Consider the following 56348-nt stretch of genomic DNA (forward strand, 5'->3'; position numbering starts at 1 on the left):
GCCATGACCTCCGCTTCCCCCACCCGCCCCAATCCGTCGCAAGCTTCGCTGTTCGGCGAGGCCGCCTCCCAACCGTCTACTGACATGACGACCACGCCGCAGAAATCCGGCGCCAGCGCGCCGCCGCCAACGCTCGAGGCGCAATTCGACGCGCTGCCGCCGGCATGGCGCGCACATCTCAAACCGTTCATCGAAAGCGACGCCTATACGCCGCTCTGCCGCTTCGTCGATGGTGAGCGCGCCGCCGGCAAAACCGTCTATCCCGCCGACGTATTCCGCGCGCTGCGCCTGACCAGTCCCGATGAAGTGAAAGTGGTGATCCTCGGCCAGGATCCGTACCACGGCGAAGACCGCGGCACGCCGCAGGCGCACGGGCTCGCATTTTCGGTGGCGCCGAACGTGCGCACGCCGCCGTCGCTGCGCAACATCTTCAAGGAGATTGCCGCAAGCCTTGGCCACGAGACGCCGCGTCACGGCTGTCTCGACACCTGGGCGAAGCAGGGCGTGCTGCTGCTGAACACGGTGTTGACGGTAGAGCGCGACTCAGCCGCCAGCCACGCAAAACGCGGCTGGGAAAAATGCACCGACACGCTGATCCACGAACTGGCGATGCGCCATGACGGCCTCGTGTTCATGCTGTGGGGCGCGCACGCGCAAGCCAAGCGCGCGCTGCTCGGCGGCAAGTCGCATTGCGTGCTGGAAGCACCGCATCCGTCGCCGCTGTCGGCGCATCGCGGTTTTCTCGGCTGCGGGCATTTCGCCAAAGCCAACGAATATCTCGCACAGCACGGCCGCGAGCCTATCGACTGGCGCCTGCCCCACGAAGCGCAAATGCTCGCCTGAAAACGCCGGCATCGCGGCATGATGCATCGGCGAAACATCTACGCATCAAAGAAAAAACGCCACGGACTCAAATCGGTGGCGTTTTTCATTCCATCGAGCGATTCGCCGCATATCGAAGCGGCGCGGCCAGCCTTACGCGGCGGCGATCGCTTCGCGGGCGGAAGCCAGCGCGGCGCTGGCAGCGTCCGGGCCCATGTTCAGACCTTCGGCGTAGATGAAGCTCACGTCGGTCATGCCGAGGAAGCCGAGGAAGCTTTTCAGGTACGGCGTCTGGCTGTCGTTCGGCGTGCCCAGATACTTGCCGCCGCGTGCCGACACCACGTAGACCTTCTTGCCTTTCACGAGACCTTCCGGACCGTTCGCCGTGTATGCGAACGTGATGCCGGCGCGTGCGATGAAGTCGAAGTACGTCTTCAGTTGCGACGAGATGCCGAAGTTGTACATCGGCGCGCCGATCACCACGATGTCGGCGGCTTGCAGTTCGGCGATCAGCGCTTCGCTGCGCGCTGCGATCGCAGCTTGTTCGGCCGTGCGTTGGTCAGCCGGCGTAAAGAACGCGCCGAGGACGGCGTCGTCCAGATGCGGCAGCGGTTCAGCTTGCAGATTGCGGACGACGACTTGCGCGCCCGGATTCGATTGTTGCAGCTTTGCGGTCAGCTCGTTGACGAGTAGCGTCGAGTTCGCGCCTTGCGAGCGGGCTGCCGAGTTGATTTGCAGGATCGTGGTCATGGTTGACTCCAGTTGGGGCGCGCAGTGTTGCGCGAGTGGAGCCATTGTGTTTTTTTGCCGCACCCTGAACAAGCCATCCGGCGGCGACGGATTGTTGCAGTGGTAGAACAATCCGCCACACTCCGCCGCCCAAGAGCGACGGCCCGGATGACGATCAGCGTGCCAGCCAGTGCTCGCGTGCCTTGCGAGCGGCGGCCCGCCTGTCGCTGACGGCGAGCTTGTAGCGCGCCACCTCAGGCCCGTCCAGCTTGACTTGCGTGGTGCGCAACTCGTCGCGGCGGAAGGCGTGAACCTCGACTTTCGCGCCCGGCTGGTAGCGCGCGAGCAGCCCGTCAAGATTCGAGCCGGTCACGCGCAGGCCGTCGAGCGCGATCAGCACGTCGCCGGCCGAAAGCCCGGCTTTCTGCGCGGCGCCGCCCTCATGAACCGCTGCGAGCGTGCAATCCGCGCCGCCGCGCACGCGTGCGCCGAGCGACGGCTTGCCGTTCTTGTCGAGCTCGGGCGCAATGGCGACGCCGAACGGCGCGAGCAGCGTGTCGAGCGGCAGATCGCGCGTGCCGTGCACGGCTTCGGCGAACAAACCGGTCAGTTTCGCGCCGGTCGCTTCCGCGAAAAGCGCCTCGATCTCGCTTTCTTCGACACCGACCGGCTTGCCGCGATAGAACTCACGGCCGAAGCGCTGCCACAGCAAGCGCATCACGTCGTCGAGCGATTTGCGGTTGTTGGTCTGCGCGCGGATCGTCAGATCGAACGCGAGCGCGACGAGCGAGCCCTTGGTGTAATAGCTGACGATCGCGTTCGGCGCGTTCTCGTCCTGCCGGTAGTATTTGACCCACGCGTCGAACGAGCTTTCCGCGACGCTCTGCTTGAGACGCCCGCTGCCGCGCTGCACGCCGCCGATCACCTTGCCGAGCAGGCCGAAATAGTCGTCCTGCGAAATCAGGCCGCTGCGCACGAGGATTAGATCGTCGTAGTAAGACGTGAAGCCTTCGAACAGCCACAGCAGCGACGTGTAGTTTTCGACGCTCAGGTCGTACGGCGCGAACACGGCCGGCTTGATGCGCTTCACGTTCCAGGTGTGGAAGTATTCGTGGCTGCACAGGCCGAGATAGGTCCGGTAGCCTTCGGTGCGCGCCTCGCGCCCTTCCACCGGCAGATCGCCGCGATTGCAGATCAGTGCGGTCGAAGCGCGGTGTTCGAGGCCGCCGTACCCATCGGTGACGGCCTGGGTCATGAACACGTAGCGATCCACCGGCGCTTTCTTCGACTTGGGCTCGAACAACGCGATCTGCGCCTCGCAAATGCGCTTCAGATCGGCCGACAGACGCGCCATGTCCAGCCCGACCACGCGCCCGGCGATCACGATGTCGTGCGGCACGCCGTGCGCCTTGAACGTCGCCAGTGCGAATTCACCCAGCGCGACGGGATGATCGATCAACTCGTCGTAGTTCTGCGCGCGGTACTCGCCGAAACCATAACGCTTCGTGCCGCGCGCTTCCGGCAGCGCGGTGGCCACACGCCAGTTGCGATACGCCGCGCCGTCCGGTTTCTGGATCTCGACCACGCACTGTGCTTCCTCGTGACCGAGCGGCGAGAGGAAGACGCTCGTGCCGTTGAAAAAGCCCGTCGTGTCGTCGAGATGCGCGGCGCGCACCGACAGATCCCACGCGTAGACCTCGTAGCGCAGCGTCAGCGCGCCTTTGACCGGCGCGACCTGCCACGTGTGCTTGTCGGTCTTTTCGACGCGCACCTTGCGGCCCGCGTCGTTGAAAGCGCGCAGCGTCACGATGTTGCGGGCGAACTCGCGCACCATGTAGCTGCCCGGAATCCACACCGGCAACATGAAACGCTGGCCGGCCGGATCGGGATCGGCGACGGTCACGGTGACTTCGAACAGGTGGGCGGCGGGCTGCTTGGGAACGATGGTGTAGCGGATCGGCTTCATCGGCGGCGATTAGAAGTGTTCTGGCGGGGATGGTCGGGCTTGATGCGAAAGGAGGCGCACGTCGCGCCTCCTTTGCCGGATGGGTTGTGCGTGCTCAGCGCACCGCGGACATTTCCTTGTCCAGCCGGTCGGCCGGCACGGCGCCGGGCAGACGGCGGCCGTCCGCGAGAAACACCGTGGGCGTGCCGTCGACGTTCATGGCGTGGCCGAGCGCGAGGTTCTTGTCGATCGCGGCGGTGTCGCAGGTGCCGGCGGCGGTGGGCGCCTGATGGTTCTGCATCCATGATTCCCATGCCTTCGCGCGGTCCGTTGAGCACCAGATCGACTTCGACTTCGCGGTCGAATCCGGCGACAGCACCGGGTACAGGAAGGTATAGATCGTCACGTTGTCGATCGACTTGAGCGACGTTTCGAGCTGCTTGCAGTACGGGCAGTTCGGGTCGGAGAATACGGCGATCTTGCGCGCGCCGTTGCCCTTCACGACTTTCACGGCGTTTCCGAACGGCAGGCTAGCGAAATCGATACGGTTGGTTTCCGCCAGACGCGCCTCGGTCAGATTCTTGCGGGTCTTCGCGTCGACCATGTCGCCGAGCAGCAGATAGTCGCCGTTCGCGTCGCTATACACGATCTGCGTGCCGAGGTTCACTTCGTACAGGCCGGCAATCGGCGACTTCGTCACGCTCTTGATCGTCACGTCCGCGAGACGCGTTTGCAGCGTGGCCTTGAGCTTGTCGGTAGTCTGGTCGGCCTGTGCCGAGCAGCCGATCGTGACGGCTGCGATGGCAAGCGCGGCGGCCGCGATGCGGAAAGTCTTTTTCATGCTGAATTCCTGGGTTCAAGCGCGCGTTTGGCGCGTTTCGTGACGGTCCCGATCTGACCGGAACCGCGTCCATCCGTTCATGATACCTGTCTGGCCGGCTGCGGCACGCCGGACCGCGCGCTTCAACCGAGCGCGGCCGACACCAGCCAGCGCTTGATGAACGGCTGCGCCCCGACGAAAGCCATACCGGTATTGCGCAGTGCCTTGGCGAAAGGACCGGGAACGGAAAACAGTTTTTGCAAACCGTCGGTGGCGATCATCAGCGCCCGGATGTCTTCGCGGCGCGCGCGTTCGTAGCGGCGCAGCAGCACCATGTCGCCGAGATCGCGGAACGACTCCTTGCCGGCGACGGTATCGGCGAGCGCCGCGACGTCGCGCAAGCCAAGGTTCATGCCCTGCCCGGCCAGCGGATGGATCAGATGCGCGGCGTCGCCGACCAGCGCGACGCGCGGCGCCACCAGCCGGTCCACCGTTTGCAGCGCGAGCGGGAAACCTTGCGCGGGCGTCACGCAGTCGAGCGCACCGAACTGGCCGCCCGTCACGCGCTCCACCTCCGCGGCAAGCTGCGCCGGATCGAGCGCGACCAGTTGTTCGGCGTGCTCGGTGCGCGCCGACCACACCAGCGAAACATGGCCGTCCGGCATGGGCAGCAGTGCGATGATCTCGCCGTCCTTGAACCATTGACAGGCAGTCTCGCCGTGCGGCTTCTCAGCCTTGAAATTGGCGACCACGCCGGTCTGCCTGTAGTCGCGCCGGTCCATTTTCGAGCCGATCTGCGCCCGCACCCACGAGTGCGCGCCGTCCGCGCCGACCACCAGATCGGCTTCGAGCACATTGCCGTTAGCCAGCCCAACGCTGGCGCTGTCAGCGGTGAAGTCGAGCGCCTGAGCGCGCGTGTCGATCCAGGTGAGATTCGGCTGGAAGCGCAGCGCCGCATCCAGCGCGCGCTCGATCACCGACGACTCGACGATCCACGCCAGTTGCGGCACGGAAGCCTGAAACGCGGAGAAATGCAGCTCGGCGTGCGCGTCGCCGTAGACGCGCATGTCGTAGACGGGGCCGAGCCGCGTCAGATCGAGCGCCTGCCAGACCCGCAAACGCTCCAGCAGAGCCTGTGAGCTCGACGACAGCGCGTAGACCCGCGAGTCGAAGCTGGCGCCGGGAGGCAGCGCCGCGCAAGGTTGCGCGAGCAGTGCCACGCGCAGCCCGCCTTGCGTGAGCGCGAGCGCCGCGGTCTTGCCGACGAGCCCGCCGCCGATCACGGCCGCGTCAAAGGTCTGGTGGTGTGCGTTCATCCGCGCATTATAGCCGCGGGGGTTGCGAGGGACGGATCGACGCGCGCGGCATTTGCGCCCGGACAAGCGCGCCGCTATTCACAGATGACCGGCCGCCGCCAGCGCCGCGTTCGCCTCGCGCAGCCGCGTCGATTCGCGGCTGGAAGGCAGGCGCCTCCGGGCGCCACCCTGGACGGCAAGCGCCGCTCGCCCTCCGCCGCCGCAGTCAGCCCATCCGAACGGGTTACAATTACGCTTTCCGTGAAAACTCGCACCCGGTCGTCGAGCCAACGCCCCGATCCGGTGTCTTGTCCCGCTCCGCTGCATTTGTCCGCCACGCCACACGCGAAGGCTTCCCGAATCCTGCACACAGCGTCGAGCGCGTCACGCAACTTACTGAATCACTGAAGGATTTCCATGAGCCTCAAATGCGGCATCGTCGGCCTGCCTAACGTCGGCAAGTCCACTCTGTTCAATGCGCTGACCAAGGCGGGCATTGCCGCCGAAAACTATCCGTTCTGCACGATCGAGCCGAACGTCGGCATCGTCGAAGTGCCGGACGCGCGGCTGAAGGCGCTCGCTGAAATCGTCAAGCCGGAGCGCATCCTGCCGGCCGTGGTGGAATTCGTCGACATCGCCGGTCTCGTGGCCGGCGCGAGCAAGGGCGAAGGTCTGGGCAACCAGTTTCTCGCCAACATCCGCGAAACGGATGCGATCACGCACGTGGTGCGCTGCTTCGAAGACGAGAACGTGATTCACGTCGCGAACAAGGTCGATCCGCTGTCGGATATCGAAGTGATCAACACCGAACTGGCGCTGGCCGACCTCGCCACCGTCGAAAAGGCGTTGGCGCGCTATTCGAAGGCGGCCAAGTCGGGCAACGACAAGGAAGCCATCAAGAACGCCGCCGTGCTGGAAAAAGTGCGCGCGCAGCTCGACCAGGCCAAGCCGGTCCGCGCGCTCGACCTCTCGGACGAAGAAAAAGCCACGCTCAAGCCGTTCTGCCTGATCACCGCCAAGCCGACCATGTACGTGGCCAACGTGAAGGAAAACGGTTTCGAGAACAATCCGCACCTCGACGCGGTCACGAAGTTCGCGGCCACGGAAAACGCGCCGGTCGTCGCCGTGTGCGCTGCGATCGAAGCGGAAATCGCCGACCTCGACGAAGCCGACATGGAAGTGTTCCTCGCCGACATGGGCATGGAAGAACCGGGCCTGAACCGCGTGATCCGCGCCGCCTTCAAGCTGCTCGGCCTGCAAACCTACTTCACGGCCGGTGTGAAGGAAGTGCGCGCGTGGACAATCCATATCGGCGATACGGCGCCGCAGGCTGCGGGCGCGATTCACACGGACTTCGAGCGCGGCTTCATTCGCGCGCAGACCATCGCGTTCAACGACTTCATCACCTACAAGGGTGAGCAAGGCGCGAAGGAAGCCGGCAAGATGCGCGCGGAAGGCAAGGAATACGTCGTGCACGATGGCGACGTGATGAACTTCCTGTTCAATGTGTGAGTATTGAGTTCGAGCCTCGGCTTCGGCGCGAGGCGGTCACGGGTGGAAACCTGAGCGCCGCCGCCCGCCGCCGCTGACCTCGGAAGAGCCCGCCTTGCGCGGGCTCTTTGCTTTACTGCCGGCCGGTCGTGCCGGCACGCGCACACTGCAGCGGCAACGCGATACCGTCCCTGACGGCCGCCATCTTCGACGGCGAATCCGCGAGCACCGCGTCGATGCCGAGGCACGCCGCCGTCCGGTAATCGTCCGCATCGTTCACGGCAATCGCGACGATTCGCACGCCGGGCTTCTGCCGGAAGCATGCGACGGTGGCGGCCGTCCACAGCGTAGCATGGACATCCGAGCGCCCTTCTCCCAACGTGAACTTCTCGACCACCGTCACCGCGCGATGCAACTCGAACGCGCTCATGGCGTGTTCGGCCGGCGCGTCCACACAACCCTGATGCAGCAGCACACGCACGAGCCGCCCACGCGTCGCATCGCGTGATTCGAATAGCCTGGCTTGCGGATAAGCCGCAAAAGTCTTTTGATAAGCCGCTTCTGTCGAATAGATCGACACCCGCTGCCACGCGTTTTCTTCATCGAGCAAGCGCGCGACCGCCTGAGTTTGCGGTTCGGCGGGCAGCGCCTTCATGTCGAGGATGACCGGCATGCCTGCCGGCATGCTGCGCAGGGCCTCGCGCAATGTCGGAATGCCCAAAGGGCGATCGCGGTAGGGATACGTGTCTGCGCGCTGGAACTTCCACCCGGCATTCACGCGCGCAAGTTGTGCCGCCGTATAAGCAGACACCGGCCCTTTCGCGTCGGTCAACGCCGACAGATCAGCCGGCCGATAGAGAACCGGCACACCGTCCCTGCTCAACTGCACGGTGAGCCACATCGCATCGGCGCGATTCGAGATCGACAGCCGAATCGCTTCGAGCGTATTCTCCGGCGCATCGCCCGTGCCGCCGCGATGCGCGATGATCGCCGGTAACGAGCTCACCTGGGCGACGACATTCTTCGTCGGGACGGACGTGAGCGAACAACCCGTCAATGCGGCGCTTGCGATGCAACTACCTGCGACAAATCGTACTGAACTCAGCATCTGGAATCCTGATTAATACGCACCGGGGCGTAACGTACACGAGACGGGCACGACCCAAACCAACGCCTATCATGCCCGCGCGCAAACGGCCGCGTCCAGCGAACGAGGCTCGGCCCTGCTCGCATGCAAACTTGCACGTTCCAACGCTGGCTGTTTCCGTTTTGTGACACCGATGTTAAATTGCGGCATTCGGCACCCGTCAAAAAACGGCGTACGCCGCCCGGCAGCCGACGCCGGACTGTCATCGAACACAAATAGAATCGCGCGATTCGCATCAGCGCCCGTTCCGATCAGCAACCATGTTGCATGGGAGACAAATCGATGAGTTTGAAGCCGCTAATCCGTTCGCTTGCCGTTGCCGCCGTGTTGAGCGCCGGCCTCAGTCAGGCGGCCCACGCCGCAACAGAAATCCAGTTCTGGCACGGCATGGAAGCCGCGCTGGGCGAACGGCTGAACGACATTGCCAACGCATTCAACACGTCGCAAAGCGACTACAAGATCGTGCCGATCTTCAAGGGCACCTACGACCAGACTCTCGCTGCCGGCATCGCCGCGTATCGCAGCGGCAATGCGCCGGCCATCCTGCAGGTCTATGAAGTCGGCACCGCCACGATGATGCAGGCGAAGAAGGCCGTGATCCCCGTATCGGAAGTATTCAAGCAAGCCGGCGTGCCGCTCGATGAAAAGGCCTTTGTGCCGACCATCGCGAGCTATTACAGCGACGCGAAAACCGGCGAGCTGATCTCTATGCCGTTCAACAGCTCGACACCGGTGCTGTACTACAACAAGGACGCGTTCAGGAAAGCCGGGCTCGACCCGAACCAGCCGCCGAAAACCTGGGCCGAACTGCAGACCGACGCACAGAAGCTGAAGGCGTCGGGCATGGCGTGCGGCTATTCGTCCGGCTGGCAGAGCTGGATTCAACTCGAGAACTACAGCGCGTGGCATGGCGCGCCGTTCGCGTCGAAGAACAACGGCTTCGACGGCCCGGACGCGCAACTGGAATTCAACAAGCCGCTGCAGGTCGCGCACATCCAGTTCCTGCAGAACATGCAGAAGGACGGCACGTTCACCTACGTTGGCCGCAAGGACGAACCGGTGTCGAAGTTCTATAGCGGCGACTGCGGGATCATCACCAACTCGTCGGGGTCGCTCGCCACGATCAAGAAGTACGCGAAGTTCAACTTCGGCACCGGCATGATGCCGTACGACGCCAGCGTGAAGGGCGCGCCGCAGAACGCGATCATTGGCGGAGCGAGCCTGTGGGTGCTGTCGGGCAAGGATCCGGCGGTGTACAAGGGCGTGGCGAAATTCCTCTCGTATCTGTCGTCGGCGCCGGTTGCCGCGAAGTGGCATCAGGACACCGGCTATCTGCCGGTCACCACCGCCGCTTATCAACTGACGCAGCAGCAAGGCTTCTACGAGAAGAACCCGGGCAGCGATACCGCCATCAAGCAGATGCTCAACAAGCCGCCGCTGCCGTACACGAAGGGCTTGCGTCTGGGCAACATGCCGCAGATCCGCACCGTCATCGACGAAGAGCTCGAACAGGTCTGGGCACAGAAGAAAACGCCGCAACAGGCGCTCGACGCCTCCGTGTCGCGCGGCGATGAACTGCTGCGCCGCTTCGAGAAAGCCGGTAATTAAGCGGGCAGGGCTTCGGTGCGCTCGCGCCGAAGCCAGTGCTTGCAGCAGAACCTTGGAAATCATCGATGGAAAAGCGCTCCAGCTTCGGCTCCAGCCTGCTGCCCTACCTGCTCGTCGCGCCGCAACTCGCGATCACGCTGCTGTTTTTCCTGTGGCCTGCCGGTGAGGCTCTCTGGCAATCCACGCAAAGTCAGGACGCGTTCGGCACGTTGAGCGAGTTCGTCGGGCTTGCCAACTTCAAGCAGCTCTTTGCTGATCCGCTTTACCTGTCGTCGTTTTATACGACGCTGATCTTCTGCGCGCTCGTCACGGTGTCGGGGCTCGTGATTTCGCTACTGCTCGCGGTCTGCGCCGATCGTGTGACACGCGGCGCCAGGACATATCAGACGCTCCTGATCTGGCCGTACGCGGTCGCGCCCGCAATCGCCGCCGTGTTGTGGTCGTTCCTGTTCAACCCGAGCATCGGCCTCGTCACTTATGCGCTGGCCAAATACGGCATTGTGTGGAATCACGCGCTGAACGCGGGCCAGGCAATGTTCCTCGTGGTGCTCGCGTCCGTCTGGAAACAGGTCAGCTATAACTTTCTGTTCTTCTACGCCGGCTTGCAGGCCATTCCGCGCTCGCTGATCGAAGCGGCGGCGATCGACGGCGCCGGTCCGGTGCGACGCTTTTTCGGCATCGCACTGCCGCTTCTGTCGCCGACCAGTTTCTTCCTGCTGGTGATCAACATCACCTACGCGTTCTTCGACACCTTCCCTGTGATCGACGCGGCAACCGGCGGCGGTCCGGCGCAAGCCACCCGCACGCTGATCTACAAGATCTTCGCCGAAGGTTTCCAGGGGCTCGACATCGGCAGTTCGGGCGCGCAGTCGGTGATCCTGATGGTGATCGTCGTCGCGTTGACGGTCGTGCAATTCCGCTTCATCGAACGCAAGGTTCAATACTCATGATCGAGAACCGCCGCGGTTTCGACCTCTTCTGCCACGCGGTGCTGATTCTGGGCGTCGTGCTGGTGGTGTTTCCGGTGTACGTCGCGTTTTGCGCGGCGACCATGAGCGAGCACGAGGTGTTCAGCGTGCCGCTTTCGCTGGTGCCGAGCACGCATTTGTTCGAGAACATCGCGACCGTCTGGTCGCAAGGCAGCGGCAACGCGGCGGCGCCGTTCGGCCGCATGCTGTTCAACAGCCTCGTGATGGCGCTGGTGATCTCGATCGGCAAGATCGCGGTCTCGATGATTTCCGCGTACGCGATCGTGTTCTTCCGTTTCCCGTTTCGCAACCTCGCGTTCTGGCTGATCTTCATCACGTTGATGCTGCCGGTCGAAGTGCGCATCTTTCCAACCGTACAGGTCGTGTCGTCGATGCATCTGAGCAACACGTATAGCGGTTTGACGTTGCCGCTGATCGCCTCGGCCACCGCGACTTTCCTGTTCCGCCAGTTTTTCATGACACTGCCGGACGAACTCATGGAAGCCGCACGGATCGATGGCGCAGGCGCCATGCGGTTTTTCTGGGACGTCGTGTTGCCGCTGTCGAAGACGAACATGGCGGCGCTCTTCGTCATCACGTTCATTTACGGCTGGAATCAGTACCTGTGGCCGATTCTGATCACGAGCCAGCAGTCGCTGACCACGGCTGTTGTGGGCATCAAAAGCATGATTGCGTCCGGCGACACCGCGACCGAATGGCACCTGGTGATGACCGCGACACTGCTCGCGATGCTGCCGCCGCTCGCCGTGGTGCTGACGATGCAGCGCTGGTTCGTGCGCGGACTCGTGGACGCGGAGAAGTGAGCGGCGCTTCAGCGAGCATTTTTCATGCATTGGAATAGACACCACCGCGGACAACACCGCGCGATCCGCGGCAAGCAACGAAAGGCTAAAACGGCATGGCTGCACTGACTCTGCAAGGTGTTAAAAAAACCTACGACGGCAAACAGTTCGTGTTGCACGGCATCGACGTGGACGTTGCCGACGGCGAGTTCGTCGTGATGGTCGGTCCGTCCGGTTGCGGCAAATCGACCTTGCTGCGGATGGTGGCGGGACTCGAACGCATCTCCGAGGGCACTATTTCGATCGCTGGCAAAGTGGTCAATCAACTGGAGCCGAAGGATCGCAACATCGCGATGGTGTTCCAGAACTATGCGCTCTATCCGCACATGAGCGTGGCCGAGAACATGGGCTACGCGCTGAAGATCGCGGGCGTGGACCGCGCGCAGATCGAAAAACGCGTGCAGGCCGCCGCGCAGATTCTCGAACTCGAAGCGCTGCTGCAACGCAAGCCGCGCGAGTTGTCCGGCGGGCAACGGCAACGCGTCGCAATGGGTCGCGCGATCGTGCGCGAGCCGGCCGTGTTTCTGTTCGACGAACCGCTGTCGAATCTCGACGCCCGACTGCGCGTGCAGATGCGGCTCGAAATCCAGCGTCTGCATGCGCGACTTGCCACCACGAGTCTGTACGTGACGCACGATCAGATCGAAGCAATGACTTTGGCCCAGCGCGTGATCGTGATGAACAAGGGCCACGCCGAGCAGATCGGCGCGCCGACCGAAGTCTATGAGCGGCCCGCCACGGTGTTCGTCGCGAGCTTCATCGGCTCGCCGGGAATGAATCTGCTGGAAGGCCGCGTGTCGGACGACGGTGCGCTTTTCGAAGTAGCCGGTAACGGTCCGAAACTGCCTTTGACAGGCGTGGTATCGATCGGCCGCGAAGTCGCCAAAGGACGCGAGTGGACGCTCGGCATCCGCCCGGAACACATGAGCCCGGGCCAGCCAGACGCGCCTCACGCGACGCTCACCGTCGATTCCTGCGAACTGCTCGGCGCGGACAATCTGGCGCACGGCCGCTGGGGCAAGCATGACGTGACAGTGCGCCTGCCGCACGCGCATCGGCCCGCAGCGGGCGAAGCGCTGCAAGTAGCGCTGCCCGCGCAGCATCTGCATTTCTTCGATCCGGCAAGCGGAAGACGCGCCAATTGACGCCCGATAAAACCCACGGGCGGTCCAAATAACGGGCACTCGAAAAACCATGACAAGCTTGACTCGCGAGACCCTGCGCGCCTGCGCGGCAATGACGGCGGCGCTGGTGTTCAGCGTGTCGTCCGCGTTCGCCTATGTGGCGCCCGGCACGACGCCCGACGAAGCGAACCTCAGCAATCACAACACCTATACCAATCGCGACGGCAACACCGTGCACGCGCCGGCCCGTTCCCTATCCGGCAAGGCGCCGGAAGGTGCGACTGCGCGCTGCCGCGATGGCACGTACAGCTTCAGCCGGCACCGCAGCGGCACGTGCTCGCGGCACGGCGGCGTGGCGGATTGGCTCTGAGCATCCGAACCGCCCCTGGCCGAACGGACACCCGCAGACACCCACTGCCGTCCGGCACCCGCGCCGAAGTACAATGCCACCTGAAGAAGCCGCCCGCGCGCGAGGCGTCGCGAAGTTCGACGCCGCGCTCCACGCCGCGCCGGCCGGCACCGGGCGCTCCGCCCGGCCATAACACCGATTACCCATCCACCCACGGCAGCCCGCCCCTTCGCGGCCGGCGTCGTCAACGTCTATTGCAAGCAAATGGCCCAATACGTCTTCACCATGAACCGGGTCGGCAAGATCGTGCCACCCAAGCGTCAAATCCTGAAAGACATCTCGCTGTCGTTTTTTCCCGGCGCGAAGATCGGTCTGCTCGGCCTGAACGGCTCGGGCAAGTCGACGCTGATCCGCATCATGGCCGGTGTGGACAAGGACATCGAAGGCGAAGCCACGCCCATGCCGAACCTGAACATCGGCTATCTGCCGCAGGAACCGCAGCTCGATCCGAACAAAACCGTGCGTGAAACGATCGAGGAAGGTCTCGGCGACGTGTTCAACGCGCAGAAGAAGCTCGACGAAATCTACGCGGCTTATGCCGAACCGGACGCCGACTTCGACGCGCTCGCCGCCGAGCAAGCCAAGTACGAAGCGATCCTCGCCACCTCGGACGGCGGCAACGCCGAGCAGCAGATCGAAATCGCCGCCGACGCACTGCGCCTGCCGGCCTGGGACGCGAAGATCGAACATCTGTCGGGCGGCGAAAAGCGCCGCGTCGCGCTGTGCAAGCTCCTGCTCGAAAAGCCGGACATGCTGCTGCTCGACGAGCCGACCAACCACCTGGACGCGGAATCGGTCGACTGGCTCGAACAGTTCCTCACGCGCTTCCCGGGCACCGTGGTCGCCGTGACTCACGATCGCTACTTCCTCGATAACGCCGCCGAGTGGATTCTCGAACTCGACCGCGGCCACGGCATTCCGTGGAAGGGCAACTACAGCAGTTGGCTCGACCAGAAGGAAGAGCGCCTGAAGCAGGAAGAATCGTCGGAGTCGGCGCGCCAGAAAGCCATCAAGAAGGAACTGGAGTGGGTGCGCCAGAACCCGAAGGGCCGTCAGGCGAAGTCGAAGGCGCGTATCGCCCGCTTCGAGGAACTGAATAGCCAGGACTACCAGAAGCGCAACGAGACCTCGGAAATCTTCATTCCGGTCGGCGATCGTCTGGGCAATGAAGTGATCGAGTTCAAGAACGTCAGCAAGTCGTATGGCGACCGTTTGCTGCTCGACAACGTCAGTTTCAAGATTCCGGCGGGCGCGATTGTCGGCATCATCGGACCGAACGGCGCGGGTAAGTCCACGCTGTTCCGCATGCTCACCGGCCGCGAGCAGCCGGATTCGGGCGAGATCGTGCAGGGCCCGACCGTCAAGCTCGCGTACGTGGATCAAAGCCGCGATGCGCTGGACAGCTCGAAGACCGTGTTCGAGGAAATCTCCGGCGGCGCGGACGTGCTGACGGTCGGCAAGTACGAAACGCCGTCGCGGGCGTATATCGGCCGCTTCAACTTCAAGGGCGGCGACCAGCAGAAGATCGTCGGCAATCTGTCGGGTGGTGAACGCGGCCGGCTGCATCTGGCCAAGACGCTGATCTCGGGCGGCAACGTGCTGCTGCTGGACGAACCGTCGAACGACCTCGACGTCGAAACGCTGCGCGCGCTCGAAGACGCCTTGCTCGAATTCGCCGGCTCGGTGCTGGTGATCTCGCACGATCGCTGGTTCCTCGACCGGATCGCCACGCACATCCTCGCATTCGAAGGGGATTCGCAAGTCACGTTCTTCGACGGCAATTACCAGGAATACGAAGCGGACAAGCGCGCGCGTCTCGGTGAAGAAGGTGCACGTCCGAAGCGTCTGCGTTACAAGCCGATCGCGCGATAAGTGCCGAACCGGGCGGCTTGCGCGTGACTTGTCGCTTGTGACGACGCGCGAGCCGCGTTGACGGCCGCTTGCCGCGCAAGGCACGACGGCGGGTATTTCGCGCCACAGCGCGGCAGATGCCGCGAATTACCCGGCGTCGCCCGATGAGGGGTACGGCACACGCATTGCGTGCCACGACGTGATACATGTCATCGTGGTGGGGCGCGTGCGCTCCGCCCGAACGATCCCATTCAAGCGCGCGCCTATCCGGCGAGCGCGCAGGCCAATCACTGCCACACCGCCCGGAACGCGGTGACGAGGAGGCAAGCATGGCGATGTCGAAGGGCAAGCGCTGGGCCGTCGCCGTAGGCGGCGTGCTGCTGGTGCTGATCGTCGTCGTGGTCGGCGGCCTGCAGTTCGCGCAACGCGAGGTCAAGGAGCGCGTGATCGCGGCGCTCGGGCCATTGGGCAGCGCCGAAACCATCGATGTCGGACTAACCTCGGTCCGTCTCACCAACGTCCTTCTCAAAGCGCCGCCTGGCTGGCCGGCCGGCGACCCGCTGCGGGCGGACGAAATCACGCTGACACCGGACATTCGCGATCTGATCGCGCGGCGCATGCATATCCGCAGCGTGGTGGTGCGCGGCTTCGACATCGCCGTGCTGCGCACGAAAGACGGCGCGATTCGCCTGATGCCGAATCTGCGGCAAACCGTGAACCAATCCGACACGGAAGCCAGCGGCGCGGCCGCCCCCGTTCCCCGCGAAAAGCAGGTCGATCACATCAGTTTCGAGCAGGGCAACTTCCACTTCTACGACATGACGGTCGGGCCGCCGCCGTTCAAAGTGACGGTCAGCGATGCCAATGCGACCGTCGACAATCTCCGTCTGCCCGCCCTCACCGAGCCGACCAGCATCAATGTCACCGGTTCGATCAAAGGGCCGGCGCATACGGGCACGGTGTCGTTCGGCGGCTGGATCAAAATCGCCAGCAAGGATTCGCAGACCAGCAGCAAGCTGCGCGGCGTCGACCTCGTGATGCTCGACCCGTACCTGATCAAGAAAGCCGGTGCGAAGGCACAGGTGACCGGCGGCACGGTCGACCTGACAGTCGACTCGACGGTGCGCAACTATCAGCTGCACGCACCCGGAACGCTGACGGTCCACAATCTGCAACTCGCCGACAGCGGCAACCCGCTCGATACCTTCATGTCGATTCCGACCAAAGCCGCGGTCGCCGCGCTCAAAACGCACAACGGCGACATCACGCTGCATTTCGTTCTGGACGGAAATCTGCGCGACCCGAAATTCTCGGTGCAGGAAGGACTGATGAAGCGCATCGGCACCGGCTTTGCCAAGGCGCTCGGCGTGAGCGTGGGGGACGTGGCAAAAGACGCGGGACAAACCGTGAAAGGCCTGGGTAACGCGTTGAAGAATCTGCTTGGCCAGTAGGTCGGTCGGTTGGGTAAGAAACGCGCCTAAATAAACAGGCGAAGCGGCGCCGCTGGAACGGAAGACGCGCCGCCTTACCGTCAGAGCCGCCGCAGCGTCACGCCGGCAATCCCAACTCGCGCAGTTTCGCTTCGGTTTGCGCGGCGCTGGTGTGATGCACGCCGTGCCAGCCCAGCGCGGTCGCGGCCTCGGCGTTCTTCAGGTTGTCGTCGATAAAGACGAGCTCGGCGGGCTCGATGCCTGGCAGTTGCACTTCGATCCGCTCCAGCATGGCCGCGAAGATGGCCGGATCGGGTTTCACCAGCCCCACCCGCCCCGAGACAACGATGTCGCGAAATCGCCGCAGCACCGGGTAATGCTCCCACGCATACGGAAAGGTCTCCGCCGACCAGTTGGTCAACCCGAAGAGCGGCACCTCGGCCGCTTCGAGCTTTTCCATGATCGCCACGCCCTCTTCGAGCACGCCGGCCACCATCTCGTGCCAGCGTTCGTAGAACGCGCGGATCAGCGTTTCGTGATCGGGAAACTTCGCGACGAGTTCCTCGGTGGCTTCGACGAGCGGCTGGCCGCCGTCCTGACGGATCACCCAGTCCATCGAACAGACGTGCGTCAGAAACCAGCGGCGCTCGGTCTCGTCAGGAATCAGCTCCCGATATAGATACTCGGGGCTCCAGTCGATCAGCACGCCGCCGAAATCGAACACCACTGCCTTGATGGCCATGCACGCTCCGTGAGCAAATTCCCGATTGCGATCAGATGGGTTGCGTGCGCAACTCCAGCCATGCTTTGGCGTCGCCCGACACGTGCGGCGCCAGACGCGTGCGCACGGTCTCGTGATACGCGTTCAGCCACGCGCGTTCGTCCTCGCGCAACAGCGACAGATCGAGGCAACGTGTGTCGATCGGGCACAGCGTCAACGTCTCGAATTTGAGGAAGTCGCCGAACTCGGTCTGGCCGGCAGGCACGTTCAGCACGAGGTTCTCGATCCGCACGCCCCATTTTCCCGGACGGTAAATGCCCGGCTCGACCGAGGTGATCATGCCCTCTTCCATCGCGGTCCACGGTTCGGCCGGCGCATAGTGCGAAATCACCTGCGGGCCTTCGTGCACGTTCAGGAAATAACCCACGCCGTGACCGGTGCCGTGGCCGTAATCGGCGCCGGCTTCCCAGATCGGCGCGCGGGCGATTGCGTCGAGCATAGGCGAACGGATACCGCGCGGAAAGTGCGCGCGCGAAAGCGCCATCGTGCCCTTGAGCACGATCGTGAAATCGCGCCGCTGTTCTTCGCTGATGGTGCCGACGGGTACCACACGGGTGATGTCGGTCGTGCCGCTCAGATACTGCGCGCCGGAGTCGATCAGCAACAGGCCGTTGCCCTCGATCACCGAGTGTGATTCCTCGGTGGCGCGGTAATGCGGCATCGCGCCGTTCGCGTTGAAGCCGGCGATCGTCGCAAAGCTCAGCGACACGAAGCCCGGACGGCGCGCGCGGGCCGCCGTCAAACGTTCGTCGATAGTGAGTTCGGTGATCGTTTCGCGGCCCAGCGCGCCCTCGAACCAGGCGAAAAATTCCGCCAGTGCCGCACCGTCCTGTTCCATCGTCTCGCGCACATGCTCGGCTTCCGCCTCGGTCTTGCGCGACTTGAAGAAGGTGGACGGATTGACGGCCTCGATCACCTTGACCGTGGCCGGCACCGATTGCAACGAGCCGAACGTAATGCGGCGCGGGTCGATCAGCAGCGTGCTGCCAGCGGGCAGCGCGGCCAGCGCGTCCGCAGCTTTGGCATACGGCTCGACGCTGATGCTGTCTTTCGCCAACGCCTCGGCCAGTGCCTGCGGCACCTTGCCGTCAGCGACGAAGAGCGACGCGCGATCAACTCCGATCAGCGCGTGCGCCACGAATACCGGGTTGTAGCTGACATCGGCGCCGCGCAGATTCAGCAGCCAGGCGAGGTCGTCGAGCGTGGAGATGAAATGCCATTGCGCGCCCTTGTCCGCCATTGCACGGCGAATCTGTGCGAGCTTGTCCGAACGGGCGACGCTCGCGTGCGGCGCGGCATGCTCGAACACGGCGGCCGCCGGCAGCGACGGACGCTGCGGCCAGATCGCGTCGAACAGATCGACGTTTGTGCGCAGTTGCACGCCGCGCGCGCTCAGCGCCTGGCTCAAGGCCCGCGCCGCCGCCACGCCGAGCACGGCGCCGTCCACGCCGACCGTGCCGCCTGCCGGCACGTTCTGCGCGAGCCATTCGAAATGCGGCGCAGTCTGCTGGCCGCCGGTCATCTTCATCAGCTGAACGCCGGTCCCAGCCAACTGCGCGTTGGCCTGTTCCCAATAGCGGCTGTCCGTCCAGACACCCGCGAAATCGGCGGTGACGATCAGCGTGCCGGCCGAGCCGGTGAAGCCCGACAGCCACTGCCGGCCTTGCCAGCGCCCCGGCAGATACTCGGACAGATGCGGGTCCGCGGACGGCACGAGGTAGGCGGCGACGCCTTCGCGCGCCATTGCGTTGCGCAAAGTGGCGAGCCGTTCGGGAATGGAGGAGGTTTCGGGAAGTCGGGCATTCATCGGAGTCACCTGCAAATATTCATCGACGGGAAAGCACGCCGACCGTCACGGCAACGGCGATCAACGAGACGGCGGTGCATACCGGCCATTCGAGCGTATCACCGTCATGGAAGAGACCAGTCACGTTGCCGGCCATGTGCGCGACGGCCGCGCCCAGCACCCCGGCCAATAGCGCCACCCACCACCGCGCGCAGCTTGCGCGTCGCAGCGGATGCAGCCACCAGCCCGCCAGGCCGATCGCCGCCCCCAACACTACGAGGCCGGGCCACCCCATTAACGGCTGGCCTCGCGCAGTTTCGGATTCGTCTCATGGGCGCAAGGGGCCAAAACAGCTAGCATTTTTGTCTCATTAACTATAGAAGCTCAGCACGGCGCTTTCCGCATAGCGGTTGAGTTTAGGGGTCGGGGTGATGTTAGGCAAGTTGTAAGCCTTACGAAAAAGCCTGGTCCCCGGTCATTGCCACGCTGAAAGCGCGCCATGCGAATCGCCCTTATCGAGCCGGACTTGCGGCACGCGGAACTGGTCGGCCGGCTGGTTTTCGCCGGTGGCCACCTGTGTCAGCACTTCACCGCGAGCGTCCCGTTTCTGGCTCGCGCCAACGACGAATTCTTCGACCTTCTCATCACCGAAAGCTGGGCTGGCGACCACTCCGCGGAAGACGTCATCCCGCGCGCCCGCGCTATCCTGCCGGGCTTGCCGGTGATCGTGCTGATGTCGGCGCCGCGCGAAAGCCAGATTGTCGCCGCGCTGCACGCCGGCGCCGACGACTGCCTGACCAAACCGGTCCGCGGCCCCGAGATGCTGGCCCGGGTGGACGCGCTCCTGCGCCGCGCCGGCTTGCGGCGGCCGCCCAACCGGCGGCGCGACATCATCGGCGAATATGCGTTCGACGCGGCGCAGTTCGCCGTCACATTCCGTAACCGGACGGTCACTCTCACGCCGAAGGAATTCCGCCTCGCGCTACTGTTCTTCAGCAATCTGTCGCGGCCGGTGTCGCGCGCGCATATTCTCGAAAACGTCTGGACGCGCCGCCGCGACGTAAGGTCGCGCACGGTCGACACGCACGCGTCGCGCGTGCGCAGCAAATTGCAGCTTCACCCCGAACACGGTTACTGCCTGACACCGCTTTACGGCTACGGCTATCAGCTCGACGCGATCCCGCTGGAAGCCGTTGCGGCGGTCGAATGACGTCTGCGCAATGTGAAAATCGTGGAAACGCTATAATATTGAGCTAAACCATAGCTCCCCCAAATGCAGCTTCTAACGATCGGAATCAATCACCACACTGCGCCTGTCGCCTTGCGCGAACGCGTGGCGTTTCCGCTCGAACAGATCAAGCCTGCATTGGACACCTTCAAGAGCATCTGGCTCGGCCCGTCGGCCCGCACGGCGCCGGAAGCGGCGATTCTCTCCACCTGCAATCGCACCGAGCTTTACTGCGCGACCGACGACCGGGCCGCGCGCGAAGCCGCGATCCAGTGGCTGTCCCGATACCACAACCTGCCCATCGGCGAACTCGCGCCGCACGTCTACGCGCTGCCGCAGTCGGAAGCCGTGCGCCATGCGTTTCGCGTTGCATCGGGGCTGGATTCGATGGTGTTGGGTGAGACGCAAATCGTCGGACAAATGAAGGATGCGGTGCGTACCGCGTCCGAAGCCGGCGCGCTCGGCACCTATCTGAACCAGTTGTTCCAGCGCACCTTCGCCGTGGCGAAGGAAGTGCGCAGCACGACCGAAATCGGCGCGCAGTCGGTTTCCATGGCCGCCGCCGCCGTGCGCCTCGCCCAGCGGATTTTCGACAAGGTCGCGAACCAGCGCGTGCTGTTCATCGGCGCGGGCGAAATGATCGAGTTGTGCGCCACACACTTCGCTGCACAGCAACCGAAGGAACTGGTGGTCGCGAACCGCACGGCCGAGCGCGGCACGCGCCTCGCCGAGCGCTTCAACGGCCGGGCCATTCCACTGTCGGAACTGCCTTCGCGCATGCATGAGTTCGACATCATCGTGTCGTGCACTGCGTCCACGTTGCCGATCATCGGCCTGGGCGCTGTCGAGCGGGCGGTGAAAGCGCGCCGTCACCGGCCGATTTTCATGGTCGATCTGGCCGTTCCGCGCGATATCGAACCCGAAGTCGGCCAGCTCGAAGACGTGTTTCTGTATACCGTCGACGACCTCGGTGCGATCGTCCGCGAAGGCAATGCTTCGCGGCAAGCCGCAGTTGCGCAGGCCGAAGCGATCATCGAAACGCGCGTGCAGAATTTCATGCAATGGCTCGACGCACGCAGCATCGTGCCGGTGATCCGCCATATGCACACGCAAGCCGACGTGCTGCGTCGCGCCGAGGTGGAGCGCGCGCAGAAAATGCTCGCGCGCGGCGACGATCCGGCCGCCGTGCTCGAGGCGCTGTCGCAGTCGCTCACCAACAAACTCATCCACGGCCCCACGCACGCGCTCAATCGCGCGAGCAGCGAGAACCGTGACACGCTCATCGAACTCATGAGCGGTTTCTACAAACACTCCGGTTCCACGGAGCGTTAGCGGCGCAGCTAGCGCCGCGCTGTCCGGGCCACCGCAAGTGGCCCGCGACGTGCTTCTGACCCAGGGCATCCGCCCACCCCCCTAGTTGTCGTCCTTGCCGGAGCCCGCTCCGATACCCGTCCGATGAAAACGAGCATGCAACGCAAGCTCGACCAGCTCACTACCCGGCTGGCCGAACTGAACGATCTGTTGAGCCGAGAGGACATCACCTCGAATCTCGACCAATACCGCAAGCTCACGCGGGAACACGCCGAGCTCGGGCCGGTGGTCGAGCACTACGCGCTGTGGCGCCAGGCCATGAACGACGCCGCCACCGCGCAGGAACTGCTGGCGGACGCCTCCATGCGCGACTTCGCGGAAGAAGAAATTCGCGCGGCGCGCGAGCGCATGGACAAGCTCGGCGCCGAGTTGCAGAAAATGCTGCTGCCGAAAGATCCGAACGACGATCGCAATATCTTCCTCGAAATCCGTGCCGGCACGGGCGGCGATGAATCCGCGCTGTTCGCGGGCGACCTGCTGCGCATGTACCTGCGCTATGCCGAGCGCAACCGCTGGCAGGTGGAGATGATGTCGGCGAGCGAATCCGATCTGGGCGGCTACAAGGAAGTGATCGTGCGGATTGCCGGCGAAGCCGCCTATTCGAAACTGAAGTTCGAGTCCGGCGGCCATCGCGTGCAACGCGTACCGGCTACTGAAACCCAGGGCCGCATTCACACGTCGGCGTGCACGGTCGCGGTCATGCCGGAAGCGGACGAAATCGGCGAAGTCGAGATCAATCCTGCGGATCTGCGCATCGACACATTTCGCGCGTCCGGCGCGGGTGGGCAGCACATCAACAAGACCGATTCGGCGGTGCGGGTCACGCACTTGCCGACCGGCATCGTCGTCGAATGTCAGGACGACCGCTCGCAACACAAGAACAAGGATCGCGCGCTGAAGGTGCTGGCCGCGCGCATCAAGGACAAGCAGTCGCATGAGCAGCAGGCGAAGGAAGCCGCCACGCGCAAGAGCCTGATCGGCTCGGGCGACCGTTCGGAGCGGATTCGCACGTACAACTTCCCGCAAGGGCGGCTGACCGATCACCGCATCAACCTGACGCTCTATCGTCTCGACGCAATCATGGACGGCGATCTGGACGAACTGATCGCGGCACTCGTCAGCGAGCATCAGGCCGAATTGCTGGCCTCGCTCGGTGATGCGGACTAACGCGCATGACTACTTCGGCCACGCCAGCCGCGCTGATGCGCACCTCGCCACTGCCGCCGCTCGAAGCGCGGATCCTGCTCACGCACGTGCTCGGCTGGCGGCCCACGCAGTTGATCACACGCAGCGACGAGCCGCTCCAAGCCGAAGTGGTCGAGCGTTACCGGGCGCTGGAAGCAAGGCGCGCAGCCGGCGAGCCGGTGGCGCAACTGGTCGGCGCCCGGGAATTTTTCGGGCTGAATTTCGAAGTCACGCCGCACGTGCTGATACCGCGCCCCGAAACTGAATTGCTGGTCGAAACCGCGTTGGCGGCGCTGGAAAACCTCGCACGGCCTCGCGTGCTCGATCTCGGCACCGGAACCGGCGCGATCGCCGTCGCGATCGCATCCATGCGGCCCGACGCGCAGGTCTGGGCGCTCGACCGCTCCGCCGAAGCGCTGGCGGTGGCCACGCGCAACGCCGCCCGCCTGCTCGACGCGAAGCGCCCCGGCGGCGCCGTGGTGTTGACGCAAAGCGACTGGTACGGCTCGCTCGACGCCGCGCTGCGCTTTCACGTGATCGTCAGCAATCCGCCGTATATCGCGAGCGGCGATCCGCATCTGGCGCAAGGCGATCTGCGCTTCGAACCGCGCGGCGCGCTCACCGACGAAGCCGACGGACTCAGCGCCATTCGCGCCATCATCGCCGGCGCGCCCACCCGGCTTGCCGCCGGGGGCGTAGTGTGGATCGAGCACGGCTACGATCAGGCTGAAGCCGTGCGCGAACTGCTGACGGCACAAGGTTTTATGCAAGTCCGCTCGGAGCGCGATCTTGCCGGCATCGAGCGGATCAGCGGCGGACGTTTGGGCGGCTGATCCGCATCGCCTAATATCCACAAAGGTTGAAAGGGCAAAGCAGCGCTCGGCCTGCCGTATCGAAATCCGCTATCATTTCAGCCTATTCCCTACACATCTCGGAACCGCAAGGTCAGTCATGGATACGCAACAACGCATCAAGCAAATCGTCGACGACAACGCCGTCGTCCTCTTCATGAAAGGCACCGCCCAGTTCCCGATGTGCGGCTTTTCGGGCCGCGCCATCCAGATCCTGAAGGCGTGCGGCGTCGGTGAAATCAAGACCGTCAACGTGCTCGAAGACGACGAAGTCCGCCAGGGTATCAAGCAGTTCTCGAACTGGCCGACCATTCCGCAGCTCTATGTGAAAGGCGAATTCATCGGCGGTTCGGACATCATGATGGAAATGTACGAATCGGGCGAACTGCAGCAATTGTTTGCCGCGGCCTGAGCGGCCACGGTCCACACGCTTGCATTCCTAAAGCGCCGCGAGCCATGCAAACACGCACTGCGGCGCCGCGCCGGCTGATCGTCGCGATCACCGGTGCGACGGGTGCCATCTACGGCATCCGGCTGCTCGAAACGCTGCGCCGGCTGGGCGGCGTAGAAAGCCACCTGCTGATTTCGAGCGCGGGCTGGCTCAATATCCAGCACGAACTCCGGTTGAGCAAAGAGGATGTCCATCCGCTCGCGGATGTCGTCCATTCGGTGCGCGACGTCGGCGCGAGCATCGCGTCCGGCTCTTTTGCCACCGACGGCATGGTCGTCGCCCCCTGCTCCATGAAGACGCTCGCCAGCGTCGCACACGGTTTCTCGGACAATCTGATCACGCGCGCCGCCGACGTCACGCTCAAAGAACGCCGCCGACTCGTGCTGCTCGTGCGCGAGACGCCGTTCAATCTGGCGCATCTGCGCAACATGACGGCCGTCACCGAAATGGGCGGCGTGATCTTTCCACCCTTGCCGGCCTTCTACAACCAGCCCGCTTCCATCGACGAAATGGTCGATCACACCGTAGCGCGCGTGCTGGATCTGTTCGCGCTCGGACCGGCTTTGGCGCCGGCGTGGACCGGGCTGCGCGGCACTCAGGAATAGCGAACCTAGCAGGGCTGAGTCTGTGCATCGGCGCAAATTAACAACACCTGCGACACAATCAATTCCGTTTTCACCCGTTTATCAAACAACGGTTCACCCCTATATTGGTAGCAACCCAATCTCTAGCCGCACTTTAGCTGCGGCGTTGCTGCCATGAACCGCTTGCCTTCGCTTTTCCTGTCGCACGGCGCGCCGACGCTGCCGATCGACCCGTCGTTGCCGTCCGCTGAATTCGGCGTACTCGGCGCGCAACTGCCGCGTCCGGAATCGGTGCTCATGTTGTCGGCCCATTGGGGCACGGCGCAACCGGTGGCCAGCACGTCGACCGCGCCGGAGACCATTCACGATTTTTACGGCTTTCCGCGTCAGCTATACGAGATCCAGTACCCGGCTCCGGGCGCGCCCGATGTAGCGCGCCGTGCAGCCGTACTGCTCAACGACAATAGCATCCTTGCGGACGTCCAGCCGCACGGACTCGACCACGGCGCGTGGGTGCCGATGCTGCTCATGTTCCCCCACGCCGATGTGCCGGTCGCCCAATTGTCGATCCAGCCGCATAGGGACGCCGCGCATCACTTCCGCGTCGGCCGTGCGCTGCGGTCGCTGAGGGACGACGGCGTGATGGTGATCGGCTCCGGCCAGATCACGCACAATCTGCGCGCCGCCGACTTCTCCGCTCGCCCAGAGGATGCCGATCCGCGCGTCGCCGAATTCACGGGCTGGTTCGAAGAAAAGCTCGCCGCGCACGATATCGACGCGCTGCTCGACTACCGCCGCCAGGCACCGCACGCGGTGCTGATGCACCCTACCGACGAGCATCTGCTGCCTGTATTCGCCGCCCTGGGCGCGGCGGACGACGATTATTCGCTGGCCATCCAGTCGCTCGGAACCTATCAGCGCTCGCTGGCCATGACGAACTACGTGTTTGGCGCCGCGTGATCCACAGATCACGTTAGGCGCGGAATACGCGCCAGCAAACAAGAAACCCCCGCCTGAATTGCGTCAGGGCGGGGTTTTTACAGCAGATCCGACTACGCTCCAGCCAGCAGACTCAGCGCGGCAGCTTAGTGCGCACCGATGCCTTCGAGCACTTCGTCGTGCTCCTGGCGCTCGTCCAGATATTCCGAGCGATAGCCGCTATTCACGCCCCAGTAGTAGAACACCAGCGAAAACGCGATGACCACCAGCATGTCCCAGCCGTAAGGGATGAGGTCGTGACCGCCGAACTGCTTGCTGCCGATCAGCGACAGAATCGCCATCACCGGCAGATAAGCGACCAGCCACCATGCCGCCTTCAGATCACGCCCCCAGCCGGCAAAACCCGACTTCGCCTGAAAGTAGAAGTACACCGGCAAAGCGACGACCATCAGCAGAATGATCTCGCCGGTCAGCGGCCACTTCGCCCAATACAGGATCAGCGACGCGCAGACGAACGCGAACGGTGCAATGATCTTCATGCCCGGAATATGCAGAGGACGCTCAAGGTCCGTCGCCGCGCGGCGCAGGGACATCAGGCTGATCGGGCCGGTCAGGTAAGAGATCACCGTGGCGACCGAAATCACCGCCGCCAGCGAACTCCAGCCGCGGAAGAAGAACAGGAAAATGAACGACACCAGCAGGTTGAACCACATCGCCTGACGCGGCACGCCGTAGAACGGGTGCACGTTGCCGAACATCTTCGGCATGGTGTTGTTGCGCTCCATCGCGTAGATCATGCGGCTGGTGGTCGCCATGTAGGTCGTGCCCGTGCCGCTCGGGCTGACGAACGCGTCGACATAGAGCAGGATCGCCAGCCAGTTCAGGTTCAGTGCGATCGCCAGTTCCGCGAACGGCGAAGCGAAATTGAAATGGCTCCAGCCCTTCATCACGTCGCTCGGGTTCACCGCGCCGATATACGCGATCTGCAGCAGCACGTAGATCACCAGTGCGAGCAGGATCGAGCCGATCACCGCGAACGGCACGCTTTTGGCCGGATTGCGCGCTTCACCGGCAAGGTTGATCGGGCTCTGGAAACCGTTGAACGCGAACACGATGCCGCTCGTCGCCACGGCAGTCAGCACCGCCGACCAGCCGTACGGCGCGAAGGTACTCACTTCGCCGAAGTTTTCCTTGTGGAAGCCCGTCAGCATCAGGCCGAGGATCGTCGCGCCCGGAATCAGGAACTTGAAGATCGTGATTGCCGAATTGGCGCGCGCGAACAGTTTCACGCCCCAATAGTTCAGCAGGAAGTAAATGATCACGAGTGCCGCGGACAGCAATAACCCATTGGTGGTTAATGATCCGTCCACGAATAACGCATGCGCCCAAGGATAGGGCCATGTGCTCATATATTGAATGGACGCTTCAGCCTCGATCGGAATAACTGAAACAATCGCGATCCAGTTGGCCCATGCGCTGATAAAACCAACCAGCGCGCCGTGCGAGTAGCGCGCATAACGCACCATGCCGCCGGATTCCGGGAACATCGCGCCGAGTTCAGCGTAGGTCAATGCAATCGCGAGAATCACGACTGCGCCGATCACCCAGGCACAAATGGCAGCGGGCCCGGCAATTTTTGCAGCCTTCCAGGCGCCGAACAGCCAGCCCGAGCCGATGATCGAACCCAAGCCTGTGAGCATTAGCGCGAACGGCCCGATGTTCCGTTGTATAGAACTTTTCACGTCTTCTCCTGTGTCGGCCGTACCTGGTGCTTCAGCACCGACTCCGGCCCCATGCAAGTTTGCAGCAAAACCATGTCGGCACCGCGTGACATCGCTCGTGGCGCTGGAGACGGGTGACGCGCATGCTTGCGCGACGGTCCATTCCAAACAGGTGCAACCGACGCGCGGCGCGTAGTTTAACGGTTGCACCCCGCCCCTGCAGCGAAACTAAGGGTTCTCCCTGGAAAAAAATCAGACGGAAAGCAAGGTTTGTAAGCAACTTTCACGCCCGTTGCCAGAAAATACGTAAAGTTGTGTGGAGACTGTTGACCTTCTCTCAAAATCGCCGTATAACGTTCGGGCAGGATTTCAAGCGGCGAGTGAATTGGTCTTTCGTAGTTCGCCCATCAACGGTACTCCGGTTGGTCCCATTACCCCCTTCCTTGATTTTCATGCACCCTCTGGGCTTCGGCCTTATTTACCATCTTTAGGAACAAGTAATATGGAAACCGGTACCGTCAAGTGGTTCAATGACGCAAAGGGCTTTGGCTTCATCACGCCGGACGGCGGCGGTGAAGATCTGTTCGCGCATTTCTCGGAAATCCGCACGGAAGGCTTCAAGACGCTGCAAGAAAACCAAAAGGTTACGTTTGAAGTGAAGACGGGCCCGAAGGGCAAGCAAGCTGCTAACATCAAGCCGGTGTAAGCAACACGCTCCCTTCAGGACGCAAAAAACCCCGCCTCGGCGGGGTTTTTTTATATCTGCTTCAAACTGGAATGGTGATTATCTTCGCAATATGCGACTGATAATGTCCGGTTATCCAAACAGACGCCGCGCGTGAATACCGAGCCCCGTCGCCACACTCGCGAGACGGTCGCCGAATACCGCCTTGGCATCGGGAAATGCCGCCGCCAATGCGCCCGATAAAAACGCCAGACCCGTCGAGCCGCCGGTGAAATAAATCGCGTCGACGTCGCGTGTCGCGACGCCGGCAGCCTGCACCGTATCGCGCGCTGCCTGCACGATGCGCAGCGTCTCGTCCTGTCCGGCCGCGATGAGTTGTGCTTCGTCGAATGCAAGGCGCAGATCGTCTTCCACTTCGTCGAGATCGATTACGGTCTCTCCACCCGCCGCCACGCCGATCTTCGCCTCTTCCGCATGCGCTGCCAGCGCATGGCCGAGGCGCCGGTCCACGACGCGCATCAGGCGGTCGTGATGCTTGACCTCGGTGAATAGATGGCGCATCAGCGCGAGTTCGCTGACCCGCTTCGGGGAGTAGACGGTGTTGATCAGATGCCAGGTCGCCAGATCGAAGTAGACCCGGTTCGGGATCTCGCGCCCTTCCGGATCCAGCGTTTGATAGCCGAGTTCGCGCAAAATCGTCGCCAGTTCCACGCGACGGTCGAAATCCGTGCCCGCGACGTGCACGCCGTGGTGAGCCAGCACGTCGTCCTTGCGCTCGACGCGCTTCATCCGCTCGGGCCCCACCCGCACCAGCGAGAAGTCCGAGGTGCCGCCGCCGATGTCGGCCACCAGCACGAGCCCTTCTTCCGCCAGATGCGATTCGTAGTCGAACGCGGCCGCGATCGGCTCATACTGAAAGTGGATCTCCTGCAAGCCGACCGAGCGCGCGGCGGCTTCGAGTTGCCGCTGCGCCATCTGATCGGCGCGCGGGTCGTCGTCGACGAAAAACACCGGGCGGCCCAGCACGGCGCGATGAATCGGGCCACCGACGCTTTGTTCGGCCGAGCGCTTGAGGTGATCGATGAAAATCGCGATCACATCGGTGTACCTGATCGCGGAACCGTCGCCCAGATCGGTGGAGTTCTCGGCGAGCGGCGAGCCGAGAATGCTCTTCATGGAACGCATCAGGCGGCCGTCGAAGCCGTCGATGTACGCGGCGAGCGCCGCCCGCCCGAATTCGCGGGTGTCCTCGTCGGTATTGAAAAAGACCGAGGTGGGCAGCGTGGTATAGGCGCCCTCGACCGGCGCGAGCTTGAGCGCGCCGCCGTCAGGAACGGCCACGGCCGAGTTGGAAGTACCAAAGTCAATCGCGCAATAGTTCATGGCAGGAATCGCCGCTCACGGCTGGCGCGGACAGAAGGGGAGCGGCTTTGTAACACGAAAGACCGATGAGCATCAACTGACGTTTTCAGCGCAGTCACGATAACGGAGAACGGCAGTTCGACGGAACGAATATTGCTCATTTCGACAGGATACGCCGCCAATTTTCGGATTTCAGGAGACTTCAAGCAATGAGCGCGCCGCCCACTGCCGCAGTTCATGAAAAAAGCACGACGCTCGTCGAGACGGATCTGCCTTCGCGGCTCGACCGCTTGCCGTGGGGCCGGTTTCACTCACTGATCGTGGTGGCGCTGGGTGTGACGTGGCTGCTTGACGGGCTGGAAGTAACGCTGGCGGGCGCGGTGGCGAGTGCACTGAAGTCCAGTCCGTCGTTGCACTTTACCAACGCCGACGTCGGTCTGGCCGGCAGCGCCTACATTGCCGGCGCGGTGCTGGGCGCGTTGGGGTTCGGCTGGCTGACCGACCGGCTCGGCCGCCGCAAGCTCTTTTTCATCACGCTCGCCCTTTATCTGGCGGCGACGGCGGCCACCGCGCTGTCGTGGAATCTGGCCAGCTTTCTGCTGTTTCGCTTCCTGACCGGCGCGGGCATTGGCGGCGAGTACACGGCGATCAACTCGACAATCCAGGAATTCACACCGGCGCGTGTGCGCGGCTGGACCGATCTGGGTATCAACGGCACGTTCTGGATCGGCGCGGGGCTCGGCGCGGCCGGCTCGCTGGTGCTGCTCGATCCGCATCTGCTGCCCGCCGATTGGGGCTGGCGCGCCTGCTTCTTCATCGGCGCGGTGCTCGCGCTGGGTATTCTGCCGATGCGCATCTGGGTGCCGGAAAGCCCGCGCTGGCTGCTCACGCACGGTGACGAGCGCGACGCACGCGCGATCGTCGAAGGAATCGAAACGCGTTTTCGCAGCGAAGGCCACATGCTCTCCGACAACGACCTTACGCGCTTGCGACTGCGCGCTCGCGGACATACGCCGCTGCGCGAGGTATTTCATACGCTCTTCAACGTACACCGGCGGCGCGCGCTGGTCGGCCTGTCGCTGATGACCGCGCAGGCGTTTTTCTACAACGCGATCTTCTTCACCTACGCGCTGGTGCTCACCGATTTCTACCACGTGCCGGGCGACCACATCGGCTGGTATCTGCTGCCCTTCGCGCTCGGCAATTTCCTCGGACCGCTGCTGCTCGGCCGGCTATTCGACGTGATCGGCCGACGCAAGATGATCTTTGCGACGTACGCGATGTCCGCCGTCCTGCTGACACTGAGCGGCTACCTGTTCGAGCAGCAGTTGCTCACCGTCGTCACGCAGACGATCGCGTGGATGGTGATCTTCTTTTTCGCGTCGGCGGCTGCGAGTTCGGCTTATCTGACCGTCAGCGAATCGTTCCCGCTGGAGATTCGCGCGCTGGCCATCGCGGTTTTCTACGCGTTCGGCACGGCGCTCGGCGGTATCGCTGGGCCCGCGTTCTTCGGCAGGCTCATCGACACGCATCAGCGCAGCGAAGTGTTTTCGGGCTATCTGGTCGGCTCGGCGCTGATGCTGGCGGCGGCGGTGATCGCCGCGATCTGGGGCGTGGATGCGGAGCGCAAGTCGCTGGAGAACGTGGCGACGCCGCTGTCGAGCGTCGTGGATGACGCGGAGGGCGCGGAGGGCGCGGAGGGCGCGGAGGGCGCGGAATAAAAAAACGCGCGGTCATCGCCGCGCGTTTCACTTCGGCAAGAAAGCGGCAAGCCGTTCAGAACGCCTTTTTCCAGCCGCCGCCGTAGGCGATTTCCGCCAGCGGCAAACGCTGACGCACCGACTTCTCGCGCTCGCGCAACACCGGATCCAGCTTGTCGACGTCGCCGTAATGGCCGAGCGAAATGATCGCGATCACGTCGACGTCGCTCGGCAGCTTGAATGACGTGCGGAACGCGTTCACGTCAAAACCGCTCATCTGATGCGCGGCAAGTCCGAGCGCATGCGCCTGCAAGACCAGCGCCATTGCCGCGGCGCCCGCATCGTACGGCGCGCAGCGATTCACCTCGCCCTTGTTGGTGAGCGTGTGCGTGGTCACCGCGATCAGCACCGGCGCCGGCGCATTCCAGCCCTGGTTGAACGGCACCAGCGTGGCAAAGGCTTGCTTGAACGAGACTTCATCGACGCTGCGGTCGAACACGAGGAAACGCCACGGCTGCGCGTTATACGAAGACGGCGCCCAGCGTGCCGCTTCGAGCACCGATTGCAAATGCTCGCGGCTCACCGGTTCGCTCGAATACGCGCGCGGGCTCCAGCGGCCCGCAATCAGCTCGTGAATGGCAACTGCGGTAGGGGCGGGTTTGTTGGTCATGCGCTTCTCTCGGTCGAAATTCATGATCGACGGGCGACTTGCCCGGGGTCACATAGCATAACCGGGCTTCGGCGCGCGTGCTCCATCGGGCGAACAGTTTGTTTCCGCGCCGGCGGGCAATAGCAAAACGGCCCCATTCGGGGCCGTGGTCCTGACAAGCGCGCTGTCCTCCGCGCGCGACGCGCGGCGTCACACCGCCTGCGGCTCCGGCACCTTGGCGGGCCGGTTGATCCGCAATACGATCATTGCGGCGACGAGGCACAAACCGCCCGAAATCATCGACGCCACCGTGTAGGTGCCGAGGCTCGCCCGCAGCATGCCCGCGCCGAGCGCGGCGAATGCGGCGCCGAGCTGGTGGCCGGCGACAACCCAGCCGAACACCACCGGCGCCGCCTCCTTACCGTAGACGTCGGTGGCCAGACGCACCGTGGGCGGCACGGTCGCGATCCAGTCCAGGCCGTAAAACACGGCGAACAGCGGCAGACCGAAAAAGTCGATGCCGAACGCGTGCGGCAGATACATCAGCGACAAACCGCGCAGACCGTAGTACCAGAACAGCAGCACACGGCTATTGAAGCGGTCCGACAACCAGCCTGAGAGCGTCGTGCCGAACAGATCGAAGATGCCCATAGCGGCAAGCAGCGAAGCGCCCTGCACTTCCGTCATGCCGTAGTCGCCGCACATCGCGATCAGATGGGTGCCGACGTAGCCGTTGGTGCTCGCGCCGCAGATAAAGAAGCTGAAAAACAGCAGCCAGAAGTCGCGGGTTTTGCTCGCCATCGCAAGCGTGCCGAAGGCGATAGCCAGCGGATTCTGTTTGGTGACCGTGCTGTTGACCGGTGTATCGTGCGGTTCGCCGTACGGACGCAGCTTCATGTCGGACGGACGTTCGGGCAACAGAAACGCAACAAGCGGAATCACGATTGCGGCAGCAATGGCGACGACCCACACCACTTGCCGCCAGCCGTAATGCTCGGCGATGGCGGCGAGCATCGGCAGGAACACCAGCTGGCCGGTCGCCGAACTGGCCGTGAGAATGCCCATGACGAGGCCACGCCGCGTCGTAAACCAGCGCGTCACCACGGTCGCCGACAACGACAGCGCCGCGACACCCGTCGAGCCGCCGACCATCACGCCCCAGATCAGCACCATTTGCCACGGGTGCGTCATCAGCGAGGAGAGCGCCACGCCCGCTGCCATCGTGCCGAGCGCGGCCAGCAGCGTGGGACGCACGCCGAAACGTTGCATGGCCGCAGCCGCGAACGGGCCCATCAGACCGTACAGCGCAATATTCACCGAAATCGCCAATGAGATCGTTGCGCGGCTCCAGCCGAATTGATGCTCGAGCGGCACCATCATCACGCTCGGCGTGGCGCGCGTGCCCGCTGCCGCCAGCAGCACCAGAAAGACTACGGCGACAGTCAGCCAGCCATAGTGAAAACGGCCGCCGATCAGTTTCGCTGCCCAGTTCATCGGTTCTCCAATCGACACTTGCCTGGCTGGCCGCGCCGCTCACATCGTTACGACTTCGGTAAAGGACTTGTGACAGCTCTGTCACAATGAGTGTTGCGATGTTAGTTACTGGTCGGTAACATGTCAAGGCGTCAGGTTCATTCAGGTAGCCACCCATGTCCGATAGTGAAACCCAAAAGCAGGCCAGTGCACGCCGCACGCGCGGCGCGCAGACGGCGGGGCCGCAGGCCCAACAGCATCTGCTTCGCGCCGCGGACGAATTGTTCTACCGTGAGGGTGTGCGCGCCGTCGGCGTCGATGCGGTGGTCGAACGCGCCGGTGTGAACAAGATGAGCTTGTACCGCCAGTTTTCGTCGAAGGACGATCTGGTCATGGCTTATCTGGAGCGCAAGGACGAGCAGTTCTTCGGCTACGTGGAAAGAAGCTTCGCCAAACATCCGGGCGAGCCGGCGAAACAGCTTCAGCAATATTTCGACGACCTCGCGGTGCGCGCGTCGGTGGACGATTATCGCGGCTGTCCTTTCGTGAACGTATCGGTGGAGTTTCCGGACGCGGCACATCCGGCGCGGCAGTTCGTGTTCCGCAACAAGGCGCGGTTGATGACGCGCCTCACGGAACTCGCCACGGCGGCGGGTGCCGACGATCCGGTAGCGCTCGCCAATGGGCTAGGTTTGATGATCGAAGGCGTGTACGCAGCCAGTCAGACCTACGGGCCAGGATGCGGGCCCATTCTGGCCGCGCCGAAGGTCGCCGCGCAGTTGATCGCCGCCGCATGCGGCACGGCAGCGGCAGCTTCGGATAGCTGAGATTCGCGCTTTGCGATCCTGTTTACGCGAGGCATGAATCGATGCCGAGCCGCGCCGTTAGAATGACGTTTTGTCTCACACGCCACCGCCCGCCATGTCGTTGCCCGCCGAATCCCACGATGCCGTCATCGCCGCTACTCGCCACTGGCTGACCGAAGCGGTGATCGGTCTGAACCTGTGCCCGTTCGCGAAGGCGGTGCATGTGAAGGGCCAGATTCGCTACGCAGTCAGCAATGCCGCGGACATGGAAAGTGTGCTGACCGATCTCGAAACCGAGCTTCAGACGCTGATGGCAGCCAGCCCGGACGCCGTCGACATGACGCTGTTGATCGTGCCGCAGGCGCTTGGCGATTTTCTCGACTATAACGACTGCCTGTTTTTCGCCGACCGCCTGCTCAAGCAGCTTCGGCTCGAAGGCATCGTCCAGATCGCCAGCTTTCATCCTCTGTATCAGTTCGATGACAGCGGGCCCGACGACATCGAGAACTACACGAATCGGGCGCCCTATCCGATTTTGCACTTGCTGCGCGAGGACAGCATCGAGCGCGCGGTTCAAGCCTTTCCCGATGCGGAAGAGATTTACGAGCGGAATCAGGAAACGCTTCGGCGGATCGGCCTTGCCGGGTGGAATGCCTTGATGAAGCGGTGATTCACCGGGAAGGAGAGGCCTTGCCGCAGGAAAGAACGGCCCGTCAGGCCGAAACAAAAAACCGCTCTTTCAGTTCCTCGATACCGAGCGTTTCCATCACCTCGTTCAGACGCTCGGCCGGCCGACGCCTCGGCAAATCCTTGTACTGGGCGATGATGAGTTCATTCTTCATGGAATGCTCCCACCCCACGAGTTCGGTCACGCTGACCTGATAGCCGTGCGCTTCGAGCTGCAAACACCGCAGCACATTGGTGATCTGGCTCCCAAACTCCCGTGTATGCAACGGATGCCGCCAGATCTCCGTCAACGCGCTCCCCAGAGACTTCCCCTTGTTCTGCCGCAGCACGCCCGCCACCTCGGCCTGACAGCACGGCACGACCACGATGTACTTCGCCTTCTTTTCCAGAGCAAAGCGCAGCGCGTCGTCGGTTGCCGTATTGCAGGCGTGCAGCGCCGTCACGACGTCGATCCGGGCAGGCAGGCCATCCGACGTGATCGAGTCCGCGACCGACAGATTCAGGAACGACATGCCCGTAAAGCCCAACCGGCCCGCCAGTTCCTCCGACTTCGCGACGAGCTCCTCGCGCGTTTCAATGCCGTATATGTGCGACGCACCACCCGCCTCCGCCTGAAACTCCTTGAAGAAAAGGTCGTACAGGATAAAACCTAGATAGGACTTGCCCGCGCCGTGGTCGACGAGGGTCACGGCGCCCTGGTTGTCCCTGAGCTCCTTGAGCAGCGGCTCGATGAACTGGAACAGGTGGTAGACCTGTTTCAGCTTGCGACGGCTGTCCTGGTTCATCTTGCCGTCGCGCGTGAGGATGTGAAGCTCCTTCAGCAGCTCGACGGATTGGTTTGGCCGGATTTCGTGGGTTTTGCTGGACATCGGGGGGAAACCGTCATCATTTGCAACGCGAACGTGCGACAGGTGACGGAAAAAGGGAAAAGTTGCTGCCAGTTTACCCAAAGTGCGGCTTGCTTACCGGAAGAGCCGCGCGTATCACGCAAGAAATCGCGTCAATCTGGAACAATTCCTGCTCCAAAAGGCTTCATGCAGCGGATTCAGATGGGCGCAAAAAGCAGCGTGCGTATCGGCCCAGCCCCGTCGGCGTCGGCCGTGTCGCCTATAACAACTGGCTGCGGTCGTGGCTTTGATCACGCGAACCGGATGCATGTGGGGAGGACGGACCCGGAACACGGGCCGAACGTTACGTAACCAGTAGCGCGCCGAGACTTCAACCGGACGCGCGCTCGGAAAATAGAAGAGGCAGCAATGGATACGGTACCCAACGGAAACGTCGAACAGAAGTTTCAGGAAATGCTGGCGAAGCTCGTCGCCACCCCCGCCTGGTCGGAAAAGCAGCAACTCGAACTGGAAATGGCCCGCGACATCTCCACGGAAATACTGCGTCTCGCCGAAGTCATGCGCGATGGCAGCGTGGACATGGAAACCTGCCTGACCATGCTCAAGTACGCCAAAGTGCTCGACTTCGTCATGACTACGCTCGCCTCGCGGCGCGACATCAAACCGCAAACGCTGCGGGTCATCTTCAAGCTCGCCGGGCTGAAGGTCGACGAGGCGTACCCCGGCTAGAACAGTTCAAAGAGGCCGCGATCCGCACGGGCGGCAAGGCGCCGCTCACGCGGCTCGCACGGCCTGTCTCATTCCCGGAGGAAGAGGGCAACTCATGCGCGCGGCGCTTCGACCGGTGGCGTGCCGTCGTGAAAGAGCGTCTTGAGTTGCGAGCGCAATTCCGGCGAATCCGTATGTTTATGCACAGCGACCGCATGCTGAACCGCCGCGTCGAGCAATTCGCTCTCGCTGTCGGCGGATAAGGCAACCGAGCAGTTCATTTCGCTCGGAAACTCGCGGCAATCAATGTATTTGCGGGACATGACAGTCTCCTTTGATCCAGACGTTCAGATAGCCACGCAGGCAGCAGACGCGCGAACCACATCGCCTTCCGTGACGCGGTGCCACAGGCAGTAAAGGTAGCGTCGCGTGGCGTTTGACACGGAAAAGACGCGCGCGGCGTCCGATGGAAGGTGTTTGAAAATTATAGGTCGCGGCTGTCCGCAGCGAAGCCTACGGCACAAGCTTACCGGACGCGGGACCGCCTGAACCCAGTCATTTTCGGCCCGCTGGCCTGCCCGCGCGTTTGCCCTGCGCTGACCGCGGTGTGAAAATAGCGCCCTTCGCGCCGCCCGTTTCTCACCCGATCCAGCCGGCGCGCCGCCTCTTCCCCTCATCTGCAGGTCCGCATGTCATCCTCATTCGATTCCGCCCGCGTCGCCGTGATCGGCGGCGGCCCCGCAGGCTTGATGGCCGCCGAGGCGCTTGCCTCGCAGGGCGTGCAGGTCGACGTCTACGACGCCATGCCATCGGTCGGGCGCAAATTCCTGATGGCGGGCAAGGGCGGCATGAACATCACGCATTCGGAGCCGCTCGAACCGTTCCTCGGGCGCTATGGCGCGCGCCGCGAGCAGCTCGCACCGCTCGTGAAAGTCTTCGATCCGGACGCCTTGCGCGCGTGGCTGCACGGGCTGGGCGTGGAGACTTTCGTCGGCAGTTCGGGGCGCGTTTTCCCAGCCGATATGAAAGCCGCGCCGATGCTGCGTGCCTGGCTGCATCGGCTGCGCGAAGCAGGGGTGCGTTTTCACATGCGACACAAGTGGATCGGCTGGGATACCGCAGCAGACGGCGACACCGCCACGCATGCGCTCCGATTCGCGACGCCCGGCGGTGAACAGGCTGTTACCTTCGACGCCGTAGTATTCGCGCTTGGCGGCGCAAGCTGGCCGCGTCTTGGATCGGACGCCGCGTGGGTGCCGCTGATGGCTTCGCGCGATGTGCCCGTAGCCCCCCTGCTGCCGGGAAACTGCGGCTTCGACGCGGACTGGAGCCCTTATCTGCGCGAGCGTTTTGCGGGCCAGCCGGTCAAGCCGGTAGCCATCGCGCTCACCGGCGTAGACAATAAAGTCCACAATCGACAAGGTGAAATACTTCTGACTGAAACGGGCCTCGAAGGCAGCCTGATTTACGCCTTGTCGGCCCTCATCCGCGACCGAATTCTGGCCGACGGGGCGGCGACAATCGCGCTGGATCTGGCGCCAGGCTTGCCTTTGGAGCGAATCATCGCCGAGGTCATACGACCGCGCGGCTCACGCTCGATGTCGACTCATCTGCATGGCAGGATCGGCATTGGCGGGGTCAAACTGGCTTTGTTGCATGAGATTTTGTCGAAAGAAGCCTTCGCCGACGTGGACCGCCTCGCGCACGCAATCAAGGCGCTGCCGGTGCGCCTCACGCGCCCCCGACCGATCGCAGAAGCGATCAGCACCGCAGGCGGCATTCCCTTCGAAGCACTCGACGAGCGCCTGATGATCGAGCGCCTGCCGGGCGCATTCTGCGCGGGCGAAATGTTGGACTGGGAAGCGCCAACGGGTGGCTACCTGCTTACGGCTTGCTTTGCCAGCGGCCTCGCGGCGGGGCGGGGCGCAGCGGCTTACCTCGCCGGACTCAAGGCGCGCAGCGCATCGGCGTGATGCGCCGCGTTGCCCGCTTCACGGCGTGGCGACTCCTCTCACCGCCTATCGTGCCTTGAGACGCCACAGCGATGTCACTTCGGCCATGCGCGCCGTGTGCAGCGCGTCGGTTTCATCGGTCGATTTGGGGTGGCGCGGACGAATGTCCTCGCGCCCCGCCACGACCAACCCCGCCTTGTCGATGGCGGCAAGCAGCCGGTCGCGCGTGCGCAAGCCGAGATGCTCAGCGAAATCCGACATGATCAGCCAGCCTTCCCCACCCGGCGACAGATGGTCCGCGAGTCCATTCAGGAAACTGAGCAGCATGCGGCTTTCCGGATCGTAGATCGCATACTCGATCGGAGAAGCCGGCCTTGCCGGCAACCACGGCGGATTGCAAACCACGAGCGGCGCCCGGCCTTCAGGAAACAGATCGGCCTGCACGACCTCAACCTGCTGATCGTAGCCAAGGCGAGTCAGGTTCTCGCGCGCGCAGGCGAGCGCACGAGGGTCCTGATCGGTAGCGATGATCTTCTTTACACCGCGTTTTGCCAGCAGCGCGGCCAACACGCCCGTGCCCGTACCGATATCGAATGCCTTGTTTAGCGAAGGCAGCGGCGCGCGCGCGACGAGATCCACGTACTCGCCGCGCACCGGTGAAAACACACCGTAGTGGGGATGGATCCGGTCGCCGAGCGCCGCAATCTCGACGCCCTTCTTGCGCCATTCGTGCGCGCCGATCATGCCGAGCAGTTCGCGCAGCGATACGACGGATGCCTCGCCAGTAGCCGGTCCATAAGTTTCGATGCAGGCTTGCTGGACATCGGGCGCGCGGCGCAGCGGAATGCCGTATACGGCGTCGAGTGGAATCAGAATCATGCCGAGCGTGCGCGCGCGTTGCGACTGCGCCTGTCGATGCAGATTGAACGCGTCGATCGGCGTCTCGCCGTGCTTGCGAGGCTTGCGCTCGAGTCGGCGCGTGACCGCCTGCAGCAGTTGGCGAGCATTCTGGAAGTCGCCGTTCCACAGCAGCGCCGTACCTTCGCAAGCGAGGCGGTAAGCGGAATCGGCGGTAGTACGGTCATCCGCGACGATGACGCGCCTGGGCGGCGGCAAGGCCGCTTCGGAGCGCCAACGCGCGGCGCGGGGGCCGTCGGCTTCGGGCCAGGTGATGGTTGCAGGGCTGGTCATGATGAAGGTGGGATCGGTGTTGCAGGAGCGACGCGCTGGGAAGCCGCGTCATCGGGGGGCGTTGCCCGCCGGAGTACTTGATAGCGTTGCCGACTGACGCCCGAATAGTACCTCTGTCGTCCGGGTTCGCGGTGCGCTATTCGTCGGCGAAAATCTGGTGACGCGGGTGGGCTGTCGCGATCGGCGGACAAATTCTAGACAAAAAAGTCCATAATCGACAAGGTGAAAGAGATATGGTGATTTTGGACACTATCGAGCCTCACCGATGTCATGGACCCGGCTCCTTTGGTGCCGTCTGCTTCTTATTCGATAAAAGATAGGCGACACGATTATACGAGTCCGTCAACTCGTGTATCAGGCGGCGCTGCGTTATGTAGGGGTTTACGGCCAATTAATAGACAGAAAGGAGTATGCCCGGTATAGTTTTCTCAATTAATGGAATACAGCCGTATCCCGAAGAACCTGAGAGACCAACCGCGGCGCCGGATCACATCCACAGCGTTAGCTCAAAAATAAGCCTTCAGTTGCGGACGTTCATTGGCGTCCGCAACTGGTTTTTTCATTAATCTGGTTATTCCCGACAACGTCCATTTATGCGCGGTGGATTTAATCACCCGCCGCTGGCAAACGCGTGCGCACGCACAAATAAAAACGGGGTTTCTGAATGAACAGAAACCCCGTTTAGTACAACTGGTGGGCTGCAGGACCCACACTCAGCCGCAAGCCTAAATTTTAACATGGCTTCGACGCTTTCGCTGGGTGCGCGTGCCCCCGTCTGGACCCCCAGAATTGCTGGTTATTGCTGGGCAAATGGCGTCGCCAGTTCGGGTCCTTCTGAGCCCCCAATGTCCAGCCCCCTTTCTGCCGATTCCAGCAACTGTAAGGATCAGGACTCGAACCCGGAACCCATCAGGAAGCTCCAGCCAGTTCATCCGCCAGTTCGAGAACCTGCTTCTTCGCCTTTTCCGGCATCCGGTGATATCGCTGGACCAGTTCCGCCTCGTGATCCTCCACCGAGTAAAAGTAGGTGACGGGCAGATTCAACACTGCAGCGATCCGGGAAAGTGTTCCCAAATCGGGGACGTGCTTGCCCCGCTCATACTGATTCATCCGCGCACTCGCCGACATCTCGTCTATCCCCGCCTCGATTCCCAAACGCTCCTGCGACAGCCCGGAACGTATCCGGGCCTCCCTGAGACGCCGCGCGACCAAGTCCATTCAGCCTCCGACCAAAGGCTAAGATGTTCTTAGGGGTCGGATTTATATACACTAAGACTTCCTTAGCCTTCGCGATTGCGTACATGACAGTCGAATCCCATGATCCTGGCGGCAGAGTTCGTATCAAGCTCCCGGCCGATGTAACCGGGGAAGCCCACTTCTCCCCGTGCGGGCGGTATCGTCCCCTGCTGGTCCGACGCTGGGCGGAGGGGGATCGCTTCGCCCTCTGGATCGGCATGAACCCCTCGACAGCCACCGGGGAAGTAGACGACCCGACCGTTCAGCGCGAATGGAACTACACGCGGGTCCGTCTCGGCGTGTCGGCCTATGTCAAGGCGAACGTGATGGACTACCGCGCAACCGATCCGAAGGCGCTGCTGGAACCGGGGATCGAACCTCAGAGCGAAGCCAATCTGAATGCGATTCTGGAGCAGGCCCGGAACGCGAGGTACGTCGTGCTGGCTTTCGGCGCACTCACGAAGGCACAGCGTCGGTACGCATCTGAACTCGTCGCCGCACTGGAGGCCGAGGCCATACCCCTGTTCTGCCTTGGCTTCACCGCTGACGGTTCGCCACGCCACCCCCTTTACGTCAGGCAGGATAGTCCCCTCCTGCCATTCCCAGTTGGCAGCTACCTGGCGTAATGGCGTGCCACCACCCTGAGCGGATCGGGCGTTCCCTCGCGCGCGCGAGGGACATGCGGTGTGTTAGATTTTCGCCCAGATTTTCCATCCGCAGTCAATTTAATAAGGATTACATATTTATGTGGGTCGCAAAGCTACGGGACGGTCATCTGGAAGTGACCAATTCGAATACGTACGTGATCGCCATCATCCAGACCGGCGTAACGAGCGCAAGCGTCAGCGGGAACGAGGTAGTGATTTCCTACAGGGACGGCCGGACGCTGGTCTGGGATATCGACCAGAAGATCCCCGTGCGAATTCTCTAATTCTTCCAATCCACCAAAGTCACCATGAGACACGCATACATAATGGCGGCGCTCGCGCTCGCCACCACCGCCCACGCGGCATCGTTCGACTGTACCCGGGCAGGAAGCCGGGTCGAGGCCACAATCTGCGCCGACTCCCGCCTGAGCCGGCTGGACGAGGTACTCGCTCAGGACTATCAGTACACAATGGCGTCCGACATTGGCGACGGAGCCCGGAAGGATCTCAGGGCGACCCAGCGTGCGTGGGTCCAGTCCCGCAACCGCTGCACCGACGCCGGGTGCATCCGCGCCGCATACGCTGCCCGGATCGACCAGGTGTGCGGTAGCTATCCCGTCCTGTCCGGTGTGGCCGCGAGTTGCACGTCGGCCGGGGACGCACTAGCTGGGTCAGGGGATTCGCCGACGCCCCCTCCAGCACCGTATCGAGCCCAACCCCAGTCACAACCTGCGCCGTCCCAGCCGGCGAATCGAGCGAACGGCGCGCCGATTGACGCGGTGGTGGGTCACCACGCGCAGCAGATCGCATCTCTCGGCTTCTCCCGGGCCCAGTTGCAGTCCCGCATCTATCTGAGGGAGGATCTGGTCAGCCCTTTCCAGAAGTATTCGACGTTCGAGCAGTACCTCGCCGTCATGTACGAATTGCCCAACGTGACGAAGATAAGTTCGATCAACGCAGGCGGCCGGGATGGGTTCAGTGTGAAGGTCACGGGGCAGCCATCGGCCGGCTTTCTGTTCCGGTTCGAGGACGGCGAAGCGTTCCTGACCGACATGGTGAACGGCGACGAGGCGACGCATCTGGAGACGGCGAATGACGAACTTCAGGCCGCGCTCATACTCATGCAGCTCGCCAACGCAGCTGCCCAGCAGGTTCATCGATGATGAGGAAAGACTTTGGGCTGCGCGTCCTGCTCATCGTCGGGGACCGGATGGATACGGCAGTCGGTGCAAGCGGCTACCTCTACATGTGCCGGGAGGACCGCGTGGAACTTCGCAAGCTGGTCTGGCGGGAAATGACCGTACCGGAGCAACTCTTCGCCTTGCGCGTGTCCGTCGGCGAATTCCTGCCAGACGAGCTGTTGCTACCGATACCGGTCAGTCCGGACGAACAGGCGATCTACAGGGAGGCTTGCCGACTGGCGGCTCACCTGAGGGCGACCCGGGGCTACGGGATCACCATAACACTGCACGAGCGGGTCACCCCCGCCCTGCCTCCTGCCAGGGCGGTACTGAGCCACCTCGATATCGCGTCGGTCTGGGCGGAGAAGGCGGCCGACCTGGAGGGAAAACCGGAGGCCGAAGTCGCGCACGCCCTGGCTATCCGGCGGGGTAACGAGTCCGGGTACGAATATGCCGAACTCTTCTATCTACCGATGCTGGGAAGGAAAACCGCCGAGCAGCCCGGCGCGGTTCAGCATCACCCGCATCCTACGCCCCAATGACGGGCGTACGGGACGAACCGAGACCAATAGATCCAGCAGTCGCCGCCAAGGTCGCCGATTATGACGAGAACGCCCGCGAATGGTTCTGGGAGCGGGCGGCGATCAGGGAGTTCGAGGGGGGCTGGCCCCGGGAGCAGGCAGAACGACTGGCCCTGGTGGACACCGAACGGCGGCTTGTGAACCGGGCGTCCCACCAGCCAGACAGATAACGGAGCGTTCCAGACTCGGTGTCGCCGAATCGGCCGCTCCGCCCGAAAGCCTTGCCAGATAAAACACGGAGCGGGGGAGCGGCCGAGATACCCAGGCGCTATTCTCTACCAACCTATTTGGTACGCACGACAGCCACATCTGGCTCAGTTCGGCCACAAACAGTCATTAGACATCGTCGCGTACATCGTCGACAATCTGTGTGTAGTGACCAAGTATAAAATCAACAATCAGTTCCTAAGGGGCGGACAATATGGATGAGAAAGGCACGATTAAATTCGACTGGGGAGCCGCCATTCAAAATGCCATTCGGTACACGTCAACATCCTTTGTCGCCAATCCAATGCAGATAAATTCTGGGGCGCTTCCGTTTGCGTTTCCAGATGGCAGCGTTCTTGACAAAGCCACGCCAATTGAGCGGGAAAATATAAAGATCAAACTAGAATCATTAATTGGCCGGGGTGGGACTTTATCTCTGACGAGCATCTTTGAATGCAAACAGATACCTACCGAGCTACCTGGAGGTGGCCATTCAATTCAAACCGAATCGCTGCCGGAGTCGGAATGGAAATACTATGTTGTGCGCTATCCCGGAACGAGAAATGTAAACGTCAATTTGCACTATGCGGCAAGTATTTGCGAGGCGCCGCTTGACCTTCTGTCATTCAGTTTCTCGGAGATCTCTCATGGCTGGAAATCCGAGCGTTTGCAGAAATATTTTAATATCGGCTCCCATCCAGGATTTGCTGGCAGATTTGATGAAATAAACGTCGACTCGCTTAAGGAAATAGCGATTACGTACGATCTGTTGATCTCAGCAACAGGTGGTATCGGTGGAAAAGGTGGCTTTCCAGAAATTCTTCGAGCCTTGCAGATGCTCGACTCGCTAAACGATCTTCCTTCGAATTCCGACTTTGTATGTTTGGGGCTGTTTGCGATTATAGAAATGCTAACAACGCACAATCCTGTCTTGGAGGATCGCGGCGACTCGATCACTCATCAAATGAAGTCTAAAATTCCACTCTTGTCGCGTCGCTTTGATCGCCCACTTCCTCTCTCAGAGTATTTTGGTGACGCTTCTTCCGAAAAAATATGGTCCGCACTTTATTCATATCGGAGTAGCGTGGCGCATGGCGGTGTCCCTGATTTTCGCAAGAAACTACAGTTACTCGTCAGCCAAGAGAACGCTGACAAGTTTTTGCGGGTTACGGTTAAGTCCCTCATCCGTCACGCATTGAGAGAGCCAGATCTATATAGTGACCTGCGCGCCTGTTAGCTTGCTGCCGGTTTACCTGATCGGGTACGGGGCTCTGCTAGAGGATAACAACAAGGAAAGTCGAATATGCGATTTAGACATGCGTTGATCTTCATCTCGGGGCTGATCGCCTCAAATGCAAATGCGGGCGGATTGGCGTTCCACGGCGGCTTTGAGACGGGTAGTTCCTACAACGATCTTTCAGTTACGGAGCGTATTGGCTACGCAGAGGGACTTGTCGACGGGTTGTTGGTGTCGTCTGTGCTCACCGGTTCGGACCGCAATCTCGACATGCTGAGTGGATGCATACACGGGATGACTAACAAGCAGGTAGTCGCAGTCTTTGACAAGTACCTTCGCGACAACCCGAAGTATTGGCAGGATCCCATGAACATGCTAGCGCTCACGGCATTGAAAGAAACGTGCGCAATTGCCCGAACGCCGCCGGGCCAACCTGCAGCTAAGTGACGCGCACAATTGAGACTGGAAATGGAGAACCAATATGACAAGAATTCATGTGCGTGGAGGACTACCGTTGGCCGCATTCCGTCCGAGCAACAGCCGAGTGGTGGTCGAGAAAGGAGATTACGAGGCTCATGTAATTGAGCATACTTTCCCCGGGCAACATACGCCCGAAGCTGCGCTGGAGATTTTCAATGCACACGGCACAGATTCGTTGTTTGTGAAGTGCGCGGAATACACGAACGAAATCGAGTGGAATCAGTTCCCCGACGGCGCGTATCCCTACTTCGCTCCAGCGTAACCACCTCTTCCTGCGAAAGAACGTTTGAGCGACCGCTTCAGACGAGGTTGAAGGTCTGTTCAGGGTCGAACTGGACCGGTCGCGATTAGGCTCAGTTCGGCCAACATGAGACGGTCGCCGCAAGGGCTCTCTCGCCATTCGAATGTCGTTGCCGAAAACGGCCGTCCAGATGATCCATTAAGTTTCGCGCTCAACTGCCGTTGGGGAAACAGGTCACATACGGCATATATGTGCATGGCTTTGCTCGCTACGCCATAATCAACTGCCGAGCCTAGCTATGGCCAGCGAAGAGCCGGACACCTTCACCGGCCTGGCAGCGGCATCCGATTGAAGGTTAGCGCATGAAGGGCGCTGATGGACGCTGCTGCAAAGCATGAGAACCGCTATCGAGCGGTCATCGAGTACGCGAACGGTGCAATGTTCAATGTGGCCGAACTGGATGCATGGGCCGCATCGAACAAGGCGCCGATTTCCTTTCGGAAGTTGCTTGTAGACGACGGTGTGAAGGACGGTTACGACTCGGCACGTCACTACGTGTCGTTTGAAATCCTATCTACAACCATCGCGTGGGCTATCGTCCCGGAAGACGCGGACCCGAATGATGCTCGGGCCCAACTCATGGCAGCGCACGATACTGCGGAGCCAGATGACCCGGTGTCCCGACTGCGAGACCTCGTCATGGTGCGCTATGACCGCCAGCTATTGAGCGCAGTTTTCGACGAAGGCCTCTCCCTGTACGACACGCTCACAATGTCGCGGATTGACATAGGCGCGGCCCGGATACGTTACGACGCCGAGCCCGAAGCCTACTTGCAGGCGGCGCAAGCGCGGCTCATTGATACCGCGCAGGGGATGGTCACGGCTGCCGACATCGAGCGGGCCAGGAATACTCTTGAGCGGAAATTCGCCAGACTCGACCATCTGACGTGGGCGCTTGTCATTCTGGCGGCAGATCCGCCGTCGCCTGGCGAAGACCGTTATCGACAAGTACTGAGCATGACGCGCTGGCTCCAGGCGCTGGGCCTTCCGTTCCGGCATAGCAACGGGCTGCCCGCCAGCCAGCCGAAAGGCGTCCCCGTTGCCGGGATGGACGTGCGCGAACATCAATATCTAGCCGTTGCAGATGTTCGGACGGCTGCGATTGAAGCCCGATGCTGGCCTATCGGGGAACAGGAGGCCCCATCTATGCCACTCGTTGCCGACCTTGGGCCACGCCCGGTTAGACTGCCCAATGCATCGAAGGTGAATGTTGAAGAACTGGTGCAGGAAATAGCCTTTGCATTGGTCTCAATTCCCGACGACGAGAGGCTTGCAACGCTGAAGAAAGAAACGCCTGATGGCCCGCACCGGTGGAACATTGAACCGCTGACCGGGGACGATTGGCGTTTGGTCCGAGAGATATGCGGAGGCAACCCGCCCGCCCCATGCTCGCCGGCTCAGTTCGAAGCGTGGCGCGCACCATTCGACGCCGCACCGAACAGCCCTGATTGGGATTTGCGCCCGGAATTTAAGCCAAGCAACGAAATGCAGGCTGCTCAGTCACGCTGGAGTCTCTTCAATGTTCAGCACCTTCAGCAAATCAGGCAGAAGGCAGAGCGCAAGGAACTGTCGCTCATAACTCCGGCAGGTATCGAGACAAGCGACATCTACGATAACGCAGGACTTGCCATTGGTTGCCTTCGCATCGCCGACGCAAAGCGGTATCTAGACCAATGCTGTATCGCTTGGGAAGTTGTATCGGTCGCCGGACATGAACTGACCGCGACGAAGTCGGGAAACGGTATGACACACGTTAAGCCGAATTGGAGCGTATGGCACCATATGCTTAAGGCGAGTCTGTCCGATGCGGTATGCCTGTCATGCAACGTCAGCCCCGGCGCGGCAACCTTGAACCCGATACAGCACGGCATCGCGCACCTGTTGGGGCTAGATTTTGTCGGATGGGACGTCACCCGCGAAATCGCAGAAAGACTCTCCATCGCACGAAGCCACGCCGGAACCGGCGGCACGCTGCCGACCCTGACCGGGGATAAAGATGGTGAGGTGTACCTGGCGAAGTTCGCCGAATGGACAGTGAACACGATGAAATGGACCGTGCCTGATGAATTGCGCGCGCTGGCGGACACCGCTCGACCTCTCCACTCATCCGCAGCCGACGTCACCGTCATTTCCGCGCTTGCCAAAACCGGGACTGTCCACTCGATAATTACCGGGCGCACCAACATCCTCGACCCTGAGATAGACAATGCCATCAAGGAAAAAGGTACGAACGTGAATCTGGTTTATCCGTATCTGCGCGAGCGAACGTTGAACGGAGAAGGCCTATTTACAGGCGTCGCACCCAGCGGAGCGCTGGAATACACGGATGCTAACGGCCGGGTCAAGGCGCTCACCCGAGACGCACTGGCCAAACGACTGAAACGCCGCTGAGAAGCCGACAGCGGACGCTAACCGCCGCTTGCCGCCGCTTGCCGCCGCTTGCCGCCAGACCTATCGGTCAATGCAAAGGTAAGGCAAAGAATCTGTATCACCTCAATTCAACGCCGGTAGGCGAGAAGGTGATACACATGACCATGCAACAACTCGCGGCGGCTCGATCGAACCGCCCAATCACGACCGAGGAGCTGGCTGCGCTCCTCTCGATTCGCTCGCAGTCCATCCGCAAACGCTACCGCCAGAGCGGCGCGTGCTTCTCGCTGCAACCGGTCAAGCTGCCGAATGGCCGCCTGATGTGGCCGGATAACCAGAATCACGCACCCGAGCAATTCAGCCTGTTCCCGCCGGAGCCGTTCAACCCGACCTGGCCGAACGCTGGCACGCTGGCGGCCGAAGCGCTCGCGCGTCTGCTGACTGGCGAGCGCCTGACGCAGCCCACTTTCGGTACAAGCCGCTGGCGTCTCGCCGCATACATCATGACGCTGAAGTATTTTGGCTGGCCCGTAAAGTCCGCGCGCGTCCATTATCCCAATCGCACTCGTCCGATTGCGCAATACTGGCTTGAAAGCGAAATCATCCATGCGGCCATTGCATTCATCGAAGGCGCAACCTAGCGCCCGTTGACGAAATCGGGTTACATGGCGATTACACGGTCGCCAGATAGCAAAAAGCCCGGTTTTCAAAACCGAGCTAAGCGCTTGATTTCATTGGCTCGACAGGAGGGGCTCGAACCCCCGACCCTCGGCTTAGAAGGCCGATCCGCGTAGGGTGATTTAGCGAATCGCTGCTATACCTCACGAACGGACCTAGAGCCGGACAAGTGTCGAGCGGCTGAGATGGGTCGCGTGCAGTCCGCCGCCTGCCCAAGCGGCTTAGATTCAATATGGACTTTGCATCAGACTGTAGCCGGCCACGACCGGCCATTCATAGGAAACGGAGAAATCGGTCGCCCAACCTTGAGTGAACCAGCGTGAGACGTCCGTAGCGCTAGGACGTATGTGGATGGGAGGCGATTGCTCCCAGAACTACAAGCAGATCGGCTGGCTTTACAAGATGGTAGTCGAAGCCGGATCTCGATGATTCAGCCCGCTCGTGGGGCAATGACAGAGCGGTAATCGCGACTAGCAATGGAAACGGTTTGAATTGTAAGTATCGAATCTCCCTTGCCACCGCCCATCCGTCCATTCCGAGCATCTGAATATCAAGAACCACAGCGTCCGGACGCCACGCACGGTATTCCGCAAGCGCACCCGCCCCTTTTACAGCTGTCCGAACATCGTGCCCGTGATCGACGAAAAACATTAAGTAGGCAGCCAATATGTTCGGATTATCGTCCGCAATGAGAAGGCGTGCGGCGGCTGGGTTGACCATATGTTTCTCCAATTGCTTCTCGCGACGCAATTGATGGGCCCGATCGCGCTGCGCAGGGATCCTTGCACAACAAGTTTCGCGTATGCATTCACACTGTCAGGTAAATCTGGATGTGAGCGACGCCGTACGCGCACATGAACAGCCAATGTGGATGCCCGATGCCCGCTTTCGCTGAATGCCATGACTGTTTCGGGTCGACTACTGCCCGATAACCCTGGCCAGACTACAACTGCGATCGGCTGAATGGCGAACCCTATTGATACCGGAAGGAGTGACGTAACGTCGCTCCCAATCCGCCGTCACCTGCTCCCGTCGAACGACTAACAGCGTCGACCCATAATGTACCCGTCGCCCTTTGACCGGCGGAACCTCCACCTCGTAGATTGTGCAGGCATGCAGGTACCTATGGGTGCCTTGGCCGCTCCCCCGCTCCGGTCCATGCGTGACAAGACCCAAGCGGGGAGCGGTCATCGCTGGAAGTTAGTCAGGTGAGCGCTCATCGCCATCCGGCTTCTTCGGCGCGGCGTCGTCACGTGACGTGTCGTCCTCCTTCCCGCCGTCATCGCCAGATTCGCCCTTACCCTCCAGTTCGTCCAGCAACGGCCCCAGCAGGTCCGTCGCCTGCTCCTCTTCCGGCGCTCCGTACGCCTTGACCTTCGGCCACAGATCCTCAAGGTGATATCCCTTGAGCCTCTGATCACCGATCGCCACCGTCCGGGACCGCACCCCATAGGGCCGCAACAGCTTCGCTAACTGGCGGGCAGTAATCGGCTTGCCGTACCCGTTGAAGTTCGCCCAACGCTTCTCCAGATCCTCGCTCAGCGCACGGATAAGATGCTCCGACGTCAGCTTCTCCTTGCCGGACTCGGTGAAGGCCGGTAGCAAGTCACGCAGCAACTCCGCACCCGCACTCGGATCCTCGTCGGTCTGGGAAGAGAACATCTCCGCCAGCCTGTCGGCGATTTCCGTCCAGCGCTCTCCCGCGAGGATACCTACCGCTCGCAGCGGCAACCAGTTGTCCCCGCCACGGTTACCGACCCTATCGGTCTCCGTAGCCAATTCAATTGCCGGGCCGTATGCCTCGTAATAGTCGGCCACAATGCGGGCCAGCTTGCGGTTGAGGATGCCGAAGCGCGTCCGGCCTTGAGCGCCGATGGCCTCAACGCGGTGGTCACTCGGCTTCTTCTCCAGATTGGTGATGTGTGCGCGGGACATGATGGTGGGCGTCGCGCGGCCGATACCGCACAGCACCTTGGGCCCCCAGAGGCGGTAGCGGTCCAACCCCTTCGAACTAGCGCCGTCCTTCGAGGCGGCACGATAGGTCCAGGCGCTCCGGCGGCGATAGCCGTTATTCACGAGGTTAGTCATCATGGCCTTGACCTTTCCCCCGAGGCTATCCCACTCATCAATAAGGACGGTCGGACCGTTTCGCTCATTGAGGATGCGGAAAACGGCGGCGCCAGTGATATTGCCCGCGAATATCGGCTTGCAGGCCAGTTCGCCGATCAGTTCCAGATAGCGCGTCTTGCCGCACCCTTTGTCGGGAGCGGTAATGATGAGCAGCGGGAACGCATCGATTGCGGGGTGGTGCGACAGCCAGGTTGAGGTGATCCAGAGCGCGTCCCGCTCAAGCATGCGCTGGTCGCAGTACACGTACTCGCCTAGGGCAGACGCTATCTCGTCCAGCAACGCGGCCAGATCGACCGGCTCAGGCCACGGCTCTACGCGGCCAAACTCACGATCATTGTCCGAAGGCAGATTGAGGGCGTTCAGATCGTCATTGATATGCTCCGCCATTGCTTAGCCCTCCACCGAGAATGTTGCCGGGTTCGAAAGCCAGGCATTCACCTCGTCGTTGCGCCAGACGGTGCAACGCTTGCTCATGCGAATCGGCTGGGGCGCGCGCAGGCCATTGACCAGCAAACGCCACGTCTCGCGGGAGATGGGGAGGTACGGCTGAATGTCATTGAACCGACTCAGGCCGCCCGGCACGAGACGGGCGGGCAGATAATCATCTTGCCCGATCGGGGAGTGATGAGCGGCGAGCTTGTGCGCCCCAACTTCGTACGTCTTCATATTTTTTCCTGTTAAAAACGGGCTATCGAATTGATGTCCCACAGGAATACACGGCTAGAAATCTCCGGCCCCCCCACGCGCGGCCAACGAAAGTATTACCAAATGTAACAAAAATCGCTAAAAGCCTTTACAGTCAAAGCTTTGCCCAATTCACATCCTATAGATGACAGTAAGTCGAATTAATCATATCGGCCGATTTAATTGCGAAAATCAATGGGAGATTTGCCACGCGGCGCACGATCTATGGGTCGTGTTGAAAAGCGAATTTCCCACATGCAAAGGAAAAGGGCACGACCTCTCAGCCGTGCCCGTTGGCAATTACCGTCGCGGCGCAAACTGCAGCACGTTCGACCGCCGCTGCTCGTCCAGATAGTCCGCCCAACACTGCATCATCTTGCGGCGCTGGGGCAGGTACTGGGCATGGTTGTAAGCGGCCCGCACGCCGTTCCCCTCGACGTGCGCCAACTGCCGCTCGATCCAGTCGGAATTGAATTCCCGTTCGTTGAGGATGGTGGACGCAAGCCCCCGGAAGCCGTGTCCCGTCATGATGTGCCGGAAGCCCATCCGGCCTAGGGCGGAAAGCACGAAATTCTCGCTCAGCGGCTGATTCCTCCTGACAGGGCTGGTGAACACCCAACGCCCGGCCCCAGTTAGCGGCCTAATTTCCTCCAGCACGGCCAGCGCCTGTCTCGACAGGGGCACGATATGGGGGCGCCGCTTCTTCATCTTCTCAGCGGGAATTCGCCACTCGGCCCGGTCGATGTCGATCTCGGACCACTCCGCATGGCGAAGCTCGATGGTCCGGACGAACGTCAGGTTGAGGAATCGAAGGGCCAGTCGCGTCTCCGGCTCACCTTGGTACGCGTCGATCTTGCGGAGCAGGTCGGGAAGAGCTGACTCGTCAATCCGGGCCATTGGCGTCGTCGGGCGACTCGTCAGCGCGTCGCGTAGATCGACGGACCAGTCACGCTCGGCGCGGTCGGTCGCCACTGCGTACCGGAATACCTGCCCGCATATCTGGAGGGTCTTCTTAGCAACTTCCAAGGCTCCCCGCTTCTCGATCCTGCGAACGACGGCGAGCAATTCGGGGGCGCGGATCTCCGATATGGACCGCTTGCCCAGGTCGGGATAGACGTCGCTCTCCAGCAGCTTCCGAATGCGCTCCGCATGCCCCTCGCTCCAGCGTGCCCGCCGGGCGTCAATCCACTCGTCGGCCACAATGGAGAATCGGGCTTCGGACAATTCGGCCTCGCGCCGCCGGGCATCATCACGCTGGCGAGCGGGATCGGCCCCACTCGCCAACAACTTCTTCGCCGCCTCTCGCCGCTCCCGGGCGTCGGACAGGGAAACGGTCGGATAGTCGCCGAAGCTCATCCGGTTCTCCTTGCCGTTGAACCGGAATTTCAGCCGCCACTTCTTCGAGCCGGAAGGCATCAATTCGAGGAACAGCCCCCCGCCGTCGAAGAGCTTGTTCCCCTTGCCTTCGGGATTATGTTTCGCGTTCCGACACGTCACGTCGGTCAACGGTTTGGACAATGACATCAAGCCTCCAGAGATGAATCGCGGCTCTGCGCAATGTTAATAGGAGGAGATCGAATTCTCGACCGCCTCCCTAACATCGGCCTCCCGGCTCGACTCACTCCCTGGAGCTTGAATTGCCGATTATTTCCGTGCGAACTGGATGACGTTCGACCGGCTCTCCTGCTCGACGTAATCGGCCCACCACTGCATCATTGTCCGTCGGCCCTCCAGGTACTGGGCATGGTTGTAGGCTGCTCGCACGCCGTTTCCCTCTACGTGCGCCAACTGCCTCTCGATCCAATCGGACGAGAACCCCTTCTCATTGAGGATGGTAGACGCAAGCCCCCGGAAACCATGACCCGTCATGCGGGAGTGATAGCCCATCCGGTAAATCGCGTAGAGCACTGTGTTCTCACTCATCGGCTGGTGACAATGCCATGAGTGGGGGAAGAGCCACTGGCCCCCACCCGTGAGCCCCCGAAGCTCCTCGATAATCCCCAGCGCTTGCATGGAAAGGGGAACGATATGGGGTCGTGCCACCTTCATCTTGTCAGCAGGAATTCGCCACTCGGCCTGCTCGACATCGATCTCGGTCCATTCGGCATGGCGTAGCTCAATGGTTCGCACGAACGTCAGGGCCAGCAGCTTGAGAGCAAGCTGCGTCTCGGGCCGCCCGTGGTACGTGTCAATCTTCCTCATCAGCTCCGGCAGTTCCGAGGCATTGATCCGCGTCATGTTCTTGACGGTGCGGGTACGAAGCGCGCCCCGCAAGTCTCCCGAGGGGTCGCGCTCTGCTCGTCCCGTCATCACGGCGTACCGGAATATCTGGCCACACATCTGGAGGGTCTTCTTCGCCGTCTCCAGCGCCCCGCGCTCCTCGATCCGGCGGATCACCGCAAGCAGGTCAGGGGCGGTGATCTCGCTGATTGGACGCATTCCCAAATCCGGGTAGACCTCCCGGTCAAGCTGATTGCGAATACGGCCGGCATGATGCTCGCTCCAGCCGTCGCGCTTATTCCCGATCCATTCTTCCGCGATGATGGAGAAGAGATTCTCCGACTTGATAGCCTGCTGACGCCGGGACTCCGCCCGGTGCTGGGCCGGGTCAATGCCTTCGAGCAGTAATTTCTTCGCCGCGTCGCGCTTCTCCCGCGCTTCGGCCAATGAGACGAGTGGATAGTCGCCGAAGCTCATCCGGTTCTCCTTGCCGTTGAACCGGAATTTCAGCCTCCACTTCTTCGAGCCCGTGGGCATCAGCTCCAGAAAGAGCCCCCCACCGTCGAATAATTTCTTCGATCCGTCAGAATCGTACTTCGCGCTCCGACAAATCACGTCGGTCAACCGGTTCGATGCCATTTGATAAGCCCCCTAGGCTTAACTTTGGCCCCCACCCGGCCCCCCTCGCTTCCTTGTTGCCCCCGGCTGAATCTGGGCAACCCCGGCAAAAGAAAACCCCGCGAGACCAAGTCTGGCGGGGCTTTCTGGGCAATGCTGGGTACTACTGGGAAGCTAACTGGTGCCGGCTGCAGGACTCGAACCCGCCACCTCATGATTACAAGTCAAGCGCTCTACCTGATGAGCTAAGCCGGCATGAGGCCGTGATTCTACTTCATTTTACGATCTTGAGGCGAGCCCTTCCGCCACCTTTCGATCCGTCGTCGTCAGGCTGCGGGCCGTCCGTCGCGCTATCCGTTTTGGCGGCGACGGCATCCGTGACCGGCGCCGTTTCGACCGCACGCGGCACGGGCGACTCCGCCTCTTCTGCCACTTCCGCGTCAGCCCCCGAATCCAGCGCTTCACCGCCCGGGGACTCGACCGGAAACGCCATGCCCTGGCCGTTTTCACGCGCGTAGATCGCGAGAATATTGGCGATCGGCACTTCGATCTTGTGCGACTTGCCGGAGAAACGCGCGCTGAACTCGATCCACTCGTTGCCCATCTGCAACTGGCTGGTCGCCTCGAAGCTGATGTTCAGCACGATTTCGTTGTCGCGCACAAACTGGCGCGGCACGCGCGTCTGATTGTCGACCCGGACCGCGATGTGCGGCGTATAGCCGTTATCCGTGCACCACTCATAAAGCGCGCGCAGCAGATAAGGCTTGGTGGAAATCTCTTGCATCAACAGTCCTCTTGCCGGGCGCGGGCCCGCGCTCAGCCAGCCGCGCGGCACCCTCACCCCAAAGCCAAACTCAACGACGCATCACCTTTTCCGAAGGCGTCAGCGCTTCGATATAAGCCGGGCGGCTGAAAATGCGCTCGGCGTACTTCATCAGCGGCGCGGCGTTCTTCGACAATTCAATGCCGTAGTGGTCCAGACGCCACAGCAACGGCGCGATCGCGACGTCGAGCATCGAGAACTCTTCGCCGAGCATGTACTTGTTCTTCAGGAAGATCGGCGCGAGTTGCGTCAGGCGATCGCGGATCGCGAGACGGGCCTTCTCGTGATTCTTCTCGGCGGCCTTGCCTTTTTCGTTTTCGAGCGTGCCGACGTGCACGAACAGCTCTTTCTCGAAGTTCAGCAGGAACAGGCGTGCGCGGGCGCGCTGAACCGGATCGGCCGGCATCAGTTGCGGGTGCGGAAAGCGCTCGTCGATATACTCGTTGATGATGTTCGATTCGTACAGAATCAGATCCCGTTCGACGAGAATCGGCACCTGACCATACGGATTCATCACAGCGATGTCTTCCGGCTTGTTAAACAGGTCGACGTCGCGGATCTCGAAGTCCATGCCCTTTTCGAACAACACCAGCCGGCAGCGCTGGGAGAACGGGCAAGTTGTGCCGGAATACAGAACCATCATATTTACGTTTCCTCAAAAAGCTGAAAGGCCAGCGCGCGGAAAAACCGTTCAGCAGGTTTTTCCTGGCGCCGGCCCCACGCCGGGTGACGGCGTGATTATTTGATATGTTTCCAGTACGCGGCGTTCAGTCGCCAGGCGAAAAAGCTCAGGATACCGAGGAACATCAGCACCCACACGCCAAGCTGTTTGCGGGTTTTCTGGGTCGGTTCGGACATCCATGACAGGTACGACACGAGGTCGGCCACAGCAGAATCATAATCTACCGGCGACATCGTCCCCGGAGTGACCTGCTGGAAGCCCACAAATTTGTGTACCGTCTCACCGGTTTTTTCGTCGGTTTCGTCACCGAACTTCGCGGTACGTTGCCCCTGAAGCTGCCACAGCACGTGAGGCATGCTCACGTTTTCATACACCAGATTGTTCCAGCCTGTCGGCCGCGTATTGTCGCGGTAAAAGCTGCGCAAATACGTGTACAGCCAGTCTTTGCCGCGCGCCCGCGCTTCCACCGACAAATCCGGCGGACTCGCGCCGAACCACGCTTTCGCGTCTTCGGGGCGCATCGCCACGGTCATTGTGTTGCCGATTTTATCCGTGGTGAACAGCAGGTTCGCCTGAATTTCGTTCGGCGTAATGCCGAGGTCGGTCAGCCGGTTGTACCGCATCAGGTTCGCGCTGTGGCAATTCAGGCAATAGTTTACAAACAATTGCGCGCCGTGCTGCAAAGAAGCGAAATTCTCCGCGTTATCCGGCGCACGGTCGAGCGGGAAATTCTCGTCCGCGTAAGCCGGGGCGGCCAGCACCGCAAGCAGTGTCGCGCCGATCAGCGCGCACTTCGTAAGCAGTTTTTTCATT

At 62.0% G+C, this 56348-nt stretch carries 55 protein-coding genes and 1 tRNA gene; 31 read left to right on the forward strand and 25 right to left on the reverse strand.

Going from position 1 to position 56348, the window contains the following annotated elements; all coding sequences use genetic code 11:
* Positions 1–3: 3 nt before the first annotated feature.
* Entirely contained in the window at positions 4–843 is an 840-nt protein-coding gene (locus NE850_RS35655; protein WP_007180275.1) for a uracil-DNA glycosylase, read from the forward strand.
* Positions 844–975: 132 nt separating this feature from the next.
* On the opposite strand, the gene NE850_RS35660 is transcribed toward NE850_RS35655, so the two are convergent.
* The 4 genes from NE850_RS35660 to NE850_RS35675 all read right to left on the reverse strand — a co-directional run bounded on the left by NE850_RS35660 (position 976) and on the right by NE850_RS35675 (position 5632).
* Positions 976–1572 (reverse strand): FMN-dependent NADH-azoreductase, encoded by a 597-nt coding sequence (locus NE850_RS35660; protein WP_011489945.1) that lies wholly within the window; start codon positions 1570–1572, stop codon positions 976–978.
* Positions 1573–1726: 154 nt separating this feature from the next.
* Positions 1727–3517, reverse strand: a complete 1791-nt coding sequence (locus NE850_RS35665; protein ID WP_310700098.1) for a PDZ domain-containing protein — start codon at positions 3515–3517, stop codon at positions 1727–1729.
* A 94-nt stretch (positions 3518–3611) separates the two neighbouring features.
* Positions 3612–4337, reverse strand: a complete 726-nt coding sequence (locus NE850_RS35670; RefSeq protein ID WP_007180273.1) for a DsbC family protein — start codon at positions 4335–4337, stop codon at positions 3612–3614.
* Between the two features lie 122 nt (positions 4338–4459).
* Complete coding sequence (locus tag NE850_RS35675) at positions 4460–5632, reverse strand: UbiH/UbiF family hydroxylase (RefSeq protein ID WP_007180272.1); 1173 nt, start codon at positions 5630–5632, stop codon at positions 4460–4462.
* A 396-nt stretch (positions 5633–6028) separates the two neighbouring features.
* On the opposite strand from NE850_RS35675, the gene ychF reads away from it, so the two are divergent.
* Entirely contained in the window at positions 6029–7123 is a 1095-nt protein-coding gene (ychF, locus tag NE850_RS35680) for a redox-regulated ATPase YchF (protein ID WP_007180271.1), read from the forward strand.
* A gap of 112 nt (positions 7124–7235) precedes the next feature.
* Here the strand turns inward: ychF and NE850_RS35685 are convergent, their stop codons facing one another.
* A complete protein-coding gene (locus NE850_RS35685) occupies positions 7236–8210 on the reverse strand; it encodes a glycerophosphodiester phosphodiesterase family protein (RefSeq protein WP_165187114.1) in 975 nt (324 codons plus the stop codon).
* A gap of 321 nt (positions 8211–8531) precedes the next feature.
* Here NE850_RS35685 and ugpB point away from each other — a divergent pair, with 321 nt between their 5' ends.
* From ugpB to NE850_RS35720, 7 genes are all read left to right on the forward strand, one after another.
* Positions 8532–9857: a sn-glycerol-3-phosphate ABC transporter substrate-binding protein UgpB gene (gene ugpB / locus NE850_RS35690; protein WP_007180269.1), complete on the forward strand. Its 1326-nt coding sequence runs from the start codon at positions 8532–8534 to the stop codon at positions 9855–9857.
* 65 nt (positions 9858–9922) lie between these two features.
* The gene (gene ugpA / locus NE850_RS35695; RefSeq protein WP_310700099.1) at positions 9923–10807 is read left to right on the forward strand and encodes a sn-glycerol-3-phosphate ABC transporter permease UgpA; all 885 of its coding nucleotides are present in this window, start codon (positions 9923–9925) and stop codon (positions 10805–10807) included.
* Entirely contained in the window at positions 10804–11649 is an 846-nt protein-coding gene (gene ugpE / locus NE850_RS35700; RefSeq protein ID WP_007180267.1) for a sn-glycerol-3-phosphate ABC transporter permease UgpE, read from the forward strand. The genes ugpA and ugpE overlap by 4 nt, the downstream gene beginning before the upstream one ends.
* A 95-nt stretch (positions 11650–11744) precedes the next feature.
* Entirely contained in the window at positions 11745–12833 is a 1089-nt protein-coding gene (locus NE850_RS35705) for a sn-glycerol-3-phosphate import ATP-binding protein UgpC (protein ID WP_007180266.1), read from the forward strand.
* Between the two features lie 49 nt (positions 12834–12882).
* Positions 12883–13182 carry a DUF3761 domain-containing protein gene (locus tag NE850_RS35710; RefSeq protein ID WP_310700100.1) on the forward strand — a complete coding sequence of 100 codons (300 nt, stop codon included), beginning with the start codon at positions 12883–12885 and terminating at the stop codon, positions 13180–13182.
* Between the two features lie 243 nt (positions 13183–13425).
* On the forward strand, positions 13426–15093 hold the full coding sequence (ettA, locus tag NE850_RS35715) for an energy-dependent translational throttle protein EttA (protein WP_007180264.1): 1668 nt from the start codon (positions 13426–13428) through the stop codon (positions 15091–15093).
* A gap of 308 nt (positions 15094–15401) precedes the next feature.
* A complete protein-coding gene (locus NE850_RS35720; protein WP_007180263.1) occupies positions 15402–16523 on the forward strand; it encodes a DUF748 domain-containing protein in 1122 nt (373 codons plus the stop codon).
* A gap of 97 nt (positions 16524–16620) precedes the next feature.
* Here the strand turns inward: NE850_RS35720 and NE850_RS35725 are convergent, their stop codons facing one another.
* The 3 genes from NE850_RS35725 to NE850_RS35735 are packed head-to-tail and all read right to left on the reverse strand — an operon-like array spanning position 16621 to position 19364.
* Positions 16621–17244, reverse strand: a complete 624-nt coding sequence (locus NE850_RS35725; RefSeq protein ID WP_007180262.1) for an HAD family hydrolase — start codon at positions 17242–17244, stop codon at positions 16621–16623.
* Positions 17245–17275: 31 nt separating this feature from the next.
* Positions 17276–19090: an aminopeptidase P family protein gene (locus NE850_RS35730; RefSeq protein WP_310700101.1), complete on the reverse strand. Its 1815-nt coding sequence runs from the start codon at positions 19088–19090 to the stop codon at positions 17276–17278.
* Positions 19091–19109: 19 nt separating this feature from the next.
* The gene (locus NE850_RS35735; RefSeq protein WP_007180260.1) at positions 19110–19364 is read right to left on the reverse strand and encodes a hypothetical protein; all 255 of its coding nucleotides are present in this window, start codon (positions 19362–19364) and stop codon (positions 19110–19112) included.
* A gap of 204 nt (positions 19365–19568) precedes the next feature.
* Here NE850_RS35735 and NE850_RS35740 point away from each other — a divergent pair, with 204 nt between their 5' ends.
* The 7 genes from NE850_RS35740 (at position 19569) to NE850_RS35770 (ending at position 25699) form a co-directional block, all read left to right on the forward strand.
* Positions 19569–20279, forward strand: a complete 711-nt coding sequence (locus NE850_RS35740) for a response regulator transcription factor (protein ID WP_165187125.1) — start codon at positions 19569–19571, stop codon at positions 20277–20279.
* Between the two features lie 63 nt (positions 20280–20342).
* Positions 20343–21629 (forward strand): glutamyl-tRNA reductase, encoded by a 1287-nt coding sequence (hemA, locus tag NE850_RS35745; protein WP_007180258.1) that lies wholly within the window; start codon positions 20343–20345, stop codon positions 21627–21629.
* Positions 21630–21752: 123 nt separating this feature from the next.
* Entirely contained in the window at positions 21753–22835 is a 1083-nt protein-coding gene (prfA, locus tag NE850_RS35750) for a peptide chain release factor 1 (RefSeq protein ID WP_011489964.1), read from the forward strand.
* Between the two features lie 5 nt (positions 22836–22840).
* Entirely contained in the window at positions 22841–23686 is an 846-nt protein-coding gene (gene prmC / locus NE850_RS35755; RefSeq protein WP_007180256.1) for a peptide chain release factor N(5)-glutamine methyltransferase, read from the forward strand.
* A gap of 118 nt (positions 23687–23804) precedes the next feature.
* Complete coding sequence (gene grxD / locus NE850_RS35760) at positions 23805–24116, forward strand: Grx4 family monothiol glutaredoxin (RefSeq protein ID WP_007180255.1); 312 nt, start codon at positions 23805–23807, stop codon at positions 24114–24116.
* Between the two features lie 44 nt (positions 24117–24160).
* Positions 24161–24760 carry a UbiX family flavin prenyltransferase gene (locus NE850_RS35765; RefSeq protein WP_007180254.1) on the forward strand — a complete coding sequence of 200 codons (600 nt, stop codon included), beginning with the start codon at positions 24161–24163 and terminating at the stop codon, positions 24758–24760.
* A gap of 153 nt (positions 24761–24913) precedes the next feature.
* Positions 24914–25699 carry a class III extradiol ring-cleavage dioxygenase gene (locus tag NE850_RS35770; RefSeq protein WP_165187127.1) on the forward strand — a complete coding sequence of 262 codons (786 nt, stop codon included), beginning with the start codon at positions 24914–24916 and terminating at the stop codon, positions 25697–25699.
* A gap of 125 nt (positions 25700–25824) precedes the next feature.
* Here NE850_RS35770 and NE850_RS35775 read toward each other — a convergent pair whose 3' ends face one another.
* Complete coding sequence (locus NE850_RS35775) at positions 25825–27420, reverse strand: APC family permease (RefSeq protein ID WP_007180252.1); 1596 nt, start codon at positions 27418–27420, stop codon at positions 25825–25827.
* Between the two features lie 481 nt (positions 27421–27901).
* Between NE850_RS35775 and NE850_RS35780 the strand changes: the two genes are divergently transcribed.
* Entirely contained in the window at positions 27902–28105 is a 204-nt protein-coding gene (locus tag NE850_RS35780) for a cold-shock protein (protein ID WP_007180251.1), read from the forward strand.
* A 111-nt stretch (positions 28106–28216) separates the two neighbouring features.
* Here NE850_RS35780 and NE850_RS35785 read toward each other — a convergent pair whose 3' ends face one another.
* A complete protein-coding gene (locus tag NE850_RS35785; RefSeq protein ID WP_007180250.1) occupies positions 28217–29467 on the reverse strand; it encodes an Hsp70 family protein in 1251 nt (416 codons plus the stop codon).
* A gap of 188 nt (positions 29468–29655) precedes the next feature.
* Between NE850_RS35785 and NE850_RS35790 the strand changes: the two genes are divergently transcribed.
* The gene (locus NE850_RS35790) at positions 29656–31167 is read left to right on the forward strand and encodes an MFS transporter (RefSeq protein ID WP_310700102.1); all 1512 of its coding nucleotides are present in this window, start codon (positions 29656–29658) and stop codon (positions 31165–31167) included.
* Between the two features lie 55 nt (positions 31168–31222).
* Here NE850_RS35790 and NE850_RS35795 read toward each other — a convergent pair whose 3' ends face one another.
* Both NE850_RS35795 and NE850_RS35800 read right to left on the reverse strand, forming a co-directional pair.
* Positions 31223–31816, reverse strand: a complete 594-nt coding sequence (locus NE850_RS35795) for a nitroreductase family protein (RefSeq protein ID WP_007180248.1) — start codon at positions 31814–31816, stop codon at positions 31223–31225.
* Between the two features lie 189 nt (positions 31817–32005).
* On the reverse strand, positions 32006–33289 hold the full coding sequence (locus NE850_RS35800; protein WP_007180247.1) for an MFS transporter: 1284 nt from the start codon (positions 33287–33289) through the stop codon (positions 32006–32008).
* 155 nt (positions 33290–33444) lie between these two features.
* Here NE850_RS35800 and NE850_RS35805 point away from each other — a divergent pair, with 155 nt between their 5' ends.
* Positions 33445–34095 carry a TetR/AcrR family transcriptional regulator gene (locus NE850_RS35805; RefSeq protein WP_007180246.1) on the forward strand — a complete coding sequence of 217 codons (651 nt, stop codon included), beginning with the start codon at positions 33445–33447 and terminating at the stop codon, positions 34093–34095.
* Between the two features lie 94 nt (positions 34096–34189).
* Positions 34190–34744 (forward strand): DUF1415 domain-containing protein, encoded by a 555-nt coding sequence (locus NE850_RS35810; RefSeq protein ID WP_310700119.1) that lies wholly within the window; start codon positions 34190–34192, stop codon positions 34742–34744.
* Positions 34745–34787: 43 nt separating this feature from the next.
* Here NE850_RS35810 and NE850_RS35815 read toward each other — a convergent pair whose 3' ends face one another.
* On the reverse strand, positions 34788–35630 hold the full coding sequence (locus NE850_RS35815; RefSeq protein ID WP_007180244.1) for an SAM-dependent methyltransferase: 843 nt from the start codon (positions 35628–35630) through the stop codon (positions 34788–34790).
* 387 nt (positions 35631–36017) lie between these two features.
* Between NE850_RS35815 and NE850_RS35820 the strand changes: the two genes are divergently transcribed.
* A complete protein-coding gene (locus tag NE850_RS35820; protein WP_310700103.1) occupies positions 36018–36338 on the forward strand; it encodes a DNA-binding protein in 321 nt (106 codons plus the stop codon).
* Positions 36339–36430: 92 nt separating this feature from the next.
* Here NE850_RS35820 and NE850_RS35825 read toward each other — a convergent pair whose 3' ends face one another.
* Positions 36431–36640: a DUF1059 domain-containing protein gene (locus tag NE850_RS35825; protein ID WP_007180242.1), complete on the reverse strand. Its 210-nt coding sequence runs from the start codon at positions 36638–36640 to the stop codon at positions 36431–36433.
* Positions 36641–37006: 366 nt separating this feature from the next.
* Here NE850_RS35825 and NE850_RS35830 point away from each other — a divergent pair, with 366 nt between their 5' ends.
* Entirely contained in the window at positions 37007–38290 is a 1284-nt protein-coding gene (locus tag NE850_RS35830; protein WP_007180241.1) for a TIGR03862 family flavoprotein, read from the forward strand.
* Positions 38291–38335: 45 nt separating this feature from the next.
* On the opposite strand, the gene NE850_RS35835 is transcribed toward NE850_RS35830, so the two are convergent.
* Positions 38336–39460, reverse strand: a complete 1125-nt coding sequence (locus NE850_RS35835) for a class I SAM-dependent methyltransferase (protein WP_165187132.1) — start codon at positions 39458–39460, stop codon at positions 38336–38338.
* A 909-nt stretch (positions 39461–40369) separates the two neighbouring features.
* Positions 40370–40678: a helix-turn-helix transcriptional regulator gene (locus NE850_RS35840; RefSeq protein ID WP_310700104.1), complete on the reverse strand. Its 309-nt coding sequence runs from the start codon at positions 40676–40678 to the stop codon at positions 40370–40372.
* 83 nt (positions 40679–40761) lie between these two features.
* Here NE850_RS35840 and NE850_RS35845 point away from each other — a divergent pair, with 83 nt between their 5' ends.
* The 9 genes from NE850_RS35845 (at position 40762) to NE850_RS35885 (ending at position 48341) form a co-directional block, all read left to right on the forward strand.
* Complete coding sequence (locus NE850_RS35845; protein WP_310700105.1) at positions 40762–41322, forward strand: DUF1643 domain-containing protein; 561 nt, start codon at positions 40762–40764, stop codon at positions 41320–41322.
* Positions 41323–41441: 119 nt separating this feature from the next.
* Positions 41442–41627, forward strand: a complete 186-nt coding sequence (locus NE850_RS35850) for a hypothetical protein (RefSeq protein WP_310700106.1) — start codon at positions 41442–41444, stop codon at positions 41625–41627.
* Positions 41628–41669: 42 nt separating this feature from the next.
* Positions 41670–42506, forward strand: a complete 837-nt coding sequence (locus NE850_RS35855) for a lysozyme inhibitor LprI family protein (RefSeq protein WP_310700107.1) — start codon at positions 41670–41672, stop codon at positions 42504–42506.
* Positions 42503–43066 (forward strand): hypothetical protein, encoded by a 564-nt coding sequence (locus NE850_RS35860; RefSeq protein ID WP_310700108.1) that lies wholly within the window; start codon positions 42503–42505, stop codon positions 43064–43066. The genes NE850_RS35855 and NE850_RS35860 overlap by 4 nt, the downstream gene beginning before the upstream one ends.
* A gap of 460 nt (positions 43067–43526) precedes the next feature.
* On the forward strand, positions 43527–44549 hold the full coding sequence (locus NE850_RS35865) for a HEPN domain-containing protein (protein WP_310700109.1): 1023 nt from the start codon (positions 43527–43529) through the stop codon (positions 44547–44549).
* Positions 44550–44615: 66 nt separating this feature from the next.
* On the forward strand, positions 44616–44996 hold the full coding sequence (locus NE850_RS35870) for a Rap1a/Tai family immunity protein (protein ID WP_175772872.1): 381 nt from the start codon (positions 44616–44618) through the stop codon (positions 44994–44996).
* A gap of 34 nt (positions 44997–45030) precedes the next feature.
* Positions 45031–45291, forward strand: a complete 261-nt coding sequence (locus NE850_RS35875; protein ID WP_310700110.1) for a hypothetical protein — start codon at positions 45031–45033, stop codon at positions 45289–45291.
* 354 nt (positions 45292–45645) lie between these two features.
* Entirely contained in the window at positions 45646–47721 is a 2076-nt protein-coding gene (locus NE850_RS35880; protein WP_310700111.1) for a hypothetical protein, read from the forward strand.
* A gap of 137 nt (positions 47722–47858) precedes the next feature.
* Positions 47859–48341 (forward strand): hypothetical protein, encoded by a 483-nt coding sequence (locus tag NE850_RS35885; protein ID WP_310700112.1) that lies wholly within the window; start codon positions 47859–47861, stop codon positions 48339–48341.
* 373 nt (positions 48342–48714) lie between these two features.
* On the opposite strand, the gene NE850_RS35890 is transcribed toward NE850_RS35885, so the two are convergent.
* From NE850_RS35890 to NE850_RS35930, 9 genes are all read right to left on the reverse strand, one after another.
* The gene (locus tag NE850_RS35890) at positions 48715–49098 is read right to left on the reverse strand and encodes a response regulator (RefSeq protein ID WP_310700113.1); all 384 of its coding nucleotides are present in this window, start codon (positions 49096–49098) and stop codon (positions 48715–48717) included.
* 480 nt (positions 49099–49578) lie between these two features.
* Positions 49579–50895, reverse strand: a complete 1317-nt coding sequence (locus NE850_RS35895; RefSeq protein WP_310700114.1) for a DUF3631 domain-containing protein — start codon at positions 50893–50895, stop codon at positions 49579–49581.
* Between the two features lie 3 nt (positions 50896–50898).
* Positions 50899–51174, reverse strand: coding sequence for a transcriptional regulator (locus tag NE850_RS35900; protein WP_310700115.1), 276 nt, complete (start codon positions 51172–51174; stop codon positions 50899–50901).
* A 318-nt stretch (positions 51175–51492) separates the two neighbouring features.
* Positions 51493–52716, reverse strand: coding sequence for a phage integrase central domain-containing protein (locus tag NE850_RS35905; RefSeq protein ID WP_310700116.1), 1224 nt, complete (start codon positions 52714–52716; stop codon positions 51493–51495).
* 120 nt (positions 52717–52836) lie between these two features.
* Positions 52837–54051 (reverse strand): phage integrase central domain-containing protein, encoded by a 1215-nt coding sequence (locus NE850_RS35910; RefSeq protein ID WP_310700117.1) that lies wholly within the window; start codon positions 54049–54051, stop codon positions 52837–52839.
* A 158-nt stretch (positions 54052–54209) separates the two neighbouring features.
* A tRNA-Thr gene (locus tag NE850_RS35915) sits at positions 54210–54285 on the reverse strand.
* A gap of 19 nt (positions 54286–54304) precedes the next feature.
* The gene (locus NE850_RS35920; RefSeq protein ID WP_165187134.1) at positions 54305–54814 is read right to left on the reverse strand and encodes a ClpXP protease specificity-enhancing factor; all 510 of its coding nucleotides are present in this window, start codon (positions 54812–54814) and stop codon (positions 54305–54307) included.
* Between the two features lie 70 nt (positions 54815–54884).
* Positions 54885–55496, reverse strand: coding sequence for a glutathione S-transferase N-terminal domain-containing protein (locus NE850_RS35925; protein ID WP_006052302.1), 612 nt, complete (start codon positions 55494–55496; stop codon positions 54885–54887).
* A 95-nt stretch (positions 55497–55591) separates the two neighbouring features.
* Positions 55592–56347, reverse strand: a complete 756-nt coding sequence (locus NE850_RS35930; protein WP_007180225.1) for a cytochrome c1 — start codon at positions 56345–56347, stop codon at positions 55592–55594.
* Between the last annotated feature and the right edge of the window lies 1 nt (position 56348).

Origin of the sequence: Paraburkholderia sp. USG1 (assembly GCF_031570135.1) — a bacterium.
Lineage (GTDB): Bacteria > Pseudomonadota > Gammaproteobacteria > Burkholderiales > Burkholderiaceae > Paraburkholderia > Paraburkholderia dioscoreae.

Bases quoted from the DNA above. Each gene is read 5' to 3' on its own strand.
- NE850_RS35655 (WP_007180275.1), top strand. From the start codon at position 4: ATGACCTCCGCTTCCCCCACCCGCCCCAATCCGTCGCAAGCTTCGCTG.
- NE850_RS35660 (WP_011489945.1), bottom strand. From the start codon at position 1,572: ATGACCACGATCCTGCAAATCAACTCGGCAGCCCGCTCGCAAGGCGCG.
- NE850_RS35665 (WP_310700098.1), bottom strand. From the start codon at position 3,517: ATGAAGCCGATCCGCTACACCATCGTTCCCAAGCAGCCCGCCGCCCAC.
- NE850_RS35670 (WP_007180273.1), bottom strand. From the start codon at position 4,337: ATGAAAAAGACTTTCCGCATCGCGGCCGCCGCGCTTGCCATCGCAGCC.
- NE850_RS35675 (WP_007180272.1), bottom strand. From the start codon at position 5,632: ATGAACGCACACCACCAGACCTTTGACGCGGCCGTGATCGGCGGCGGG.
- ychF (WP_007180271.1), top strand. From the start codon at position 6,029: ATGAGCCTCAAATGCGGCATCGTCGGCCTGCCTAACGTCGGCAAGTCC.
- NE850_RS35685 (WP_165187114.1), bottom strand. From the start codon at position 8,210: ATGCTGAGTTCAGTACGATTTGTCGCAGGTAGTTGCATCGCAAGCGCC.
- ugpB (WP_007180269.1), top strand. From the start codon at position 8,532: ATGAGTTTGAAGCCGCTAATCCGTTCGCTTGCCGTTGCCGCCGTGTTG.
- ugpA (WP_310700099.1), top strand. From the start codon at position 9,923: ATGGAAAAGCGCTCCAGCTTCGGCTCCAGCCTGCTGCCCTACCTGCTC.
- ugpE (WP_007180267.1), top strand. From the start codon at position 10,804: ATGATCGAGAACCGCCGCGGTTTCGACCTCTTCTGCCACGCGGTGCTG.
- NE850_RS35705 (WP_007180266.1), top strand. From the start codon at position 11,745: ATGGCTGCACTGACTCTGCAAGGTGTTAAAAAAACCTACGACGGCAAA.
- NE850_RS35710 (WP_310700100.1), top strand. From the start codon at position 12,883: ATGACAAGCTTGACTCGCGAGACCCTGCGCGCCTGCGCGGCAATGACG.
- ettA (WP_007180264.1), top strand. From the start codon at position 13,426: ATGGCCCAATACGTCTTCACCATGAACCGGGTCGGCAAGATCGTGCCA.
- NE850_RS35720 (WP_007180263.1), top strand. From the start codon at position 15,402: ATGGCGATGTCGAAGGGCAAGCGCTGGGCCGTCGCCGTAGGCGGCGTG.
- NE850_RS35725 (WP_007180262.1), bottom strand. From the start codon at position 17,244: ATGGCCATCAAGGCAGTGGTGTTCGATTTCGGCGGCGTGCTGATCGAC.
- NE850_RS35730 (WP_310700101.1), bottom strand. From the start codon at position 19,090: ATGAATGCCCGACTTCCCGAAACCTCCTCCATTCCCGAACGGCTCGCC.
- NE850_RS35735 (WP_007180260.1), bottom strand. From the start codon at position 19,364: ATGGGGTGGCCCGGCCTCGTAGTGTTGGGGGCGGCGATCGGCCTGGCG.
- NE850_RS35740 (WP_165187125.1), top strand. From the start codon at position 19,569: ATGCGAATCGCCCTTATCGAGCCGGACTTGCGGCACGCGGAACTGGTC.
- hemA (WP_007180258.1), top strand. From the start codon at position 20,343: ATGCAGCTTCTAACGATCGGAATCAATCACCACACTGCGCCTGTCGCC.
- prfA (WP_011489964.1), top strand. From the start codon at position 21,753: ATGAAAACGAGCATGCAACGCAAGCTCGACCAGCTCACTACCCGGCTG.
- prmC (WP_007180256.1), top strand. From the start codon at position 22,841: ATGACTACTTCGGCCACGCCAGCCGCGCTGATGCGCACCTCGCCACTG.
- grxD (WP_007180255.1), top strand. From the start codon at position 23,805: ATGGATACGCAACAACGCATCAAGCAAATCGTCGACGACAACGCCGTC.
- NE850_RS35765 (WP_007180254.1), top strand. From the start codon at position 24,161: ATGCAAACACGCACTGCGGCGCCGCGCCGGCTGATCGTCGCGATCACC.
- NE850_RS35770 (WP_165187127.1), top strand. From the start codon at position 24,914: ATGAACCGCTTGCCTTCGCTTTTCCTGTCGCACGGCGCGCCGACGCTG.
- NE850_RS35780 (WP_007180251.1), top strand. From the start codon at position 27,902: ATGGAAACCGGTACCGTCAAGTGGTTCAATGACGCAAAGGGCTTTGGC.
- NE850_RS35785 (WP_007180250.1), bottom strand. From the start codon at position 29,467: ATGAACTATTGCGCGATTGACTTTGGTACTTCCAACTCGGCCGTGGCC.
- NE850_RS35790 (WP_310700102.1), top strand. From the start codon at position 29,656: ATGAGCGCGCCGCCCACTGCCGCAGTTCATGAAAAAAGCACGACGCTC.
- NE850_RS35795 (WP_007180248.1), bottom strand. From the start codon at position 31,816: ATGACCAACAAACCCGCCCCTACCGCAGTTGCCATTCACGAGCTGATT.
- NE850_RS35800 (WP_007180247.1), bottom strand. From the start codon at position 33,289: ATGAACTGGGCAGCGAAACTGATCGGCGGCCGTTTTCACTATGGCTGG.
- NE850_RS35805 (WP_007180246.1), top strand. From the start codon at position 33,445: ATGTCCGATAGTGAAACCCAAAAGCAGGCCAGTGCACGCCGCACGCGC.
- NE850_RS35810 (WP_310700119.1), top strand. From the start codon at position 34,190: ATGTCGTTGCCCGCCGAATCCCACGATGCCGTCATCGCCGCTACTCGC.
- NE850_RS35815 (WP_007180244.1), bottom strand. From the start codon at position 35,630: ATGTCCAGCAAAACCCACGAAATCCGGCCAAACCAATCCGTCGAGCTG.
- NE850_RS35820 (WP_310700103.1), top strand. From the start codon at position 36,018: ATGGATACGGTACCCAACGGAAACGTCGAACAGAAGTTTCAGGAAATG.
- NE850_RS35825 (WP_007180242.1), bottom strand. From the start codon at position 36,640: ATGTCCCGCAAATACATTGATTGCCGCGAGTTTCCGAGCGAAATGAAC.
- NE850_RS35830 (WP_007180241.1), top strand. From the start codon at position 37,007: ATGTCATCCTCATTCGATTCCGCCCGCGTCGCCGTGATCGGCGGCGGC.
- NE850_RS35835 (WP_165187132.1), bottom strand. From the start codon at position 39,460: ATGACCAGCCCTGCAACCATCACCTGGCCCGAAGCCGACGGCCCCCGC.
- NE850_RS35840 (WP_310700104.1), bottom strand. From the start codon at position 40,678: ATGGACTTGGTCGCGCGGCGTCTCAGGGAGGCCCGGATACGTTCCGGG.
- NE850_RS35845 (WP_310700105.1), top strand. From the start codon at position 40,762: ATGACAGTCGAATCCCATGATCCTGGCGGCAGAGTTCGTATCAAGCTC.
- NE850_RS35850 (WP_310700106.1), top strand. From the start codon at position 41,442: ATGTGGGTCGCAAAGCTACGGGACGGTCATCTGGAAGTGACCAATTCG.
- NE850_RS35855 (WP_310700107.1), top strand. From the start codon at position 41,670: ATGGCGGCGCTCGCGCTCGCCACCACCGCCCACGCGGCATCGTTCGAC.
- NE850_RS35860 (WP_310700108.1), top strand. From the start codon at position 42,503: ATGATGAGGAAAGACTTTGGGCTGCGCGTCCTGCTCATCGTCGGGGAC.
- NE850_RS35865 (WP_310700109.1), top strand. From the start codon at position 43,527: ATGGATGAGAAAGGCACGATTAAATTCGACTGGGGAGCCGCCATTCAA.
- NE850_RS35870 (WP_175772872.1), top strand. From the start codon at position 44,616: ATGCGATTTAGACATGCGTTGATCTTCATCTCGGGGCTGATCGCCTCA.
- NE850_RS35875 (WP_310700110.1), top strand. From the start codon at position 45,031: ATGACAAGAATTCATGTGCGTGGAGGACTACCGTTGGCCGCATTCCGT.
- NE850_RS35880 (WP_310700111.1), top strand. From the start codon at position 45,646: ATGGACGCTGCTGCAAAGCATGAGAACCGCTATCGAGCGGTCATCGAG.
- NE850_RS35885 (WP_310700112.1), top strand. From the start codon at position 47,859: ATGACCATGCAACAACTCGCGGCGGCTCGATCGAACCGCCCAATCACG.
- NE850_RS35890 (WP_310700113.1), bottom strand. From the start codon at position 49,098: ATGGTCAACCCAGCCGCCGCACGCCTTCTCATTGCGGACGATAATCCG.
- NE850_RS35895 (WP_310700114.1), bottom strand. From the start codon at position 50,895: ATGGCGGAGCATATCAATGACGATCTGAACGCCCTCAATCTGCCTTCG.
- NE850_RS35900 (WP_310700115.1), bottom strand. From the start codon at position 51,174: ATGAAGACGTACGAAGTTGGGGCGCACAAGCTCGCCGCTCATCACTCC.
- NE850_RS35905 (WP_310700116.1), bottom strand. From the start codon at position 52,716: ATGTCATTGTCCAAACCGTTGACCGACGTGACGTGTCGGAACGCGAAA.
- NE850_RS35910 (WP_310700117.1), bottom strand. From the start codon at position 54,051: ATGGCATCGAACCGGTTGACCGACGTGATTTGTCGGAGCGCGAAGTAC.
- NE850_RS35920 (WP_165187134.1), bottom strand. From the start codon at position 54,814: ATGCAAGAGATTTCCACCAAGCCTTATCTGCTGCGCGCGCTTTATGAG.
- NE850_RS35925 (WP_006052302.1), bottom strand. From the start codon at position 55,496: ATGATGGTTCTGTATTCCGGCACAACTTGCCCGTTCTCCCAGCGCTGC.
- NE850_RS35930 (WP_007180225.1), bottom strand. From the start codon at position 56,347: ATGAAAAAACTGCTTACGAAGTGCGCGCTGATCGGCGCGACACTGCTT.